At 71.9% G+C, this 57,027-nt stretch carries 52 protein-coding genes and 2 pseudogenes; 31 read left to right on the forward strand and 23 right to left on the reverse strand.

Features of this window, described 5'->3' with window-relative positions; genetic code table 11:
• The first annotated feature begins 182 nt into the window (after positions 1–182).
• The 4 genes from AB0K18_RS46295 to glyA all read left to right on the forward strand — a co-directional run bounded on the left by AB0K18_RS46295 (position 183) and on the right by glyA (position 4,214).
• Positions 183–1,115: a YihY/virulence factor BrkB family protein gene (locus AB0K18_RS46295; protein WP_364928317.1), complete on the forward strand. Its 933-nt coding sequence runs from the start codon at positions 183–185 to the stop codon at positions 1,113–1,115.
• A 39-nt stretch (positions 1,116–1,154) separates the two neighbouring features.
• The gene (locus AB0K18_RS46300) at positions 1,155–2,534 is read left to right on the forward strand and encodes a serine/threonine-protein kinase (protein WP_364928320.1); all 1,380 of its coding nucleotides are present in this window, start codon (positions 1,155–1,157) and stop codon (positions 2,532–2,534) included.
• Between the two features lie 141 nt (positions 2,535–2,675).
• Positions 2,676–2,831, forward strand: coding sequence for a hypothetical protein (locus AB0K18_RS46305; protein WP_364928324.1), 156 nt, complete (start codon positions 2,676–2,678; stop codon positions 2,829–2,831).
• A 132-nt stretch (positions 2,832–2,963) separates the two neighbouring features.
• Positions 2,964–4,214: a serine hydroxymethyltransferase gene (gene glyA / locus AB0K18_RS46310; RefSeq protein WP_364928328.1), complete on the forward strand. Its 1,251-nt coding sequence runs from the start codon at positions 2,964–2,966 to the stop codon at positions 4,212–4,214.
• Between the two features lie 124 nt (positions 4,215–4,338).
• Here glyA and AB0K18_RS46315 read toward each other — a convergent pair whose 3' ends face one another.
• Positions 4,339–5,070, reverse strand: a complete 732-nt coding sequence (locus tag AB0K18_RS46315) for a zf-HC2 domain-containing protein (protein WP_364928332.1) — start codon at positions 5,068–5,070, stop codon at positions 4,339–4,341.
• Positions 5,067–5,555 carry a sigma-70 family RNA polymerase sigma factor gene (locus AB0K18_RS46320; RefSeq protein WP_355427814.1) on the reverse strand — a complete coding sequence of 163 codons (489 nt, stop codon included), beginning with the start codon at positions 5,553–5,555 and terminating at the stop codon, positions 5,067–5,069. Before AB0K18_RS46320 ends, AB0K18_RS46315 begins: the two co-directional genes overlap by 4 nt.
• A 354-nt stretch (positions 5,556–5,909) precedes the next feature.
• Between AB0K18_RS46320 and rsgA the strand changes: the two genes are divergently transcribed.
• Together rsgA and AB0K18_RS46330 are read left to right on the forward strand one after the other, a co-directional pair.
• A complete protein-coding gene (rsgA, locus tag AB0K18_RS46325; protein ID WP_364928335.1) occupies positions 5,910–7,007 on the forward strand; it encodes a ribosome small subunit-dependent GTPase A in 1,098 nt (365 codons plus the stop codon).
• A 277-nt stretch (positions 7,008–7,284) separates the two neighbouring features.
• Positions 7,285–7,944 carry a phosphoribosyltransferase family protein gene (locus tag AB0K18_RS46330; RefSeq protein WP_364363901.1) on the forward strand — a complete coding sequence of 220 codons (660 nt, stop codon included), beginning with the start codon at positions 7,285–7,287 and terminating at the stop codon, positions 7,942–7,944.
• Here the strand turns inward: AB0K18_RS46330 and AB0K18_RS46335 are convergent.
• Positions 7,909–8,382, reverse strand: a complete 474-nt coding sequence (locus AB0K18_RS46335) for an ATP-binding protein (protein WP_364928338.1) — start codon at positions 8,380–8,382, stop codon at positions 7,909–7,911. The genes AB0K18_RS46330 and AB0K18_RS46335 overlap by 36 nt on opposite strands.
• 188 nt (positions 8,383–8,570) lie before the next feature.
• On the opposite strand from AB0K18_RS46335, the gene AB0K18_RS46340 reads away from it, so the two are divergent.
• Both AB0K18_RS46340 and AB0K18_RS46345 read left to right on the forward strand, forming a co-directional pair.
• A complete protein-coding gene (locus AB0K18_RS46340) occupies positions 8,571–9,395 on the forward strand; it encodes a helix-turn-helix transcriptional regulator (protein ID WP_364928341.1) in 825 nt (274 codons plus the stop codon).
• Positions 9,396–9,528: 133 nt separating this feature from the next.
• Positions 9,529–9,762, forward strand: a complete 234-nt coding sequence (locus AB0K18_RS46345; protein WP_345387214.1) for a DUF397 domain-containing protein — start codon at positions 9,529–9,531, stop codon at positions 9,760–9,762.
• A gap of 29 nt (positions 9,763–9,791) precedes the next feature.
• Here AB0K18_RS46345 and AB0K18_RS46350 read toward each other — a convergent pair whose 3' ends face one another.
• The 5 genes from AB0K18_RS46350 to AB0K18_RS46370 form a co-directional block, all read right to left on the reverse strand.
• Positions 9,792–10,445, reverse strand: a complete 654-nt coding sequence (locus AB0K18_RS46350) for a hypothetical protein (RefSeq protein ID WP_364928344.1) — start codon at positions 10,443–10,445, stop codon at positions 9,792–9,794.
• 419 nt (positions 10,446–10,864) lie between these two features.
• A complete protein-coding gene (locus AB0K18_RS46355) occupies positions 10,865–11,176 on the reverse strand; it encodes a WhiB family transcriptional regulator (protein WP_080036407.1) in 312 nt (103 codons plus the stop codon).
• Between the two features lie 100 nt (positions 11,177–11,276).
• Positions 11,277–12,146 (reverse strand): sucrase ferredoxin, encoded by an 870-nt coding sequence (locus AB0K18_RS46360; RefSeq protein ID WP_364928347.1) that lies wholly within the window; start codon positions 12,144–12,146, stop codon positions 11,277–11,279.
• 101 nt (positions 12,147–12,247) lie between these two features.
• Positions 12,248–13,747: a glycerol-3-phosphate dehydrogenase/oxidase gene (locus AB0K18_RS46365; protein WP_364928350.1), complete on the reverse strand. Its 1,500-nt coding sequence runs from the start codon at positions 13,745–13,747 to the stop codon at positions 12,248–12,250.
• Complete coding sequence (locus AB0K18_RS46370; RefSeq protein ID WP_355427655.1) at positions 13,740–14,249, reverse strand: helix-turn-helix domain-containing protein; 510 nt, start codon at positions 14,247–14,249, stop codon at positions 13,740–13,742. The genes AB0K18_RS46365 and AB0K18_RS46370 overlap by 8 nt, the downstream gene beginning before the upstream one ends.
• Before the next feature lie 31 nt (positions 14,250–14,280).
• Here AB0K18_RS46370 and AB0K18_RS46375 point away from each other — a divergent pair, with 31 nt between their 5' ends.
• On the forward strand, positions 14,281–15,855 hold the full coding sequence (locus AB0K18_RS46375) for an FAD-binding oxidoreductase (RefSeq protein WP_364928496.1): 1,575 nt from the start codon (positions 14,281–14,283) through the stop codon (positions 15,853–15,855).
• 16 nt (positions 15,856–15,871) lie between these two features.
• Here AB0K18_RS46375 and AB0K18_RS46380 read toward each other — a convergent pair whose 3' ends face one another.
• Complete coding sequence (locus AB0K18_RS46380; protein WP_364928353.1) at positions 15,872–16,240, reverse strand: hypothetical protein; 369 nt, start codon at positions 16,238–16,240, stop codon at positions 15,872–15,874.
• A gap of 179 nt (positions 16,241–16,419) precedes the next feature.
• Between AB0K18_RS46380 and AB0K18_RS46385 the strand changes: the two genes are divergently transcribed.
• From AB0K18_RS46385 to AB0K18_RS46395, 3 genes are all read left to right on the forward strand, one after another.
• Positions 16,420–17,925, forward strand: coding sequence for a metallophosphoesterase (locus AB0K18_RS46385; RefSeq protein ID WP_364928356.1), 1,506 nt, complete (start codon positions 16,420–16,422; stop codon positions 17,923–17,925).
• Positions 17,926–17,955: 30 nt separating this feature from the next.
• Positions 17,956–19,524 (forward strand): bifunctional 3'-5' exonuclease/DNA polymerase, encoded by a 1,569-nt coding sequence (locus AB0K18_RS46390; RefSeq protein ID WP_364928359.1) that lies wholly within the window; start codon positions 17,956–17,958, stop codon positions 19,522–19,524.
• 91 nt (positions 19,525–19,615) lie between these two features.
• Complete coding sequence (locus AB0K18_RS46395) at positions 19,616–21,013, forward strand: serine hydrolase domain-containing protein (RefSeq protein ID WP_364928362.1); 1,398 nt, start codon at positions 19,616–19,618, stop codon at positions 21,011–21,013.
• On the opposite strand, the gene AB0K18_RS46400 is transcribed toward AB0K18_RS46395, so the two are convergent.
• Together AB0K18_RS46400 and AB0K18_RS46405 are read right to left on the reverse strand one after the other, a co-directional pair.
• On the reverse strand, positions 20,979–22,253 hold the full coding sequence (locus AB0K18_RS46400) for an MFS transporter (RefSeq protein WP_364928364.1): 1,275 nt from the start codon (positions 22,251–22,253) through the stop codon (positions 20,979–20,981). The genes AB0K18_RS46395 and AB0K18_RS46400 overlap by 35 nt on opposite strands.
• A gap of 70 nt (positions 22,254–22,323) precedes the next feature.
• Positions 22,324–23,142: an MOSC N-terminal beta barrel domain-containing protein gene (locus tag AB0K18_RS46405; protein ID WP_364928366.1), complete on the reverse strand. Its 819-nt coding sequence runs from the start codon at positions 23,140–23,142 to the stop codon at positions 22,324–22,326.
• A gap of 149 nt (positions 23,143–23,291) precedes the next feature.
• Here AB0K18_RS46405 and AB0K18_RS46410 point away from each other — a divergent pair.
• Positions 23,292–24,470, forward strand: a pseudogene (locus AB0K18_RS46410) (RNA-guided endonuclease TnpB family protein); the annotation flags it as partial.
• Between the two features lie 47 nt (positions 24,471–24,517).
• On the opposite strand, the gene AB0K18_RS46415 reads toward AB0K18_RS46410, so the two are convergent.
• The 6 genes from AB0K18_RS46415 to AB0K18_RS46440 all read right to left on the reverse strand — a co-directional run bounded on the left by AB0K18_RS46415 (position 24,518) and on the right by AB0K18_RS46440 (position 32,341).
• Positions 24,518–25,714, reverse strand: a complete 1,197-nt coding sequence (locus AB0K18_RS46415) for a Cmx/CmrA family chloramphenicol efflux MFS transporter (protein WP_364928369.1) — start codon at positions 25,712–25,714, stop codon at positions 24,518–24,520.
• Positions 25,715–25,766: 52 nt separating this feature from the next.
• Positions 25,767–26,339 (reverse strand): TetR/AcrR family transcriptional regulator, encoded by a 573-nt coding sequence (locus tag AB0K18_RS46420; protein WP_364928372.1) that lies wholly within the window; start codon positions 26,337–26,339, stop codon positions 25,767–25,769.
• A gap of 40 nt (positions 26,340–26,379) precedes the next feature.
• A complete protein-coding gene (locus tag AB0K18_RS46425) occupies positions 26,380–28,434 on the reverse strand; it encodes a protein kinase (RefSeq protein WP_364928374.1) in 2,055 nt (684 codons plus the stop codon).
• Positions 28,435–28,690: 256 nt separating this feature from the next.
• The gene (locus AB0K18_RS46430) at positions 28,691–30,091 is read right to left on the reverse strand and encodes a DUF1116 domain-containing protein (RefSeq protein ID WP_364928377.1); all 1,401 of its coding nucleotides are present in this window, start codon (positions 30,089–30,091) and stop codon (positions 28,691–28,693) included.
• 55 nt (positions 30,092–30,146) lie between these two features.
• Entirely contained in the window at positions 30,147–31,490 is a 1,344-nt protein-coding gene (locus tag AB0K18_RS46435; protein ID WP_364928378.1) for an FdrA family protein, read from the reverse strand.
• Positions 31,487–32,341 (reverse strand): DUF2877 domain-containing protein, encoded by an 855-nt coding sequence (locus AB0K18_RS46440; protein WP_364928379.1) that lies wholly within the window; start codon positions 32,339–32,341, stop codon positions 31,487–31,489. The genes AB0K18_RS46435 and AB0K18_RS46440 overlap by 4 nt, the downstream gene beginning before the upstream one ends.
• A 130-nt stretch (positions 32,342–32,471) precedes the next feature.
• Here AB0K18_RS46440 and AB0K18_RS46445 point away from each other — a divergent pair, with 130 nt between their 5' ends.
• From AB0K18_RS46445 to AB0K18_RS46490, 10 genes and pseudogenes are all read left to right on the forward strand, one after another.
• Entirely contained in the window at positions 32,472–34,073 is a 1,602-nt protein-coding gene (locus AB0K18_RS46445; RefSeq protein ID WP_364928382.1) for a PucR family transcriptional regulator ligand-binding domain-containing protein, read from the forward strand.
• 22 nt (positions 34,074–34,095) lie between these two features.
• Positions 34,096–34,299: an RNA-binding S4 domain-containing protein gene (locus AB0K18_RS46450; RefSeq protein WP_355431188.1), complete on the forward strand. Its 204-nt coding sequence runs from the start codon at positions 34,096–34,098 to the stop codon at positions 34,297–34,299.
• 148 nt (positions 34,300–34,447) lie between these two features.
• The gene (locus tag AB0K18_RS46455; protein ID WP_364928385.1) at positions 34,448–35,221 is read left to right on the forward strand and encodes an NYN domain-containing protein; all 774 of its coding nucleotides are present in this window, start codon (positions 34,448–34,450) and stop codon (positions 35,219–35,221) included.
• Positions 35,169–36,494 carry a solute carrier family 23 protein gene (locus tag AB0K18_RS46460; protein ID WP_364928388.1) on the forward strand — a complete coding sequence of 442 codons (1,326 nt, stop codon included), beginning with the start codon at positions 35,169–35,171 and terminating at the stop codon, positions 36,492–36,494. The genes AB0K18_RS46455 and AB0K18_RS46460 overlap by 53 nt, the downstream gene beginning before the upstream one ends.
• 189 nt (positions 36,495–36,683) lie before the next feature.
• Positions 36,684–38,095, forward strand: a pseudogene (locus tag AB0K18_RS46465) (solute carrier family 23 protein).
• Positions 38,092–38,937: an FAD binding domain-containing protein gene (locus AB0K18_RS46470; protein ID WP_364928391.1), complete on the forward strand. Its 846-nt coding sequence runs from the start codon at positions 38,092–38,094 to the stop codon at positions 38,935–38,937. Before AB0K18_RS46465 ends, AB0K18_RS46470 begins: the two are co-directional and overlap by 4 nt.
• Positions 38,938–39,088: 151 nt before the next feature.
• Entirely contained in the window at positions 39,089–39,556 is a 468-nt protein-coding gene (locus tag AB0K18_RS46475; RefSeq protein ID WP_364928499.1) for a (2Fe-2S)-binding protein, read from the forward strand.
• Positions 39,553–41,922: an aerobic carbon-monoxide dehydrogenase large subunit gene (cutA, locus tag AB0K18_RS46480; protein WP_364928393.1), complete on the forward strand. Its 2,370-nt coding sequence runs from the start codon at positions 39,553–39,555 to the stop codon at positions 41,920–41,922. Before AB0K18_RS46475 ends, cutA begins: the two co-directional genes overlap by 4 nt.
• Before the next feature lie 32 nt (positions 41,923–41,954).
• Positions 41,955–42,380 (forward strand): hypothetical protein, encoded by a 426-nt coding sequence (locus AB0K18_RS46485; protein WP_355431170.1) that lies wholly within the window; start codon positions 41,955–41,957, stop codon positions 42,378–42,380.
• A gap of 46 nt (positions 42,381–42,426) precedes the next feature.
• Positions 42,427–42,831: a hypothetical protein gene (locus AB0K18_RS46490; RefSeq protein WP_364928396.1), complete on the forward strand. Its 405-nt coding sequence runs from the start codon at positions 42,427–42,429 to the stop codon at positions 42,829–42,831.
• On the opposite strand, the gene cydB is transcribed toward AB0K18_RS46490, so the two are convergent.
• The 3 genes from cydB to AB0K18_RS46505 form a co-directional block, all read right to left on the reverse strand.
• Positions 42,824–43,705: a cytochrome d ubiquinol oxidase subunit II gene (gene cydB / locus AB0K18_RS46495; RefSeq protein ID WP_364928399.1), complete on the reverse strand. Its 882-nt coding sequence runs from the start codon at positions 43,703–43,705 to the stop codon at positions 42,824–42,826. The genes AB0K18_RS46490 and cydB overlap by 8 nt on opposite strands.
• A 28-nt stretch (positions 43,706–43,733) precedes the next feature.
• The gene (locus tag AB0K18_RS46500; protein ID WP_364928501.1) at positions 43,734–45,089 is read right to left on the reverse strand and encodes a cytochrome ubiquinol oxidase subunit I; all 1,356 of its coding nucleotides are present in this window, start codon (positions 45,087–45,089) and stop codon (positions 43,734–43,736) included.
• Positions 45,090–45,284: 195 nt separating this feature from the next.
• Positions 45,285–46,160, reverse strand: a complete 876-nt coding sequence (locus AB0K18_RS46505) for a polysaccharide deacetylase family protein (protein ID WP_364928401.1) — start codon at positions 46,158–46,160, stop codon at positions 45,285–45,287.
• Between the two features lie 96 nt (positions 46,161–46,256).
• On the opposite strand from AB0K18_RS46505, the gene AB0K18_RS46510 reads away from it, so the two are divergent.
• From AB0K18_RS46510 to AB0K18_RS46520, 3 genes are read left to right on the forward strand one after another with little or no spacing between them, the layout of a single operon-like run.
• A complete protein-coding gene (locus AB0K18_RS46510) occupies positions 46,257–46,931 on the forward strand; it encodes a carbon monoxide dehydrogenase subunit G (RefSeq protein WP_364928402.1) in 675 nt (224 codons plus the stop codon).
• Between the two features lie 57 nt (positions 46,932–46,988).
• Positions 46,989–47,885 carry a hypothetical protein gene (locus tag AB0K18_RS46515; protein ID WP_364928405.1) on the forward strand — a complete coding sequence of 299 codons (897 nt, stop codon included), beginning with the start codon at positions 46,989–46,991 and terminating at the stop codon, positions 47,883–47,885.
• 40 nt (positions 47,886–47,925) lie between these two features.
• A complete protein-coding gene (locus AB0K18_RS46520; protein WP_364928408.1) occupies positions 47,926–48,594 on the forward strand; it encodes a DsbA family oxidoreductase in 669 nt (222 codons plus the stop codon).
• Here AB0K18_RS46520 and AB0K18_RS46525 read toward each other — a convergent pair.
• The gene (locus AB0K18_RS46525) at positions 48,543–49,262 is read right to left on the reverse strand and encodes a thymidine kinase (protein WP_364928410.1); all 720 of its coding nucleotides are present in this window, start codon (positions 49,260–49,262) and stop codon (positions 48,543–48,545) included. The genes AB0K18_RS46520 and AB0K18_RS46525 overlap by 52 nt on opposite strands.
• 78 nt (positions 49,263–49,340) lie before the next feature.
• Between AB0K18_RS46525 and AB0K18_RS46530 the strand changes: the two genes are divergently transcribed.
• From AB0K18_RS46530 to AB0K18_RS46540, 3 genes are read left to right on the forward strand one after another with little or no spacing between them, the layout of a single operon-like run.
• Positions 49,341–49,712 (forward strand): hypothetical protein, encoded by a 372-nt coding sequence (locus AB0K18_RS46530; RefSeq protein WP_364928413.1) that lies wholly within the window; start codon positions 49,341–49,343, stop codon positions 49,710–49,712.
• 7 nt (positions 49,713–49,719) lie between these two features.
• A complete protein-coding gene (locus AB0K18_RS46535; RefSeq protein ID WP_364928417.1) occupies positions 49,720–51,720 on the forward strand; it encodes a hydantoinase/oxoprolinase family protein in 2,001 nt (666 codons plus the stop codon).
• The gene (locus AB0K18_RS46540) at positions 51,713–53,521 is read left to right on the forward strand and encodes a hydantoinase B/oxoprolinase family protein (protein ID WP_364928420.1); all 1,809 of its coding nucleotides are present in this window, start codon (positions 51,713–51,715) and stop codon (positions 53,519–53,521) included. The genes AB0K18_RS46535 and AB0K18_RS46540 overlap by 8 nt, the downstream gene beginning before the upstream one ends.
• A gap of 52 nt (positions 53,522–53,573) precedes the next feature.
• Here the strand turns inward: AB0K18_RS46540 and AB0K18_RS46545 are convergent, their stop codons facing one another.
• A complete protein-coding gene (locus tag AB0K18_RS46545) occupies positions 53,574–54,434 on the reverse strand; it encodes an NAD(P)-dependent oxidoreductase (protein WP_364928423.1) in 861 nt (286 codons plus the stop codon).
• Between the two features lie 50 nt (positions 54,435–54,484).
• On the opposite strand from AB0K18_RS46545, the gene AB0K18_RS46550 reads away from it, so the two are divergent.
• Positions 54,485–55,153: a histidine phosphatase family protein gene (locus tag AB0K18_RS46550; protein WP_364928426.1), complete on the forward strand. Its 669-nt coding sequence runs from the start codon at positions 54,485–54,487 to the stop codon at positions 55,151–55,153.
• On the opposite strand, the gene AB0K18_RS46555 is transcribed toward AB0K18_RS46550, so the two are convergent.
• On the reverse strand, positions 55,143–55,673 hold the full coding sequence (locus AB0K18_RS46555) for a hypothetical protein (RefSeq protein WP_364928429.1): 531 nt from the start codon (positions 55,671–55,673) through the stop codon (positions 55,143–55,145). The two genes, AB0K18_RS46550 and AB0K18_RS46555, sit on opposite strands and share 11 nt — an antisense overlap.
• A 162-nt stretch (positions 55,674–55,835) precedes the next feature.
• On the opposite strand from AB0K18_RS46555, the gene AB0K18_RS46560 reads away from it, so the two are divergent.
• Entirely contained in the window at positions 55,836–56,972 is a 1,137-nt protein-coding gene (locus tag AB0K18_RS46560) for a CoA transferase (protein ID WP_364928504.1), read from the forward strand.
• Positions 56,973–57,027 lie beyond the last annotated feature (55 nt).

A 57,027-nucleotide genomic window follows, 5' to 3' on the forward strand; every position in this document is an offset into this window, starting at 1 on the left:
CGTCATCTGGCACAACTGGAACATCGGCGCACCCGTGAAACGATCCCTGATCGCCTACGATCACTAACCCGAATTTCACATCAACGATCTAGGGGCCAGAGCAGGGCATCGCGTATGGGGACCAGGGCAGAGGCGGGGACGTAAGCTGTTCCACAGAGTCACTGCGAATACCGTTGGGTGCCATGACGTCCACCGAAGCCCCTCCCCGGCCCAAACGAGGGCTCGTCACCCATGCCAGGGCCAGGCTGAGCTGGGTGCTCGACACCAAGTCGTGGGCGATCGTGCGCGCCGCCACGAACGCCGGCGTCACCTACCGCGTCACCGGCCTGGCCGGCGAGGCCGCGTTCTTCGCGCTGCTGTCGCTGCCGCCGTTCGTGCTGGGGCTGATCGGCGTGCTGGGCAAGCTCGGCACGTGGCTCGGCCCCGACGTCGTGGGCGAGGTGAAGGCGTGGGTGATCCAGCAGGCCGGCCTGCTGTTCACCGACGACGCGGTCAACAAGGTCATCAACCCGCTCATCACCGACGTGCTCAGCGACGACGCGGGCAAGGTGTCGATCATCTCCCTGGGCTTCCTGTTGTCGCTGTGGTCGGGCTCGCGGGCGCTCTACGTCTACGTCGATCTCATCTCGGTGGCGTACGGGCTGGGGGAGGAGCGCGGCATCATCCGCACCCGCCTCATGTCGTTCGGCCTCTACGTCGTGGGCCTCATCATCGGCATCATCGTCATGCCGATCCTCGTCGTCGGCCCGACCCTCATCAGGGACGCGCTGCCCGCCGACTACGGCGTGCTCATCGACGTGCTCTACTGGCCGGTCGTCATCGCCGGCTCGGTGCTGTTCCTGACCGTGCTCTACCACGTCAGCGTGCCGGTGCGGACGAAGTGGTACCGCGAGCTGCCCGGGGCCATCCTGGCGTTGTTCCTGTGGATCGTCTGCGCGGCCGTGCTGCGCGAGGTGCTGGCCGCCTGGTTCTCGCCCGTCTCGGTCTACGGCTCCCTGGCCGCGCCCATCGCGCTGCTGCTGTGGCTCTACATCACCGCGCTGGCCGTGCTCATCGGCGCCATCCTCAACGCGGAGGTCGACCGGCTCTGGCCGGGTGTGGGCCGGGCGAAATAGCCGTTCCGTCCCCTTGATCCGTCCGGAATAATCCCCTCGATGGAGTCGCCACAGCGGGTCGGTCCCTACACCCTCATCAGGAAGCTCGGCGAGGGCGGCATGGGCGTCGTGCACCTCGCCCATGATCCGGCGGGCCGTCCTGTCGCGCTCAAGACGATGCGCGCGGACCTCGCCGGGCAGGAGGAGTTCAGGCGCAGGTTCGGCAAGGAGAGCGAGGCGGCGCGGCGGGTCGCGAGGTTCTGCACCGCGCCCGTGCTCGACGCCGGCTTCCACGACGGCGTCGCCTACCTCGTCACCGAATACGTCGAGGGCCCCGACCTGTCGTCCGTGGTCGCGCGGGCTCCGCTGGCCGGCTCGAACCTGGAGGCGCTGGCCGTCGGCGTGGCCACCGCGCTGGCCGCCATCCACGCCGCCGGGGTGGTCCACCGCGACCTCAAGCCGTCCAACGTGCTGCTCAGCCCGCTCGGGCCGCGGGTCATCGACTTCGGCATCGCGCAGCTCGCCGACGCGCCGGGCGCGGTGGCGACGGTCGCGCGGTCGATGGGGACGCCCGCGTACATGTCTCCCGAGCAGGCCAGGGGCGAGCACGTCACGCCCGCGAGCGACGTGTTCTCCTGGGGCTCGCTGGTCGCGTACGCGGGCACCGGCAGGCCGCCCTTCGGCACCGGCGGCGTCCCCGAGGTCGTCTACCGGGTGATCAACCACGCGCCCCGGCTGGACGGGCTCGACGAGCGGGTCCGCCCGCTGGTCGAGCGGGCGCTGGACAAGGACCCGGCCCGCCGCCCGACCGCCCAGCAGCTCATCGACACGCTGCTCGGCCGCCCGCAGGTGCCGGTGGCCGCCGCCACCCAGGCCGTGTCGGAGACCTGGACGCCGGTGGTCGTCCCGCCCCCGGGACCGCCTCGGCCGCGCGAACCGGCCGCCTCCAGGCGGCTCTGGCCGACGGTCGCCGTGGGCGTGCTCGCGGCCGTCTTGGGCGCGGCCGTCACGCTCGCCGTCGTACGTCCCTGGGAGCGCCCTGACGGCCGGGAGACGGTCACCACGGTCGAGGCGCTCGGCACCAGGTTCGAGGTGAGGATCGACTCCCTGATGCGCCAGGGCCGCGCCGCCCGCCTGCAGTGGACGGTCAGGAACGTGGGCAAGGAGAACGCGCCCCTTTACAACAAGTTCGGCAGGGGCGCGCTCGACCGCACGGTGTCGCAGGTGAGCCTCATCCCGCCGGGCGTGGGCGACGCGCTCTATCCGGCCGTGGACGGCGGCGCGTGCAGGTGCGCCTCGCTCCCCACGGCGCCGTTCAACGGCGGCGACCGGCTCCAGCTCTGGGCCGTCTACGAGGGCCTGCCCGAGGACGCCGACCGGGTGGACGTCAGCCTGGGGCCGCTCGGCCTCATCAAGGACGTGGCGGTCGAGCAGGCATGATCCTGCGTTCCGCTGTCAGGGATCCGGTCATGACGCCAGAATGCATGCCGTGATGGAGCAGAACAGGCGTATCGCCCCGAGCCGGCCGCCCAGGAGGACTTCCGGCGCCGCTTCACCAGGGAGGCGGAGGCCGCGCGGCACGTGGCGAGGTTCTGCACCGCGCCCGTACTCGACGCCGGCATCGAGGGCGACATCGTCTACCTCGTCACCGTACGCGTGCCGAAGACCGCCACCACGGCCGACCTGGACATGAAGAACCTCGGGCACTACGCCGATGTGGTGATCACGAAGAGATAAGCCCTCGTCACATCCGCTATCGTCTAGGGCGAGACGCGACTGGCGCATCAGGTGGGAACGACCACCAGGGAGCGAAAGGAGCGGAGGCCGTGCGCCTGGGTCTTCGCAGATCGTCAAGATGACAGGAGAGTCATGGGTTCTCTCGCTAGCGTCGACCCGCAGATCGCCCAGCTCATCCAGGCGGAGGAGCGGCGCCAGGCCGACACCGTCAAGCTGATCGCGTCCGAGAACTACGTGTCCAAGGCCGTGCTCGAGGCCACCGGCACGGTGCTGACCAACAAATACTCCGAGGGCTACGCCGGCAAGCGCTACTACGAGGGCCAGCAGGTCATCGACCAGGTCGAGACCCTGGCCATCGAGCGCGCCAAGTCGCTGTTCGGCGTCAACCACGCCAACGTCCAGCCCTACTCGGGCTCGCCCGCCAACCTCGCCGTCTACATGGCCTTCCTGCAGCCCGGCGACACCGTGATGGGCATGGGCCTGCCGTTCGGCGGCCACCTCACCCACGGCTGGTCGGTCTCGGCCACCGGCAAGTGGTTCAACCCGGTCCGCTACGGCGTGCGCCAGGACACCGGCCGCATCGACCTCGACGAGGTGCGGCAGCTCGCGCTCGAGCACCGGCCGAAGCTGATCTTCTGCGGCGGCACCGCGATCCCGCGCACCATCGACTTCGAGGGCTTCGCCTCGATCGCCCGCGAGGTCGGCGCCGTGCTCGCGGCCGACATCGCCCACATCGCGGGCCTGGTCGCGGGCGGCGCCCACCCGTCGCCGGTCGGCCATGCCGACGTGATCTCCACGACCACGCACAAGACGCTGCGCGGCCCGCGCGGCGCGATGCTCATGGCCACGACCGACGAGCACGCCACCGCGCTCAACAAGGCCGTCTTCCCCGGCCTGCAGGGCGGCCCCCACAACCACACCACCGCCGCCATCGCGGTGGCGCTGCACGAGGCCGCCCAGCCCGCCTTCCGCGACTACGCGCACCAGATCGTGCGCAACGCCAAGGCCCTGGCGGAAGAGCTGTCCTCGCGCGGCTTCGACCTCGTCTCCGGCGGCACCGACAACCACCTCATCCTGCTTGACCTGACGCCCAAGGGCATCGGCGGCAAGCCGGCCGCGCAGGCGCTCGACCGCGCCGGGCTCGAGACCAACTACAACACGGTGCCGTTCGACCCGCGCAAGCCGTTCGACCCGTCCGGCATCCGCATCGGCACCCCTTCCGTCACCTCGCGCGGCATGGGCGAGAACGAGATGCGGCAGATCGGCGCCTGGATCGACGAGGTCGTCACGGCCGTGGCCAAGGGCGACGCCGAAGACGTCATCACCCGCGTGCACCACGAGGTCACCGAGCTGACCTCGCAGTTCCCCGCTCCCGGTCTGTAAGACCGGCCGGACGCGAAGCGCCCCGCCGCACGGGCTCCGTGCGCGGCGGGGCGCTGTCGCGAGCGGGGCCGGCCGGAGTGCCCCGTCGATCATGGGTGGTGCGTACGGCTTGCGGCGCGGCCGTTCAGGCCGGGATGGTGAGCAACCGCTTGCCCCCCGAGGTGACCACCTCGAAGTGGTCGATGTCCTTGAGCTGCGTCGCGCTGCCCCCGTGCATGTAGAGCGGGTCCGGCGACCCCGGCACTCCGTACCCGGCTGGAGGTACGGACCACCCGGTCATCACCCTGCGCTCGCCCGACTTGGCGACCGAGACCAGCTCACACTGCAGCGGCCCCTTCACCCCCGCGAGCTTCAGCGCCGCGTGCGTGCCCCACCCCTTCGACTCCACCACCAGCCCCCCGGTGACGCCGTCGACCCCCTTGCCCTGCATCGGCCGGCCCTCGGCGTAGAACTGCTCCGCCGGGCCCATGTTGGTGCCCATCCGACCGCCCTGGCCCTGCGCGAGCGGCGCCGCGTCGCCCGCGTCGAGCTGGGTGCCGATCGTCAGCCCTCCGGCGACCAGCGTGACCGCCGCCGCCATGCCGATCAGGAACGTCCCCCTGCGCGCCCGCCGGTCGGCCGCCTTCTTGCGCCGCAGCAGGCCCACCACGTCGTCCTGGCGGTCACCGGAAGGGGGGTAGGGGTCCTCGACGGGGGCGATGCCGTTGAGCGCGTTCGCCACGCCGGACAGCTCGTGCAGCTCGTACCGGCAGGAGTTGCAGCCCAGCAGGTGGGCCTCGAACGCCAGCCGGTCGTCCTCGTCCAGCAGCCCGAGCGCGTATGCGCCGACGTCGGTGTGCTCGACTCTCGAAGTCACGCCGTCACCCCCCTCTCCTCCAGTGCGATGCGGAGCGCGCGGACGGCGTAGTAGACGCGGGACTTCACGGTGCCCACGGGGATGCCGAGGGCGGCGGCCGCGTCGTTGACCGACCGGTCCCGCAGGATCGTCTCGTTGAGGATCTCGCGATGTGCCGGCGACAACGCCTTCAGCGCCTCGGACACGACCACCTGATGCAGCAGTCCCTCCATCTCGTCGGGCACGGGCAGGCTCTCCAGCGGTGCGGCACCCGACTCCTGCGGGCGGGCGTCCCTTCGCCGCCGGTCATCGATCACGATACGTCTGGCGACCGTGGCGAGCCAGGGCATCAGCGAGACCGCGTCGGGATCGAGCCGCTCCGCACTGCGCCACGCCCTGATCATCGTCTCCTGCACCACGTCTTCCGCCCACTGCCGATCGCCCGCGGTCAGCCGGATCACGAAGGCCAGCAGCGGCCTGTGGTATTCCCGGTAGAGCGCGGACACGACCACCTCGTCGTCCGGGCGTACGCGCCGGATCCAGTGGCGTAAGCGCGGCTTGCCCAACGGGGCGGCTCCCTCGGCCGAGGGCGGGGGATACGTGCTGGTTCGCATGCTTCCCCTTTCTCAGTCCGTCGGCAGGTGGTACGGCCGGCCGCCCTGACACGGTTCAACGAACGCCGGAAGATAATGCGATTGCATGGCCGGGGAGCTCTTGCGTAGAGTCGGCTCGGCAACCGATCGAGGAGGTGAGGACTATGCGGGTCACCGTCTTCAGCCTGCCTTCAGTCCACCTCCGGGCGCTCGCCTGAGCAGCCCCGTTCTTTCTCTTTCACCTTCTCGATCAAAGGTTTCACTGCGTTGTCTTACGATCTTTCTTCCTTTGGCTGGACCGACCTGCGCGCCGCCGATCTGCCCGACGGCACCGTCCCCGCCCGGGTCTCCCGGGTCGACCGCGGCGCCGCCGAGGTGATCGCCGCCGACGGGCAGCACCACGTCCGCTACGGCGCCCACGTCCGCCGGGCCTCGGCCGCCGATCCCGTCGCACTGCCCTGCGTCGGCGACTGGGTGGCGCTCACCTGGCTGCCCGAGGGCCGCTACGAGCTCGACGAGGTGCTGCCGCGCACGACCGCGTTCGTGCGGGGCGGCGTCAGCCGCGACTCCGTCGGCGGCCTGTCCGGCGACGGTCAGGGCCAGGTGCTCGCCGCCAACGTCGACATCGTCTTCGTGGCCGAGCCGTCCATGCACTCCACCGACTTCGCCGACCTCGGCCGCATCGAGCGCCTGGTCGCGCTGGCGTGGGAGTCGGGCGGCACGCCCGTCGTGCTCGTCACCAAGTCCGACCTGTTCGACGACGGCCTCGACGACCTGCTCGCCGACGTCCGCGCGGCCGCGCCTGGGGTGGCCGTGCACGCCGTGTCCTCCCTGCTGGGCGACGGTGTCGAGCTGGCCCGCGGCTACCTCGAGGGCTCGCGCACCGCCGTCATCCTCGGGCCTTCAGGGGCCGGCAAGTCCACCCTCGTCAACGCGCTGGCGGGAGACGGGGTCATGGAGACCCAGCAGGTACGCGCCGCCGACGGCCGCGGCCGGCACACCACCGTCCACCGCGAGCTGATCCCGCTGCCCGGCGGCGGGCTGGTCATCGACACGCCGGGCATCCGGCGGGTCGGCCTCTACGACATCGGGGAGGGCGTCGATCGCGTCTTCTCCGACATCGAGGACCTGGCCGCCGAGTGCCGCTTCGGCGACTGCGGCCACGACGGCGAGCCCGGCTGCGCGGTCCTGGCCGCCCTGGAACGCGGCGACCTGCCGGAACGCCGCCTGCAGAGCTGGCGCAAGCTGCAGCGCGAGGCGGTGTGGATGGCGTCGAGGACGGACGCGCGGCTGCGCAAGGAGCAGCAGAACAAGTGGAAGATCATCCACAAGGAGATGCGCCGCTCCGGCCGCAACCGCCCCTGACCGCGGAACACACCCGCCGCCCATGCGCTGATAGTCGGCTAGGGCGGCGGAGTGTCGCGCCACACTCCCGCCACTCCCTGTGAGGGGGCGGTGGAGTGTGGCGCCACACTCCCGCCACTTCGTGTGAGGGGGCGGGGGGTGTGGCGCCGTACCCCCGCCACTTCGTGTGAGGGGGGCGGGGGGTGTGGCGCCGTACCCCCCGCCACTCCGTGCGCGTGTCTCTTCCCGTCATCTCTCCTCCAGGGGAGGGGCGGCGGGGAGGGGGTAGGGGCAGGGCATGGTGGTGTTCGCAGATCGGGCGCAGGCGGGGGAGCTGCTCGCGGAGCGGCTGCAGGGCGCGCGTGATCCCGTGATCCTCGCGCTGCCGCGGGGCGGGGTGGCCGTGGCGGCGCCGATCGCGCGCCGGCTGCGTGCGCCGCTCGACGTGCTGGTGACCAGGAAGATCGGCTATCCGCCGTCCCCCGAGCTGGGGGTGGGCGCGGTGGCCGAGGGGGGCGAGCCGGTGTTCCACCGCGAGCTGCTGCGGCGGCTCGGCATGACACCCGAGTCCGTCGCGGACGTGGTGGAGCGGGAGCGGCGGGAGCTGGCCCGGAGGGTGAGCGCGTACCGGGGCGACCGGCCGCTGCCCGAGCTGGCGGGCCGTGAGGTGATCGTGGTGGACGACGGCCTGGCCACCGGCGGCACCGCGCGGGCCGCGCTCAGGGCGGTCAACGCGGCCAAGCCCGCCAAGGTCACCCTGGCCGTCCCGGTGGGCTCGCCGGACACGGTGGCGTCGATGCGCGGCGAGGCCGACGAGGTGGTGGTGCTGGCGACGCCGGTCGACTTCCGCGCGGTCGGCCAGTGGTACGAGCACTTCGAGCAGCTCGACGACGACGACGTGCTGGACCTGCTCGACGCCGCGTCAGCTGGTGATGACGGCCCAGACGAGCTTGCGTGAGCCGCCGGCCGACAACCAGCCCCACGCCGAGCAGAGGGCGTCGACGAGCCGGAGCCCTCGGCCGTACTCGGAGAAGACGTCGGGCGCCGCCGCGACCGGCACTGTACGGCTGTGGTCGGTGACGACGCAGGCGAGCTCGGCCTCGTGGGACAGCAACCGGAGCTGCGCGGCGCCGCCGCCATGGCGGATGGCGTTGGTCACCAGCTCCGACACCACCAGTTGCATGTCGAAGGCGGCTTCGAGCACGCCCCAGGTGCCGAGCGTCTGGTCGACGAAGCGGCGGGCGGTGGCCACGCACGCGGGCTCCACCGCCGAGCGGTGCTGAAAGGGGAAGACGGCGTCGCACGCGCCGGGCCGCCCGTCGACCAGGATGGACGAGAGCCATGCCGGTGGCCGTGAACCGATGGCGGCTTGCGGCCGAGCGTCGAAAGTCGTCATCCTGGCCCCCGAAGCGCGGTCTGGTGATCCAATACCCATCTTTACGGCCAGTGCTTACCGATGCAAGACTTTTCGTAGTTTACGGATGCGAATCGCATCTGCACGTGCAGGAGAGTCCGAGGAGCGGTGGAGTGAGCGCGGAGAGCACAGAGGGGCAGCTTCTCAGCCATACGCCGGGAAGCCCTACGGTGCTGCGGATCCTGCTGGGAACCCAGCTGCGCAGGCTCCGTACGGAGAAGGGTATCTCGCGGGAGGATGCCGGGTACTCGATTCGCGCATCTCATGCAAAGATCAGCCGATTGGAGCTGGGACAGGTCAGTTTCAAGCAGCGTGACGTGGCCGACCTGCTCACCCTGTACGGCGTCACCGACCCGGCCGAACGCGAGCCGCTGCTGGCCCTGGCCAAGCAGGCCAACGCCCCCGGCTGGTGGCACAAGTACGGCGACCTGCTGCCTGCCTGGTTCGAGGTCTACATCGGCCTGGAGGGCGCCGCCTCCAGCATCCGCACCTACGAGAACCAGTTCGTCCCCGGCCTGCTGCAGACCCCCGAGTACGCCAGGGCGGTGATCGAGCTGGCGCACGAGAAGGCGCCGAGGCACGAGCTCGACCGCCGGGTGACGCTGCGGATGACCCGGCAGAAGCGGCTGGAGAGCGGGCTGACCCTCTGGGCGGTGATCGACGAGGCCGTCGTGCGCCGCATGCTGGGCGGGCGGGAGGTCATGCGCGCGCAGATCGCCCATCTCCTCGACATCACCGCCGAGCGCAACGTCACCGTGCAGGTGATGCCGTTCGAGCGGGGCGGGCACGCCGCGGCCGGCGGCCCGTTCAGCATCCTGCGCTTCCCCGAACGCGAGCTGCCCGACGTCGTCTACATGGAGCAGCTCACCAGCGCCCTCTACCTGGACAAGCCGCAGGACTCCGACCACTACATGGAGGTCATGGACCGGCTGAGCGTGCAGGCCGAGGAGCCGAAGGCCACCCGGCGCTTCCTGGAGCGGCTGCTCTCCGACTGAGCCACATCTCCGTGTGATCCACTCCATATAGGCATTTTTGGTCGTCCGCTATATGGAGCTTCTCGTGTTGCCGTATCGTCACCTCGCAAACGCGGATGCACGTGCATCCGTAAGATCGCGAGGAGCCGTCCCCATGCAAGAGTTCCGGAACGGAACGCCCGCCGGCCGCCTTCCCGTCGTCTGGCGCAAGAGCAGGCGGAGCAACCCCAACGGCAACTGCGTCGAGGTCGCGAACCTGCCCACGGGGGAGATCGCCATGCGCAACTCACGCTTTCCCGACGGCCCCGCGCTGGTCTACACGCCGGCCGAGATCACCGCGTTCGTCCTGGGCGCCAAGGACGGCGAGTTCGACGACCTGATCGTCTGACGTCTCCACCTGTCACAGCCACTTTTCGGTCAGGCGGTTTCTGAGGGCGGCACGTTGTGCCAGCGCCACCGCGTCAGGCGCGGCCGTCCTGGAAGGTCGCCGCGTCCGGTAGCCCAGAGCAGGGTGGCCCAAGGGTCGCCGCCGGCCGGGGCGTCGGGGAAGAGGCGGTCGAGTACGCGCGCGCAGACATCGGCGGGCGGCGTCCATGCCAGGCCCAGCCCCTGCGCGAGGTCGTGCACGTGCACGAGGGTCTCCACCAGGCCCATCGCGCCCGCCGCCGAGGCGTCGGCGGGGCCGAAGATGTGGTGCGCGCGGGCCTGCGGCGGCGCGGTGCGCACGACCGCGACGAGCAGCGCGCCGCTGCTCTGCAGCACCTGAAGCAACCCGGTGACGCCGGCCGCGCGGTCGGCGTGCACACTGTTGCGCGGGCCGCCTGGCCTGCGGCTCTCGCCGGTGAACGGCACATAGACGTCGAGCGGCGGCACGGTCAGCCCGAGCTGCACGGCGTAGGCGAACAGATCGTCGGCCAGGTGCTCGGCCGTCTCCCAGCACGTCCATTCGAGCGAGCCCGCTCTGCCCTCCCAGGCGGCGGGCTCGCCGGCGTGCGCGAGTGTATGGACGGCCTGGGCCACGACGTCTTGCAGATCGTCGGCCCATGCGGATGCGTTATGCGAAGTCGGCATGGCCGCGAGAGTATCGGTGGCCCACGGCGGATGATGCCATGAGCAGGCAGGTTATGCGGGGGAAGATGCTGGATTGGTGCAGTGACGAAAAATGTCGGAAGCGTCGGCTAACGTGCCATTCGTGAGGACAGGGACACGAGAGGAGCGCCGACACGCATGAGAGTCCGCAGGGGCCGTGCACCACGGAGACCCCGCTCCTACGCGAAGGGCGGGACCGGCGGACGTGAGGCGTCTCCTGCCGCGGCTGGCGTCCGCGGTCGGGAAAGAGGAGATCCCCCCGCCGGACGGCGAAGGGATGCTGGTGGCCTGATCAGGCAGTTGTCCCGACCGGGTTCGCCAGAGCCTGTGCATGGGATGCCAGGCTCCGGTTCATCGGGACAACTGCGTGATCACGCGATGATGGCTGCCGGGTGTGTGTGTCAGGCGGCGGAGATGCCGGCGCTGGCCGCGCGGCGCATACGACGGCGACGCTCGCTCGCGCGCTCGTCTTCGTTGAGACCGCCCCACGTGCCGTACTTCTCGGGCCGGGACAGCGCGTAGTCAAGGCACTCGTTGCGGACAGGGCACTGGGCGCAGATCGCCTTGGCCTTCCGCTCACGTACGTCACGCTCGGGCTGCCGCTCCCCATCGGGGCCGAAGAAGAGCACGAGGTCCTCACCCCGGCACGCGGCATCATCCTGCCAACCCCAGCTGGGGCGCGGGCGGGCGAGCTGCCGACGTACCTGAGACATGAGAAAACCACCTTCGTGAGAGGTATTTCGGGATTTGAGCCGCATTGGACGCTTTTGGCGTCACTGTTCCAACGCAACCTTGGGCCGTGATGTTCCCTGATCAGGCGAGGGCGGGCGTGGCGTACCGCACAGGCGTGAGCCTGTCCAGCGAAACCAGCCGGTAGGTGGTGATCGTCTCGGCACAAGCCGTACCACACGGCGTGGTGAACGCCGATGGTTCGATCACAACCTGGAGCCGGACGTCACCGCAGCGCACGATGGCTTCAGTGACGTCGCCGTCCATCCTGGAGGATTCCACGGCCACCGCGCCGACGGAGCGCTCTCCCGTATGGGCTCGGGCGAAGTGCTCGACGGCCTGCAATGGCTCAGGGATGCCTGCGCGTCCCCGGAAACGGTCGAGGATGACCTCGCCCGACCGGTACGCGTTAGCCGCTGCCAGTGCAGCAGCCTGAGACATGCTGCCGTAGAAAATTCCGTGTGGCAAGCACACGAGGTTGGCGGCGTAGCGATCGCCGCCAACGTGTGACGTTTCCCACACTCTGTCCGGCAGTTTTTCGGCCAGGGACCGAGCGAGGGGTAGTCCAATGCGGGCGCAGCACGCATTGCGCTTGGCGTGCGTGCAGACCAGAAATACCGGCTCGTCTTCAAGTATGCAGGACTCGGGGACCACTCCGGCCACCAGCGCGTCCAGGTCAAGATCGTCAGGACCTGCGATGACGCCTGACGCGAGCCATGGGCGCTCGCCTGCGGCGTAGCCCACTAGCACACGGATCCCCTGCTCCCGCTGGCGGGTCCGCCTCCCGGGGCGGCGGATCAGCTGGGGCCTGATACCGCGTTCGAGCGCTCTGCGGACGAGTTCCGAGATTTCTTGAGGAAGTTCGAAGTTTTCCAGGCGCGAGGGCCAGGTTCCGGTGTATTCGACGAGCAGCCACAGCCGGGCGCCCACCGTGGCACTGGCCAGAGTGGGCACCTCCCCGGTGTGGCACCCGGCCGGATGCTCGCAGCCCCTTGCCAACGTCCCTACCCCTTCCGAACCGACTTAGGTAAGACTAACCTAACGGTTCGGAGGGGCTATCCGCGGGAGGCCCGGTCCACTATCTCCCGTGTCGTCGGCAGTGCCCGTTCTCTGTCCTGCCGGACGAGGCCGATCCTGGTACGGCGGTCGAGCAGGTCGCCCTCGTCGAGCGCGCCCTCGTGCAGCGCCGACCAGAGCAGGTCGCCGGCCGTCAGGCCCAGCCCGACCTCCTCCGGGTGCGCCTTGACCAGCTCGTACGCGGCCTCCGCCTCGGCGCCGTACCGCTCGGCCAGTCGCGGCGGCACCTTCTGCGGTCGTGCTCCGGCCCCCACGAGCGGGATCCGCCGCGTACGGCACCGGCGGGCCTTGAGGTTCGCGTGCGAGACCGCCTCATCCACCGCGTCCTCCGCCATCCGCCGATATGTCGTCAGCTTCCCGCCCACGACGGTCACCACGCCGTCGCCGGCGACCACCGCGTGCCGGCGCGACAGGTCGGACGTCCTGCCGTCGGCCGCCAGAAGGGGCCTGAGGCCCGCGTACGCGCCCGCGACCGCCTCCCTGGTCACCGGAGTCTCAAGCGCCCCGTTGAGCACGCTCAGCAGCGTTCTGACGTCCTCCTCGGGCGCCTCGGGTACGTCGGGCACCGGCCCGTCCACCGGCTCGTCGGTGAGCCCGACGTACGTGCGGCCGTCGGGCTGGGGGAGCACCAGCGCGAACCGGTTGCTCTCGCCGGGCAGCGGCAGGTGCAGGCCCGCGATCAGGCCGGGCAGGGCGCCGGGCGCGAGCACGAGGTGGGTGCCGCGCGACGGGCGCAGGCGTACGCGGTCGTCGAGGCCGCCCGCCCACACGCCGGTGGCGTTGACCACCACCCGCGCCCGGATCGTGAACTCCTCGCCGGTCAGCTCGTCGCGCGCCTCCGCGCCGCCGCCGGTGAGGCGCAGCGCGCGGCAGCGGGTCAGCACGCGCGCCCCGTGACCTGCGGCGGTCCGCGCGATGGCCACGACCAGGCGGGCGTCGTCGAGCAGCCGGCCGTCCCACGACAGCAGGCCCCCGCGCAGCCCGCCGTCGTCGCGCAGGACCGGCGCGAGCGTGTGGGCGCGGGCCGCGCTGAGCCGGGCGGGGCCGGGGAGCAGGCGGCGGGGCGTGCGGGCGGCGGCGCGCAGCGCGTCGCCGAGCCGGTAGCCGGTCATCACCAGGGCGGCCTGCCGGCGGGAGACGTCCTTGGTCAGCGGCAGCACGTACGGGTGCGCCCTGGCCAGGTGCGGGGCGGTCCTCCTGAGCAGGATGCCGCGCTCGACCGCGCTCTCGTACGCGACGTCCACCTGTCCCTTGGCGAGGTAGCGCAGGCCGCCGTGCACCATCTTGGAGCTCCACCTGGAGGTGCCGAAAGCCAGGTCGTGCGCGTCGATCGCCGCTACGCTCAACCCCCGGGAAGCGGCGTCCAGCGCGGCGCCCGCGCCCGTCGCGCCCAGCCCCACGACCAGCACGTCCAGCCGTTCCTCCGCGACCTCGCGCAGCTCGCGGGAGCGTCTGGCGGCGTTCAGCGAGCTATCCAAGGTAGGCCTCCAGCAGCGCGGCGAGCTCGGCGTCGAGCTCGTCCATGGTCACGGGGTCGAGCATGGTCGGCGCGGACAGCAGGAACGACTGCGCCACCAGCAGCACCGCGCGCGCCCTGCGCGGGCCGCCGGCCACCGGCTCGAGCACCTCCAGCACGGCCTCGTGACTGGCGCCGCGCCGGTCGAGCAGGTATGGCAGCAGGAGCTCGGGGTCCGCTTCCACGATCTTGCGCCACAGCGGGTGCTCGCGCAGCCCCCTGACCCCCGACACCACCGCGCGCACCGGGTCGGACAGGTCGAGCTCCGACACCACCCGTACCCACTCCCTGGTCATGAGATCGGCGACCAGCGTGCGCACGTCGGGCCAGCGACGGTAGATCGTCATCCGCGAGACGCCCGCCCGGCGCGCCACGTCGGTGAGCGTCGTCCTGCGCACCCCGTAGGCGAGCACGCAGTCGCGGGCCGCGTCCAGCACGTCGTCATTGTGACGATTCGACGTCATGTGTCACAGTGTAAACGTGACTGGAGAACCCATGCTGTGGTCGGGCTGGGGCGACCCCGCCCGAGCCCGCGAGCTGCCCGAGCCGGTCAGGAAGCTGCTGCACGACCTGCTCGGCGTCCGCGACCCCGCCACCCCCGCCGCCACCCTCGACGAGGTGCGGCTGCCGCCGGTCGCGCTGCCCGCGCCCCTGCTCGCGGCGCTCGCCGGCGTCGTCGGCGGGGCGCACGTGCTGACCGGGCACGAGGACCGCGTCCGCCACACGCGCGGCAAGTCCACCCCTGACCTGCTGCGGATGCGCGCGGGCGACGGCTCCGACGCGCCCGACGCCGTCGTGCTGCCCGGCTCGCACGACGAGGTGGCCGAGCTGCTGCGGCTGTGCTCGCGCGAGCGCGTCGCGGTCGTGCCCTTCGGCGGCGGCACCTCCGTCGTCGGCGGGCTCGCCCCAGTCGGCGGCGCGTATGGCCGGGCCCGCTTCGCGGGTGTCGTCGCGCTCGACCTGCGGCGGCTCGACCGGCTGCGCTCGGTGGACACCGAGTCGATGATCGCCGAGTTCGAGCCCGGCGTGCGCGCGCCCGACGCCGAGCGGCTGCTCGCCGCGCACGGGCTGACGCTCGGGCATTTCCCCCAGTCCTTCGAGTACGCCACGCTCGGCGGCTTCGCCGCGGCCCGCTCCAGCGGCCAGGCCTCCGCCGGGTACGGCCGCTTCGACGACATGGTCGCCGGGCTTACCCTGGCCACGCCCGCCGGCGACCTCGAACTCGGCCGCGCCCCCAAGTCGGCGGCCGGGCCCGACCTGCGCCAGCTCGTGCTCGGGTCGGAGGGCGCGTTCGGCGTCATCACCGCGCTGCGGCTGCGGGTGCGCCGCGCGCCCGCGGAGCGGCGCTACGAGGGGTGGCGCTTCCCGACGTTCGCGGCCGGGTCGGCCGCCGCGCGGGCGCTGGCCCAGGAGGGGCCGCTGCCGACCGTGCTGCGGCTGTCGGACGAGACCGAGACGATGATCGGCCTGGCCGACCCCGGCGCCATCGGCTCGGGCGGTCCCGGCGGCTGCCTCATGATCACCGGGTACGAGGGCGCCCGGGTGGAGCCGCGCCGGACGGAGGCGTCCGCCGTGCTCGCGCGGCTGGGCGGCGAGCCCCTGGGCGAAGGGCCAGGGCAGGCGTGGGAGCACGGGCGGTTCTCGGCGCCGTACCTGCGCGACTCGCTGCTCGCGGCCGGCGCCACCGTCGAGACGCTGGAGACGGCCGGCTTCTGGGCGAACCTGCCGCGCCTCTACGACGCCGTCAGGCTCGCCTTGCTCGGCGCGCTCGGCTCGCCGCTGGTGCTGTGCCACATCTCCCACGTGTACGAGACCGGCGCCTGCCTCTACTTCACTGTCGTGGTCGCGCAGGACGGTGAGCCGGTGGCGCAGTGGGAGCGGGCCAAGGAGGCGGTGAACGCGGCCGTCGTCGAGGCCGGCGGCACGATCACGCACCACCATGGGGTCGGGCGTGACCACCTGGAGGCGTACGGGCGGGAGATCGGCCCCGTCGGGGTGGGCATCCTGCGCGCGGTGAAGGCGTCGGTCGATCCTGAGGGCGTGCTCAACCCCGGCGTGCTAATCCCCTGAGCCCGGCTCCGGAGGGTCAGTCCTCGTCCGGGGGGACCGCGTCGGCCTCGGCCAGGGCGGCGGCGGCGTCGCTGTAGCGGTGCAGGGCCTCCTGGACGGAGGCGAGCGTGTGCAGGCAGACCACCAGGGAGCCGCCGCCGATCGACCGGCTGACCGCCACCGCCTCCTGGGCCAGGGGCAGCGCCTCCGTGGACCGGCCCCACGCGAGCAGGTGCCTGGCGGTCGTGCGCAGGCAGCGGGCCAGCAGCTCGGTGTGCTCGCGCGGCGCCCGCCCGGCCAGGGCCCTGCTGCGCGCGATCGCCTCCATGAAACCGTTGAGCGCGGCGCTCCTGCTCCAGCGCGGCCGGGTCTGGGCGAATGCCAGCAAACCCTCGATGGCTCCCACTTCGGAAGTGCCTTTTCGGGTCGCGTCATCCGGGCCGTTACGGCTCATGGGAGCCTCCCCTCGGGCGATCCCAACCGCTTGCTTGGGGGAGGAGGCTACACCATTGCGAACCTTCTGTGTTCCTCACGGTACGGAGCGTTCAGGATGCATGAAAGGTAGATCGCGGTAAAGATGTTGTCATGGTGGAAGTAGCGGCTGAGCGGGGAAAGCAGCTTTCGTCACGCGTGTCGGAGGAGGGCGCGGGCTGGGCCTGCGCGCAGATCGGGACATTCGAGCAGCTCAGACCTCATCGTCAGGGGTTCAGCTGGCTCAATCCGGCGACGTTGTGGCGCTCGCGTAACGAGGTGCTGGCGACGTTGTTCGGTGATCCTTCCGGGCAGGTGCGCGAGCGGTGGGTGAAGGCACAGGAAGCGCGCGGGATTGATCGGGAATTTCGCATCAAGCCGCCCGTCGGGGGAAATTTCAGTTTCCTGTTACTCGGCGATACCGGTGAGGGGGACGCGTCCCAGTACGCCGTTGTTCCCGGCATGCTGAAACTCGGCGAGGACACCGCGTTCGCCGTCATCGCCAGTGACGTCATCTATCCCACCGGATCGGGCAACGAGTACGGCGACAAGTTCTTCCGCCCGTACCAGGAGTACGACGCCCCGATCTACGCGATCCCCGGCAATCACGACTGGTACGACGGGCTCGGCGGCTTCATGCGGGTCTTCTGCGACGCGCCGCCGCTCAAGCCCACCCCTGACCGAGGGCTGCGCGGGCTGCTGTGGCGCAAGCCGGAGACCATCGACGAGGACCGCCTGGCCGAGGCGCGCGCGCTGCGCGGCAGGCCGTCGCAGCAGGCCAAGGGGCCGGCCGCGCAGCCGGGCCCCTACTGGGCGATCGAGAGCGAGAGCCTGCTCATCGTGGGCGTGGACACCGGCATCAGGAACGTCATCGACCGCGACCAGACCGCGTGGCTGCGCCGCGTCTCGCTCGACCCCCGGCCGAAGATCCTGGTGACCGGCAAGCCCATCTACACCGGCAACGAGTACAAGCCGTCGCCGCTGGAGGAGGGCGGCACGATCGACGACATCGTGCGCGACCCGGCCCACCGCTACGTCGCGGCCATCGGCGGCGACGTGCACAACTACCAGCGCTACCCGGTCGAGCTGGACGACGGCCGGGTGATCCAGTACATCGTCTCCGGTGGCGGCGGCGCGTTCATGCACGCCACGCACACCATCGAGCGGGTGGACGTGAAGGGCGTGCACGAGGACGCCTTCAGGTGCTACCCGCTGCGCGGCGACTCGCTGTCGTTCTACAGCCAGCTCTACGCCAAGCGGCTGCGCATGCGCTGGCTCTGCCTCACGCCGGCCGAGGCCGCCTGCGTCATGACCGAGCGCATCAAGAACGAGCCGGTCAGGACGCCGGCCGGGCCGGTGCGCATCACCCTGCGGATGCGCTGGGCGGCGCGGCTGCTCGGCGCCTGGCCGTGGCCGCTGCGGCTGCCCGTCGACCGGGTGTTCCACCGCTATCTCTCCGAGCTGTCCGACTGGGACACGCCGCCGTTCTTCAAGCAGTTCCTGCACGCCACGGTGACACCGCAGGAGCTGACGCTGCGCTGCTTCGCCGCCACCGGCTGCCTGGGCCAGGAGCTGAACCCGCCGCTCGAGGACGAGGTCCGCATCGACCTGACGCGGTAATTGTCGGAGCCGTTTGGCACCCTTGGTCACGTGTACGTGGTGGTCGCGGGCGAGACGGTGCTGCCGGTCGGCGGCGCGCCGAGCCGTCCGGCCGGCCTGGCGGAGGCGGTGCGCGAGCTGGAGGCCGGCCAGGCGCCCCGGTGGGTGTGGGCCGACACGCGCGAGGCGTACCCTCCGCTGATGGAGAAGGGCCTGCGGGTCGCGCGCTGCCACGACCTCGCGCTGACCGAGGGCCTGCTGCTCGCCTACGAGGGCCGCCACCGCGAGCCGCGCTCGGCCAGGGCCGCCCACGCCAGGCTGCACGGCCTGCCGGTGCCCGACGAGCGGCCCAGCGAGCCGGGCACGCTGTTCGCGCCCGAGCCGCCCTCCGCCGGGCTGGTCGCCGAGGTGCTCGACGACCAGCTGCGCCGCATCGCCGCGCTGCCCGAGCCGGGCCGCTTCCGGCTGCTGGTGGCGGCCGAGTCGGCGGGCGCGCTGGTGGCGGCCGAGATGACGCACGAGGGCATGCCGTGGCGCAAAGACGTGCACGACGCGCTGCTGACCGAGCTGCTCGGGCCGCGTCCCGTCCACGGCATGCGGCCGGCCAAGCTGCAGACGCTGGCCGACGAGGTGGCGGCGGCGTTCGGCCATCCGGTCAATCCCGACTCCGCGCAGCAGATCGTCAAGGCGTTCAAGGGCGCGGGGGTGTCGCTGAAGACGACCCGGCAGTGGGAGCTGAAGCAGATCGAGCATCCCGCCGTGGCGCCGCTGCTGGCGTACAAAGAGCTGGCGCGGCTGCACAGCGCCCATGGGTGGGCATGGGCCGATCAGTGGGTGCACGGCGGGCGGTTCCGTCCCGAATATGTGGTCGGCGGCGTGGTGTCGGGGCGGTGGGCCACCAACGGCGGCGGTGCGCTGCAGATCCCGAAGGTGATGCGGCAGGCCGTGCTGGCCGACGACGGGTGGGTGCTGGTCGTGGCCGACGCCGCCCAGCTCGAGCCGCGGGTGCTCGCCGCGATGGCCGGTGACGGGCGGCTGGCCGAGGCGGCGGGGGAGATCGACCTCTACTCCGCGCTCGCGCGGTCGTTCGGCGGCGAGCGGGCCAACGCCAAGATCGCGATGCTGTCCGCCATGTACGGCGGCACCAGCGGCGACGCCTCGCGGCTGCTGGCCGTGCTGCGGCAGCGCTTCCCCAAGGCGTACCAGTTCGTCGAAGACGCGGCCAAGGCGGGGGAGGAGGGGCGGACCGTACGCACCTGGCTGGGCCGCACCAGCCCGCCGCCGTCCGAGCGGTGGAAGGAGCTGGTGTCCGGGCCCGAGGGCGTGCGGGCCGCCCGCGACCGCGGCCGCTTCACCCGCAACTTCGTGGTGCAGGGCACGGCCGCCGAGTGGGCGCTCGCGCTGCTGGCCGTGCTGCGCGGGCGGCTGCCCGAGCCGGCCAGGCTGGTGTTCTTCCAGCACGACGAGGTGATGGTGCACTGCCCCGCCGAGCAGGCCGAGGAGGTGACGGCGGCGATCGCCGCCGCGGCGGCAGAGGCGACCCGGTTGCTGTTCGGGCACACGCCGGTGCGCTTCCCGATGGAGACGGTCGCGGTCGGCTGCTACGCCGACGCCAAATAGCACGACTACGGTTCCCCGCTACGGTTTCCCGTAACGAACGCGGCGGTTTCTCACCATGGTGGGAGACAAGGGGCCTCCGTAGCGTCGGCAGGTGCTCAAAACCGTGCTCACCGCCCTCTGCCTCACCTTCGTCCCCGTCACCTCGGTCCCAGGGCCGGTCCCAGGGTCGGTCGACGCCTACGTCGAGCGCTACCGGGAGGCCACCGGCCTGCCTGGCGTCGCGGTGGCGATCACCAGGAAGGGCGAGGTCGTCCACGCCGCCGGGTACGGGGAGACCGCCACGGGCGAGCCTGTCACCGCCGCCACCCCCATGGCGGTGGCCTCGGTCAGCAAGTCCTTCACCGCCCTGGCCGTCCTGCGGCTGGCCGAGCGGGGCAAGCTGGCCCTCGACCAGCCGGTGCGCCGCTATCTGCCCGAGTTCACGATGGCCGACCCCAGGGCCGGGAAGATCACCGTACGGATGCTGCTCGACCAGACCTCGGGCATGGCCGACGCGGCCTTCCGCGAGAAGAGCCTGCCGCAACCGGACACGCTGCGCGGCGCCGTCGCCAGGCTCAGGACGGCGAAGCTCGCCGCGGACCCCGGCACCACCTTCAGCTACCACAACACCAACTACCAGGTCGCCGCGCGGCTGGTGGAAGTGGTCGGCGGCCGGCCGTTCGCGGATCATCTCGCCGCGCACGTCTTCGAGCCCCTCGGCATGCGCCACACCACGACGATCGACACCGACCGGGACCTGCCCGGCACCGCTCGCGGCCACCTGTACGTCCTCGGCCGGGCCGTCGCCCTGCCGGAGCCCGCGGGCTTCGGCAACGGCTCCGGCGGCGTCATCAGCACCGCCGGCGACATGGCCAGGTGGCTGATCGCGCAGAACGCCGGCCTGCCGGGGCTGCTGTCCCCGCAGGGCGTCAGGGAGATGCGTACGGGCTCCGAGCCGAACAGGGACTACGCACTCGGCTGGCGGCTCGGCACGACGGACGGAGGCACCCCCGTGCTCGAACACGGGGGAGACCTGTTCACCTCCACCGCCTACCAGGTGGTGATGCCGGGCTCGGGATATGGGGTCGCCGTCATGGCCAACACCGGGATGGCCTTCTCCGACGCGGAGACCCTCATGAGGGGCCTGGTCGCCCTCGTCGAGGGCGGCACCCCGCAGGCGCCCGGCGGCCGGCCGATGCTCCTCACCGACGTGCTCTTCGCGCTGCTGACCCTGGCGACCGTCGTCCTGGCGGCACGTGGCACCGTACGCGCCCGGGGCTGGGCCGCGCGCCGCAGGGGGTGGCAGCGGTGGCGGCTGGTGCCGTACCTGGCCCCGCTCGTGCTGTGCGCGACGCTGGAGCCGGTGCACCGCTTCCTGGCCCGGGGGCGCGACGCCGCGTTCGTCCAGCTCGCCTACCTCTATCCGACGTTCGTGATCTGGCTGGTGACCGCCGCCGCAGCGGGGCTCACCGTGATCACCGCTCGCCTGTGGAGCGGCGCCAGACGGTGACCAGCCAGAGGCCGGACACGGCGACCATGACGCCGACCACCAGGCCGAGCACGCCGTAGCCGAGCAGGCCGACGATGGCGCCCGCGATGATGGTGCCGGTGGCGCCGCAGACGTTCATCAGCAGGTCGGACAGGCCCTGGACGGCGGTCCGCCGCTCCAGCGGCACCGACTCGGTGACCAGCGCCGAGCCGGCCACGAGGCCGCACGACCAGCCGAGGCCGAGCAGCACCAGCGCCGCCGTCACCTGCCACACCCGGTGCCCCGCGGTGCCGGCCAGGGCGGCGGCGCTCAGCAGCAGGCCCATGCCGAGCACCAGCACCGGCAGCTTGCCCGCCTTGTCGGCCAGCCAGCCGACGACCGGTGACAGCACGTACATGCCGGCGATGTGCAGGCTGATGACCAGGCCGATGACGTCGAGGTTCGAGCCGTCGTGGTGCAGTTTGACCGGGGTCATGGACATGACCGACACCATGGCCGTGTGGCTGACCGCGATCATGACGAGGGCGTGGCGGGCCATCGGGGTGGTGCGCAGGGTCTGCAGGGCGGTGCGGATCGTGCCCCGGCGTCCCCTGCTCTCCTCACGGGTGCCGTGCACCTCGCGGGCCAGCATGAGCGGGTCGGGCCGCAGGAGGACGAGGATGACGAGCAGCGCCAGGCCGAAGGCCAGCGCCGCGAACGCGAACGGCCCCGCCTTCTCCACCAGCCCGAGCCGCATGCCGATCTGGTCGGCGGGCCTGGCGAGGTTGGGTCCCGCGACGGAGCCGATCGTGGAGGCCCACACGACCAGCGACAGGTGCCGGGCCGAGCGGTCGCGGGGCGACAGGTCGGTGGCCGAGTAGCGGGCCGCCAGGCTGCCCGCGCTGCCGCCGCCGACCAGGACGAGCCCGGCCAGCAGCAGTGGCCACGTGCCCAGGCTGATCGCCAGCACGCAGACCAGGCAGCCGGCGAGCGCGGCGACGTACGCCAGCGACAGGCCCGCCCGCCGCCCGCCGCTGCCCGCTGCCCTGGCGGTGGGCAGCGCGAGCAGCGCCGCGCCGAGCACCGTGGCCGTGCCGGCGAAGCCGCTGATCACCGTCGACCTGGACAGCTCGTCCACGACGACGGAGCTGAGCGCCAGCCCGACGGCGACGCCCACGCCGCCCACGATCTGCGCCGCGGACAGCACCGCGAGCGTGCGGCGCTGGACCCGGGCGATCCGGTCAGGAGGGGATGAGGCGGACTGTGTGGGGGCACTGGTCACCCGTGAAGTCTCGCATAACCCCTAACAACACCTCATAGAGGACAGTGCGCCTCTTACCGGGTGAGCCGGGTCAGAGGATGGTGACGGGGTCGCCTACGGCGATGCGGCCGGGGGCGTCGGGGATGAGGTTGACGCCGAACCAGGTCTTCCCCTCGCGCTTGCGGTAGCGCGACAGCGTCCTGATGGGCTCCTTCCCCTTCTCGTACGTGTCGGGGTCGATGGTCGTCAGCACGCACCGCGCGCACCCCTTGGCGACCCTGAACTCCACCTCGCCGATCCGCAGCCGCTTCCACTCGTCCTCGGCGAACGGCTCCGACGGCACGCCGTCGACCACCACGTTCGGCCGGAACCTGCGCATGGGCAGCGGCGCGGGCGGCTCGGCGCCGCGTTCGAGCGTGTCCTCGGCGATCCAGTCGTTGAGCCGGGCGAGCGAGGCCGCCGAGGCCAGCAGCAGCGGGTAGCCGTCGGCCAGGCTGACCCGGTCGTCAGGCCGCCCGTACGCGGGGTCGACGGGCCGCCGCCTGGGGTCGTCCAGCCACTTCAGCCGCACCGGCCGCCCCACCAGCGAGGTCAGCCACGCGGCGGCGGCGTCGCCGCAGTCGGTGAGCTCGATCTCGCCGCCCCACAAGGTGACGGGGGACAGCCGGGCGGAGGGGGCCACCCGCAGCGGCTCGGCGTGCGGGCCGGTCAGCGTCAGCGTGTCGCCGTCGAGCATGGGGACGACGGCCAGCAGCCGGGGCTCGACGCGGGCGGTCAAGGTGCGGCCCTGCTCGTCGGCCACGAGGTAGCGGCGGTCGCCGGCCAGCCCCCACGGCAGCACGTCGGCCTCGCTCACCTCATGGCCCGTGGTGGATTTGACCGGGTAGTACGAGATGCTCGCCAACTTCATCAGATACCTCCGTGGAAACCCCGCCTTCAGGCGGGGAAGGAATCGGACCCCTGCGGAGCAGGACAGGGGCAGCCGATTCGCCGTCAGGTGAACCGGCGTATCGAACACACGCGCGACATTTGGTTGATCGTTTCGGTAGCATGTGAGGCGTGGCGCAGATCGTGAAGCGGGCCTACAAGTACCGCTTCCATCCGACTCCCGAGCCGGCCGGCGAGCTTGCCCGGACGTTCGGCTGCGTCCGCTTCGTCTACAACAAGGCACTGGAGGAGCGCACTCGCGCCTACCGGCTGGAGGGCCGCGGTGTCTCCTACGTGGAGTCTTCTGCGCGGCTGACGGAGTGGAAGCGCAGCGGCGAGTTCGACTTCCTGTCGGAGGTGTCGTCGGTCCCTCTTCAGCAGGCGTTGCGGCATCTTCAGGCGGCGTTCGCGAGCTTCTTCGCCAGGCGCGCCAGATACCCCACGTTCAAGTCCCGCAAGAGGTCCCGGGCGTCGGCGGAGTACACGCGTTCGGCGTTCCGCTGGCGTGACGGCGCCTTGACGCTGGCGAAGATGGACACGCCGCCGGCCATCGTGTGGTCGCGTCCGCTGCCGGAGGGTGCGCGGCCGTCCACGGTCACCGTGTCCCGCGACGGCGCGGGGCGCTGGTTCGTGTCCCTCCTGGTCGAGGAGAAGATCAGCCCGCTGCCGCCTGCCGGGCGGAGCGTCGGTGTGGACGCCGGCATCACCGCGCTGGCGACGCTCTCGACCGGCGAGAAGATCGTCAACCCCAAGCATGAGCGCGCCGATCGGCGCAAGCTGGCCAAGGCTCAGCGGGCTCTGGCCCGTAAGGCCAAGGGGTCGAACAACCGGGCCAAGGCCCGGGCCAGGGTCGCCGGGGTGTACGCCCGGATCGCCGACCGCAGAAGAGATCACCTGCACAAGGTCACGACACGGCTTGTTCGCGATAATCAAGTGATCGCCGTGGAAGACCTGACCGTCCGCACCATGGTCAAGAACCGTAGTCTGGCTCGCGCCATCTGCGACGCCTCGTGGCGCCAGATGCGCGGCATGCTGGAGTACAAGGCGCGATGGTACGGGCGGACCGTGGTGGCGGTCGACCGCTGGTTCCCGTCGTCGAAGCTGTGCTCGGCGTGCGGCGCCCTGCGGGAGAAGATGCCGCTGAACATCCGCGAATGGGCATGCGCCTGCGGCGCGGTCCACGACCGGGACGTCAACGCGGCCAAGAACGTGCTCGCCGCCGGGCCGGCGGAGAGCTGAAACGCCTGTGGAGCGGGTGTAAGACCTCAACGAGAGTCCTCTCGGACAGGGCGACCGGCTGTGAAGCAGGAAGCCTCACGGGCGACCGTGGGAATCCCCCTCTCACGAGGGGAAGGATGTCAAACGGCAGACCGTATCTCCACTTCGGGGGTTTTCCGAAGGGGATGTCCGCCGCGCTCCAGGGCCGCCGACAGCGCTGCGGCGGCCAGCGCGACGACCCCGATCGCGACGCCGGTCCAGGCCACGGAGGCGTAGCCGAGGTCGGCGCCGATCACCAGGCCGCCCACCCAGGGGCCGACGGTGATGCCGACGTTGAAGGCGGCCACGTTGAAGGCGGCGGCCAGCGTGGGGGCGTCCTTGGCGAGGGCGAAGGGGCGGGCGTTCAGCGCCGGGTTGGTGCCGAAGCCGAACGCGCCCAGCAGGAAGATCAGCGGGATGGCCAGCACGGCGACCTCGGCCGACAACGCGAGGGCGGCCGAAGTGAGCACGAGACCGACGACGCCGATGAACAGCAGCGGGAACGGCCGCGCGTCGCCGATCCTGCCGCCGATGGTGATGCCGATGAGGGAGCCGGCGCCGTACAGGGCGAGGACGGCGGGCACCCAGGGCTCGTCGAGGCCGGTGACGCCGGTCAGCAGCGGGCTCAGGTAGCTGAAGGTGGCGAGCAGCGCGCCGGTGGTCAGGGCGGTGACGCCGTACGCGAGCCACAGCCGCGGCCGGGCGATCGCGCGCAGCTCGGTGGTCACGCTCGGCGCGCCCTCCCTCTTGGGACGGCCGCCGGGGATGGTGGCCAGCACGCCGATCGCCGACAGCGCCGACAGCCCGGCGACCGCCCAGAACGCCGCCCGCCAGCCCAGGTGCTGGCCGATCACCGTGCCCGCGGCCAGGCCGAGGATGGTGGCCACGGTGAGCCCGCCCGCGAGCACGCTCATCGCCTTGGCACGGGCGTTGACGGGCACCAGGCCGATCGCGGTGGCGGCGGCCACGGCCCAGAAGCCCGCGTACACGAAGGCGCCCACCACGCGGGTGGCGAACAACACGGCGTAGTCGGCTGTCAGCGCGCCCGCCACGTGCGACAACGCGAAGATCGCCAGGAACGACAGCAACACCGTACGCCGGGGCAGCCGGATCGTCGCCACGGCCAGCAGGGGCGCGCCCACCAGCATGCCCAGGGCGAACGCGGAGATCAGCAGGCCCGCGTCGGGGATGGACACGCCGAGGTCGGCGGCCATGCCGGGCAGCAGCCCGGCCAGCATCAGCTCCGACGTGCCCTGCGCGAAGATCGACAGGCCGAGGATGTAGACCGCCAAGGGCATGGCGGGCCTCCTTGTTTTAGATTGATCAGTACAAAATTCGGGCATGAAGCGATCAGAACACGGTCAGCGCGACGTTCGCGATCGACTCGAGCGCCGCCCGGTCCGCGCCGCCCCGCTCGGCCACCCGCAGGCCGTTGACCGTGGCGGCGACGAACCTGGCCAGGGCCAGCGGGTCGTGCTCTGAGCCGAGCTCGCCCCGGGTGCGCGCGGCCTCGATGCCGGTCCTCAGCAGCTCGATGCGTTTCGCCTCGTCGCGGCGGAGCACCTCGGCGATCGCCGAGTCGTGGGGCGCCAGCTCGATGCTGGCGTTGACCACCATGCAGCCGGCCGGTTCTTCGGGATCGGGCTCGACCGCCCACCACAGGACGGTCCTGACCTTCTCCTTGATGGGCAGGTCGGCGTCCATCAGCTCGGCGAGCGAACCGTTGTGCACGTCCATGTAGTGGCGCAGCGCCCGCTCGAACAGGTCGTGCTTGCTCGCGAACGTGTTGTAGATGCTGCTGCGGCCGAGGCCGGTCGCGGCGCACAGGTCCTGCGTCGAGGTGGCCTCGTAGCCCGCGTCCCAGAACGCGCGCATGGCCGCCTCGACCGCCCTGTCCTCCTCGAACTTCCTCGGCCGTGCCATGACCGGCACGCTACCGTTTTGGAACGACCGATGCAATACGTCAGGCGTTCGGCTGGAACGTGTCCAGGAACGCCTTCCTCGTCTCCGCCTGGTCGTCCCAGCGCAGGTCGGGCAGGTCGAAGACGATCTTGTACGCGGACGCGCCGCCGAGCGCGGCGTACCTGGTCAGCGCGTGCATGGGAACGCCGTTGGGCGTGGTGTAGGTGTACTCCCAGTCGGCCGCCTGCGTGCCCCGGTACTTCACGGCCTGCAGCCGTACCTGGATGTAGTTCTCCCTGCCGCCCTGGGCCTCCTGCTCGCCCAGCGCGGCCAGTCCGCCGTCGTCCTGCGGGGCGGCCTTCTCGACCACGATCCGCATGTTCGAGTCCTTCGGCCCGTTGAACGTCGCCACGTCGCCCGCGACCGCCAGCTTCCAGCCCTTCGGCAGGGCGGCGGTGAACCCGGGCCCCGTGAGCTCCTCGAACCCGCTCGGCACCGGAGAAGGCTCGCTCGCCTGCTCGGCCGCGGCGCTCGCCGGTGACGGCGCGGCGGCCGGCGGAGTCTCGCCGGAGCCGCTGGTCAGGATGAGCACCACGGCGCCCGCCACGACGGCCACCGCCACCAGCGCGCTGACGATCGTCAGCGGCGTCGGGCGGCCGCCGCGCACCCACGGTCCCTCGTCCTCCTCCGGCCTGCGCCGGCTCTTACCGGTACGCGGCCCGGCCGGGGGCAGCGAGGTCAGGCTGCCCCTGCCGACGTCCCTGGACAGGCTGCGCGACTGCTCGCGCAGGTCGTCGGGGGTGGCCAGCGGCCACGGGGTGGCGGCCGAGGTGCGGCTGTCGGTGGTGAGGGGGAGGATCGGCTGCGGCCTGGGGCCCGTGCCGGTGTCCAGGTCGTCGTCGATGCCACGGCCGGGAGGCGGCGCGCCGAAGGGCGGCTGCGGGCCGGACGAGCTGCGCAGCGCGTCGTACGGGTTCGACGAGCCGGCCAGGGAGTCGTAGGGGCCGGACGAACTCGCGAGGGAGTCGTACGGGCCGGACGAACTCGCGAGCGCGTCGTACGGGCCCGAGGCGCCGCCCGTCGGTTCGTCGGCTCGGGGGAGCGGGGGCAGCTGGTCGGTGCGGTGGCTGCCCGAAGGGCTCGACATGCCCTCGTACGGCATCGAATGGCCGCCCGACGGGCTCGTGATCGGGTCGTACGGCACCCGCACCGGCCCCGACGGCGTCTCCACGATGCGCGACGGCATCGGCCCCGACGGCGGCTCCAGCGGCGGCAGCAGGTTGGCCGGCGTCGAGTCGGTCGGGCTCGGCAGCGTCTCGGGCGTGCGCGGCCTGGGCGCGCCGTGCGCCCGCAGCACCGCCTCCAGCATCTCCATGACCTGCTCGGAGGTCAGCCGCTCCGCCGGGTTCTTGTGCAGCAGGCCCTCGATCACCGGCAGCAGCGAGCCGGCCCGCTGCGGCCTGATCGGCTCCTGGGTCAGCACCGAGCCGAGCACCGCCACCGGGTCGGGCCCCTCGTACGGGGGCCGCCCCTCGACGGCGGCGTACAGGGTGGCGCCGAAGGACCACAGGTCGGCGGCCTGCCCGATCGGCTGGCCGGACAGGCGCTCGGGCGGGATGTACGCCGGCGAGCCCATCAGCAGCCCGGTCTGCGTGATCGTCACGTCGCCCTCGATGGCGGCGATGCCGAAGTCGGTCAGCACCACCCGGTCCGAGGTCAGCAGCACGTTGCCGGGCTTGATGTCGCGGTGCAGGATGCCGTGGGCGTGCGCGTGCCTGAGCGCGTCGAGCACGCGGATGCCGATCTCGGCCGCCTGGACCACCGGCAGCGGGCCGCTCTGGCGTACGGCCTGCTCCAGCGACCACGCGCGGACCAGCTCCATCACGATCCAGGGCCGGCCGTCCTCCTCGACCACGTCGTGCACGGTGACGATGCCCGGGTGGGTCAGCCGCGCGGCCGACCTGGCCTCGCGCAGCATGCGCCGGTGCGCCACCTGCTTGCCCGCGTCGTCCAGCCCGTACGGCAGGATCAGCTCCTTGACCGCCACGTCACGGTCGAGCAGCACGTCGTGCGCGTGCCACACCATGCCCATGCCGCCCCTGCCCACGGGTGACATCAGCCGGTAGCGTCTGCCGATCAGGCGCCCCTGGCTCTGCGAAGAGCCCCCCGCGGCACCCCCCTCTGGGCCGGGTCCGCTGAGCAAGCGGTCGGCTGCCATGTTCCCGCCCCCATCTCGCCTCATCCGTCACGTGCGTTCTCACGCTACTTGCAGATTATGGAGGATCGTCACGATATCGGCGGGGAATGCACAAGGGAAGGTGACATTGTCTGACAACAATCCTGACGTGCAGAAATATCGGAATTAAAATGGATCACTTACCCAAAACGGACAGGGCTTGGAGGGCGCTCGTGAACGCCTCCACCGGCGGCTCCACCAGGCCGGCACCGACCTGACCGGTGCCCGCCACCCGGCCCGCGATCCCCGTGTTGACCACCGGCAGCAGCCCCGTCCGCGCCACCAGCGCCACGTCGATCCCCACCGGCGTACCGCGGAAGCCGAGGCCGGGAATCTGGTAGGCGGGATGCTCGGCCAGCGTGATCTCGTACATCGATCGGGTGGCCTTCACCGCGTCCGCCACCTCGCCGCCCACGAACCGCACGATCGCCGGCGCCGCCGCCATCGCGAAACCACCGAGCCCCGACGTCTCCGTGATCGTCGAATCGCCGATGTCCGGGTTCGCGTCGTCCGGCCCGTACGCGCCCAGATAAAGCCCGTGCGGCACCCCGGCGGGCCCGGTGAACCAGCGCCCGCCCAGCCCCGACACCTGCACCCCGAAGTCGGTGCCGTTGCGCGCCATCGCCACCACCAGCGACGAGCCCGGCACGTCGCGAGCCGCGTCGGTGCTGACCTTGGCCGCGGCCATGCCCGCGTTCAGGAAGAAGTGGTCGTTGCCGTTGATGAAGCGCAGCACCTGCGCCGCGTCGCCCGGCGCCGCCTCCACGATCGCGGGAGCCAGCTCGCGCAGCAGCAGCGAGGTGGCCGCGCGGTTGCGGTTGTGCAGCTCGTCGCCCATCTGCAGGGCCTGCGCGATCAGCGCGCGCAGGTCGATCGGCCCCGTACGCTCCAGCGCCCCCGCCAGCGCGGGGCCGAGCACCTGGTCCATCCAGCGCAGCCGGTCGAGCACCTCGGGCCCGTACGCGCCGTACCGCAGCACCTTGCCCAGGCCCTCGTTCAGCGAGCAGTACGCGGTGCCGCCGTGCTCGGCGTCGTGCACCTCGAACAGCCACATCGACGGGCTCACCACGCCCGCCATCGGCCCCACCGCGCCGTGCTCGTGGCAGGGGCGCAGCTCGACCGCGCCCGCCGCCAGCCGGTCGGCGGCGTCCTCCTCGTCGGCGGCCAGGCTCTCCAGCAGCATCGCGCCGATCAGCGCGCCGCGCATCGGGCCCGACGCCCGTTCCCACGTGATGGGCGGGCCCGCGTGCAGGAACAGGCCGGGTTCGAGGATCTCCGAGGCCCGCCGCACGCCCACCAGGTGCGGCCTGGCCGCCGTCAGCCGGCCGACGGCCACCGCGTTGGCCTCCTGCCTGCGCGGATCGGCCAGCACCCGGGCCAGCGCCTGCCCGGTGCCGGGCAGCGGCGGGCGCCAGGCGACCGGGACCGTCGCCACGGCCTGCGCCCGCAGCGCCTCGTCGAGCAGCCCGGCCCCGACGGTGATCACGCGGGGCGGCCCGTCGAGCAGGCCGGGCACGATCTCGGGCTGAGCGGTCACAGCAGACTCCTGGCAGGACGAACGGCCTGGGCGATCGAAGCGAACTCCCGCCCGGTCACATCAGGCTCCTGGCGTGGCGGGCGGCCTGGGCGTTGGAGACGAAGACCGACGCGCCCGCCGCGCGGAACGCGGCGGCCTGCCGGTGCAGGTCCTGCGGGTCGCCCCCGGTGCCGACCAGGGCGACGACCACCGTGGCCGGCGTACGGGCGATCGCGGGGGCCAGCGCGGCGGCCGGGTCGGGGTCGGCGCCGTGGCCGAGCACGACGTCCATGAGCACCACGTCCGTCTCCACGGCCCGGGACAGGGCCTCGACGCGCAGGGTCGGGTCGATCATCGGATGGGCGCGGCCCCTGGTGTAGGCGTCGTCGCCGAAGTCCACGAAGTCGCCTGACCCGGCCAGCAGGGCGGACTCGGCGCACAGCGTGCCGCCGGCGTACAGGCCCTTGAGCGCCTTGGCGGCCGGGCGCGAGCCCGGCGCGGCCGGCCAGGACGGCCACTCGGGGACGGCCCTTCCGAGCACCCGCAGCACCTGCTCGGCCGCCGTGGTCAGATCGCCGTCGGACGCGCCGAGCAGGGCGTGCACCACGGGGGTGCGCAGCCGTTCCGCCGCCACCTCGCGCGCCACCCCGGGAGACGGCGGCTTGGAGACCAGCACGATCAGCTCGGTGGCCGGGTCGTCGTCCAGCATGCGCAGGGCACGCCGCGTGGACAGGCCGCCCACCTCGGCCGACAGGTCCCTGCCGCCCACCCCGAGCACGTGGCTGACCCCCACGCCCGCCCAGTCGAGCAGCGAGGTCACCTGCTGCGCCCCGGTGCCCGACGCGGCCACCACGCCGACGGGGCCGGGCGACAGCACGTTCGCGAAGCCGAGCCCGGCGCCGCCGATCGCGGCGGTGCCGCAGTCGGGGCCCATGACCAGCACGTCCTTCGCCTCGGCCAGCTCCTTCAGCCGCCGCTCCTGCGCGACCGTGACGCCGTCGCTGAAGATCATGACGGGCAGGCCGGCCTCGACGGCGTCCAGGGCCTCGAAGAAGGCGTACTCGCCGGGCGTCGAGACCAGCACCAGGTTCGCCGCGTCGCGGGCGGCGGCAGAACGGGTGGTCAGCGGCGGCTGCTCCGCCGCCGAGGGCTCGGCCCCGTGCGTGCCCGCGAGCAGCCGATCGGCCTCCTCCACGGCCGCGTCCGCGTCCTCGGCGCGTACCGCGATCAGCAGGTCGGACGGCCCCGCCGCCGGCACGTCGAAGCCCATGTCGCGCAGGATCGAGACGTTGAGGTCAGTGCCCATCGCGACCATCGCGGCCGTCACGCCGGGCAGCTCCGACAGCGCCCGGCTGACCCGCATGAGCGTCACCGAGTCGTGGTACGCCCCCCGCCGCGCCAGCACCAGCGGCTCGCTCATCCGGCCGCCCCCAGCGACAGGACGGTACGCGCGCCGATCCCGACGCCCTGGGCGAGGTCGCTGCCCGAGGTGTGGCCGAGCCGGTGCAGGCGGCGCAGCGCCGGAGCCAGCGCCTGCCGCCCGGCCAGGCCGCGCAGCACGCCGAGCACCTCGGGACTGGCCTCGCCCCTGGCCGCGCAGTGCAGGAGGGTCGCGGAGATCGGCGTCGTACGGGTGCCGGCGTCGTACGTCACGGTCGCCGCCAGCCAGTCGGCCAGCCACACGGCGCGTCCGGCGCCGGCGGCCCTGCCGAGATGCCGCAGCGCCACCAGCAGCCCCGCCAGCACGTCGTCCCCGCTCGGCGTGAGCCCCGGGCCCAGCCCGACCAGCCGCTCGGCCGCCGTCACCGCGCCCAGCAGCCACCCCTTCGCGCAACTGTCCGTGAGCAGCTCCACCGAGGCGTCGCCGGCCAATCCCGCGCCAGGCGGCTCGGTCAGCTCGTCCACGGCCCGTGTCAGCAGATCCCTGTCCACCGAGCCGAGCGGCGGCGCGGGATCCCACCACCGGCGTACGGTCAGGCTCAGCGGGCCCAGCTCGATCGCCCGGTCACCCACCGCCGCGTCGTCACCCACCGTGAGGTGCGGCAGCGGGGCGGCCAGCAGCACGGAGTTCGGGAGCCGGGTGGCCTCGCCCGTGATCACCGCGATCACCGACGGCTCGACCTCGGTCCTGACCTCCAGATACAGGCCCTGAGGGAACGCCGCGAGCACCCGCGCGGGACGCCGCTGTGCCTCCAGCACCGCGCGCACCGCCGTGCTGGCCGCACCCGTGACGTGCACGCGGGTACGCCGCGCATGAGTACTGACGGTCACCGGACCTCCCAACCGACCTTGGACCTGACCGTAGAACGGCCGATGAACCCTCCGTACGGGTAAATTTGCCAACAGTCAGCGCGATGGTTGGCTCTTCCTGACAGACGGTCGCCGGGGTCACAATTGCTATATGGAGCCCCCCGTCCGTCTCGCCAGCACCGGCACGATCATCCACGGCGTGTCCGTCGGAGAGGTGCTCGGCGTGTCCACCCTCGCCGACGCGCGGCTGATCGCGGGGGAGAGCGGGCTCGGCCGCATCGTGCAGCGGCTCAACGTGATGGAAGTGCCCGACATCCTCGCCTGGGTCAAACCGCACGAGCTGCTGCTGACCACCGGCTACCCGCTGCGCAACACGCCCCAGTCGCTCGGCCGGCTGGTCGCCGACCTCGACGAGCGCGGGCTGGCCGCGCTGGCCATCAAGCTCGGCCGCTACGTCGACGAGCTGCCCGACGAGATGGCCGAGCAGGCCGACCGGCTCGGCTTCCCGCTCATCCTGCTGCCCAACGACGTCGGCTTCGACGACATCCTCAACCAGGTGCTGACCGACATACTCAACCGGCAGGCCGCCGTGCTCGCCCGCGCCGAGGAGGCGCACCGGGCGCTCGTCCAGGTCGTGCTGGCCGGGGGCGGGCTCAACGAGGTCACCGCCGAGGTGGCCCAGCTGCTCGACGTGTCGGTGGCGGCCGTCGACGGCACGGGCCGCGTCCTCGCCACGGCCGGGCCGGCCGAGCACGTGGCCGTCCTGCGCGAGTCGATCGCCCACGAGGGTCCGCCCGCCGCACCTTCGCCCGGCCTGGCGCGCTCGTTCGCGGCCGTGCCCGTGCTGGCCGGCGGGCACCACCACGGCCGCATCGTGGCCTACAGCCAGTCGGGCGCGATCAGGGACAGCGACGTCGGCATACTCGAACGCGCCGCCACCGTCGCCGCGCTCGTCGTCACCCGGCAGGAGGCGGTCAACGCCGTCGAGAGCAAATACCGCGCCGACTTCCTGCGTGACGTGCTCACCGGGCGGGCCGGCACCGCCGAGCGGGTCACCTCAAGGGCGCGCGCCTTCGGCTGGAACCTCGCAAGGCCCGTCACCGTGCTCGTCGCCGAGCTGGACCCCGACGGCGACGAGCGCAGCGCCCAGGACCGGCTCGTCGCCTGCTGGACCGCCGCCATCAGGCGGCACGACCCGCAGGGCGCGGTCGCCGGGTTCTCCCACGAGGTCGTGGCCGTGGTGGACGCCTCGCTCGACGCCGCCAGGGTCGCCAAGGACGCCGCCTCCGCCTTCGCCGACGTGCCGCCCGCCACCTTCTCCACCGGCACCTCCCGGCCGAGCCCCGGGGCGGAGACGCTGCCCGAGGCGTACTCGCAGGCGCTCAAGGCGGCCCGCGTCGGACGCCAGCTCCACGGGCCCGGCGCCGTCGCGCACTTCGACCAGCTCGGCGTCTACCGGCTGCTCTCCCTCGTCAACGACACCGACGAGCTGCACGCGTTCGTCCGCGAGACGCTCGGCCCGCTCGCCTCCGACGACGACGCCGAGAACGCCGACCTGCGCCGCACCCTCCAGGTGCTCCTGGAGACCAACCTCAACGTCGCCGAGACCGCGCGCCGGCTGCACTTCCACTACAACACGCTGCGCTACCGCATCGGCAAGCTCGAACGCCTGCTCGGCAACTTCACCGACGACCCCCACCTGCGGCTCAACCTCACGCTGGCGCTGCACGTGCTGCGCATGCGCGGCATCTGAGCTGCATCTAGGCTGGTCGCTCGTGGACTTCGAACTGCGCTCCGACTACATCCCGCTGTGCGACCTGCTCAAATACTGCGGCATCACCGAGACGGGCGGCATGGCCAAACAACTCGTCGCCGAGGGCATGGTGATGGTGGACGGCGAGGTCGAGCTGCGCAAACGCGCCAAGATCCGGTCGGGCCAGGTGGTCAGCGGCGAGGGGTTCTCGATCCGCGTGGAGTAGTACGGCGGACGTTCACGAAAAGTCATCATGTCATTACGTACTGTTTACTAGCATCAGTGCCGCAAAAAGAAACGGCCCCCTGACGGGGGCCGTAAGACCCGGGAACTGAGTGCCGGGCGATCTGACTCCATGCTAGGAGATAGTGGCAGTGCGTGACAAGCCGAACGGCACAGGCGGGCGCGTAGGCGTCTACGTCGACGGATTCAACCTGTACTACGGGCTCAAGGGCATGAGCCATCACCGCGACCTCTGGCTGGACCTCGCCGGCCTCGCTCGCGACCTGCTGCGCGACGGGCAGTCGTTGGAGCGGGTCCGCTACTTCACCGCCATCGTCCGCAACGACCGGCAGGCCGCGGCACGCCAGCGCGTCTATCTGGCCGCCGTCCAGAGCCAGGGTGTCGAGGTGGTGCTCGGCCGCTTCCAGGAGAAGTGCAACCGGTGCCGCCAGTGCGGCATGGTGTGGCGGTCGTATGAGGAGAAGAAGACCGACGCCGCCATCGCCAGCTCCATGGTGGCGGACGCGGCGCTCGACGTCGTGGACGTCGTGCTGCTCGTCTCCGCCGACACCGACCTCTGCGCCCCCATCGAGAAGATCAGGGCGATCGACGAGCAGCGGGGGCGCAAGACCAGGATCGTCAGCGTGTTCCCCCCGGGGAAGGGCGCCGACGGGCTGGGCAGGTGCAGCGACGCCTGGCTCCCGCTCGGGCAGGCGCTGATCCGCCGGTGGCAGTTCCCCGACGTGGTCTGCGGGTCGGACGGGACCGAATATCGGCGCCCGGCGTACTGGAATCAGGGGCCACCCTCTATTGTGCTCTGCGACATATTTCGTGGTCGTACTCGCTGGTCAGGCGGGAGATTGAGGTGCGGGCGTGGCGTTGGGGTGGAAGGTGCACGGCGATGGGAAGCGCCTGACGCCGGGTGAGGTGGTCAAGCCGGACGAGCGGCTGAGCTGGCCCAGGATGGTGGGCATCGGCGCGCAGCACGTCATCGCGATGTTCGGCGCGACGTTCGTGTTCCCGCTGGTCATGGGGCTGGATGCGAACCTGGCCGTGATGATGTCCGGGGTCGCGACGATCCTCTTCCTGCTCATCGTGAAGGGGAGGATCCCGAGCTACGTGGGGTCCAGCGCGTCGTTCGTCGGCGCGGTCGTGGCGATCAGGGCGGCGGGCGGCGGCGACGCGACCGTCACAGGGGCGCTGCTGGCGGTCGGGGTGGTGCTGGCCGTCTGCGGGTTCGCGATCCACAAGCTGGGCGTCGGCGTTCTGCACCGGGTGTTCCCGCCCATCGTCACCGGCGGCGTGGTCATGCTCATCGGGTTCGGCATGGCGTACGTGGCGGCCGACGTCTACTGGCCGAAGGACCCCTGGGTGGCGCTGCTGACGATGGCGGCGACGTTCGTGTTCATCGGCGTGTTCCGCGGCTTCCTCGGCCGGATCGGGGTGCTGCTGGGCCTGGTGTTCGGGTTCCTGCTGTCGTGGGGCTGGGACGTCGTCGGCGGCAAGATCACCGCACCCGACGACAGCGGCCAGGTCACCGAGCACTTCCGGGTCAACCTCGACGCGGTCGCGCAGGCCGACTGGGTGGGCCTGCCGTCGTTCCACGGGCCGGTGTTCGAGGCGTCGGCGATCGTGCTGGTGCTGCCGGTGGTGATCGCGCTCATCGCGGAGAACGTCGGGCACGTCAAGGCCGTGGGCGAGATGACCGGCACGGACGTGGACACCTACATGGGCCGCGCGGTGATGGCCGACGGCGTCGGCACGGTGGTGGCGACGGCGGTCGGCGGGCCGGCGACGACCACGTACGCGGAGAACATCGGCGTCATGGCGGCCACCAAGGTCTACTCGACGGCCGCGTACTACATCGCGGCGGTGATCGCGATCCTGTTCGGCCTGTGCCCCAAGTTCGGCGCGCTCATCGCGGCCACGCCCGGCGGCGTGCTGGGCGGCGTGACGACCATCCTGTACGGCATGATCGGCCTGCTCGGCGCCAAGATCTGGATCGAGAACCGGGTGAACCTGTCGGACCCGGGCAACCTGGTGCCCACGGGCGCCGGCATCATCTGCGCGATCGGCCCGGTCGCGTTCCCGATCACCGACACGTTCGCGCTGAGCGGCATCGCGCTCGGCACGATCGTCCTGCTGCTCGGCTACCACCTGCTGCGCGCCGTCCGCCGCGAGGAGCCCGCGGCGTCTTAGCCCCGCACTCACCGGACATCCCTCACATGACACCCCTCACAGGGCGGGTCTGCTCATGTGCGCGAGGTTGGCTCTGGTCGGCGGGCCAGATTTGGCAGATCATGCCCGTGTGAGCGCGTGCCGTCGGGCCTAATGTGCCCGCAACGGTACGTGACGCCGGCCCAGCGCCCAGTACAAGAGGGGCTTGCCATGGTTGTGGGATGGACCAAACACGGTGACGGCAGGCATCTGGCCCCCGGCGAGGTGGTCAGGCCGGACGAACGGCTGAGCTGGCCCCGGATGGTGGGGTTCGGGGCACAGCACGTGATCGCGATGTTCGGGGCGACGTTCGTCTTCCCGCTGGTGATGGGGCTCGACCCCAACGTCGCGCGGTGATGATGTCGGGCGTCGCGACGATCCTGTTCCTGCTGATCGTCAAGGGAAAGGTGCCCAGCTACCTGGGCACGAGCGCGTCGTTCGTCGGCGGCGTGTTCGCCATCAGGGCGGCGGCGGGCGGCGACACCGCGGGCGCCGACGCGATCGTGACGGGCGCGATCCTGGTGGCCGGTTTCGTGCTGGCGCTGGCCGGGCTGGCGATCCACTTCCTCGGCGTGTCCATCATCCACAAGATCTTCCCGCCGGTGGTGACCGGCGCGGTGGTGATGCTCATCGGGTTCGGGCTGGCGTTCGTGGTCGCGGACGTCTACTGGCCGCAGGATCACTGGATGGCGCTCATCACGATGCTCATCACGTTCGTGGTGATCGTGCTGTTCAAGGGGTTCATCGGGCGGATCGGGGTGCTGATAGGGCTGGTGTCCGGGTTCGTGCTGTCGTGGCTGCTCGACCTGGCGGCGGGGCCCGTCACGTCGGTGCTGCCCGGCGCGAACCTGCGCGACGCGGCGGGCGCGGCCTGCCCGGTCGAGGGCACGTACTGCGTGGCCACGGCGTTCCCGCACGACCGGGTGAGCTTCGACGCGGTGGCGGCGGCGCCCTGGTTCGGGCTGCCGGACTTCCACGCCCCCGACTTCAAGACCTCGGCGGTGCTGCTGGTGCTGCCGGCCGTGATCGCGCTGATCGCGGAGAACATCGGGCACGTCAAGGCCGTGGGGGAGATGACGGGCACGGACGTCGACCCGTACGTGGGCCGCGCCGTGACGGCCGACGGCGTCGCGACCGTGGTCACCAGCGCGGTGGGCGGCTCGCCGACCACGACGTACGCGGAGAACATCGGCGTCATGGCGGCCACCAAGGTCTACTCGACGGCCGCCTATTACATCGCGGGCATCATCGCGATCGGGTTCGGGCTGTGCCCGAAGTTCGGCGCGCTGGTCGCGGCCACGCCGGGCGGCGTGCTGGGCGGCGTCACGGTCATCCTGTACGGCATGATCGGCCTGCTCGGCGCGAAGATCTGGATCGAGAACCGGGTGAACTTCGCCGATCCCGTGAACATGGTTCCGATCGGGGCGGGCATGATCCTGGCCATCGGACCTGTGCAGCACGCCATCGGAGGCGACTTCACCCTGGAGGGCATCGCGCTCGGCACGATCGTGGTGCTGGGCGGCTACCACCTGCTGCGCGCCATCGCCGGACGCAGCCCGGAGTCCGTACGGAGTGAGGCTTGAAGCCGCCGCCCTTCGCCTACCACGCTCCCCGCGACCTCGCCGGGGCGCTGCGGACGCTGGCCGAGGTGGGGGCCGAGGGCGGCAAGGTGCTGGCGGGCGGGCAGAGCCTGATCCCCATGCTGAACATGCGGCTGGCGGCGCCCGGCCACCTGGTGGACATCAATCGGGTGGCGGGGCTCGACGGCCTGGAGGTGACGCCGGAGGGTGTCCGGGTGGGGGCGCTGGTCCGGCACTCCGACGCCGAGCGGGCGGGCGCGCACCCGCTGCTGACGCGGGCGCTCAGGCTGGTCGCCCACCCCGTGATCAGGAATCGCGGCACGGTGGTGGGCAGCCTCGTGCACGCCGACCCGGCGGCCGAGCTGCCCGCGGTGCTGGCGGTGCTGGGCGGCTCCGTCCGCCTCGCCCGATGGGACGGCGGCCCGGAAGGTGGCGCGGCGGTGAGGCGTGACGTGCCGGCCGCCGAGTTCTTCGTCGGGCCCATGGAGTCGGCGGCGCGGCCCGGCGAGCTGGCCGTCTCCGCGTTCTTCCCCGCGGTGGAGGAGGGCGTGGGGGTGGCGTTCCGCGAGGTGGCGCGGCGGCACGGCGACTACGCGCTGGCCGGGGTGTGCGCGCTGGTCACGCCGGACGGGCGGGCGCGGGTGGCGTGCATCGGGGTCGGGCCCGTGCCGGTCGTCGTGGAGCTCGACGGGCTCGCGGGGGCGGCCGACGCCGTACGCGCCGCGACCGATCCGGACGACGATCTGCACGCCACCGCCGCCTACCGGCGGCACCTGGTGGGCGTCCTGGCCGAACGGGCGCTGCACGACGCGGCGCGGGAGGGGGCGGCGGCCCATGGGCCATGAGACCACCCGGCACGAGAGCACAGAGCACGAGGCGAGGGCTCACGAGAGCCCGGCGCACGTGAGCACCGGACTCGCGGGCACGCCGCACGCGAGCACGGCGGACGCGAGCACGGCGGACGCGAGCACGGCGGACGCGAGCGCGACGCACGAGATCACGCTGGTCGTGAACGGCACGGCCCGCCGGGCGCGCGTGCCCGCGCGGCGGTTGCTGTCCGACTGCCTGCGGCACGACCTGGGCCTCACCGGGACGCACGTCGGCTGTGAGCACGGCGTCTGCGGCTGCTGCACGGTGCTGCTCGACGGCCGCCCGGTGCGCTCGTGCCTGACGTTCGCGGTGACCGTGGACGGCGCCGAGCTGACCACCGTGGAGGGCCTGGCAGGGGAGGACGGGCGGCTGTCGGCGGTGCAGCGGGCCTTCGCCGAGTGCCACGGCCTGCAGTGCGGCTTCTGCACCCCGGGCTTCCTGTGCACGGTGACGGCGCTGCTGCGCGACAACCCGGCGCCGACGGACGAGGAGGTGGTCGAGGGCATCTCCGGCAACCTGTGCCGCTGCACCGGCTACCAGAACATCGTCAAGGCCGTCCACCGGGCCGCCGAGCTGCTGGCGGAGGAGGCATGACGACGCGGTGGCTCGGCGAGCCGGTGGCGCGCAGGGAGGACCCGCGGCTGCTCACCGGCCAGGGCCGCTACCTCGACGACCTCGGGCAGGACGCGCTGGCGGCGGCATTCGTGCGCTCGCCGCACGCGCACGCCCGCATCCGCGACGTCGACGTCTCGGCGGCGCTCGACGTGGACGGGCTGGTCGCCATCTACACGTGGGAGGACCTGCCGGAGCGCGTCGGACGGCCGCTGCCGCTGCTCATCCCGCACCCGGCGCTCACCCACGGCCGCACCGCCTACCCGCTGGCCAGGGACGTCGTCAGGCACGTCGGCGAGCCCGTGGTCATGGTGGTGGCCGCCGACCGCTACGCGGCCGAGGACGCCTGCGCGCTCATCGAGGTCGACTACGAGCCGCTGAAGCCCGTCGTCGGCCTGGCGGAGGCCGTGCAGGGGGCGCAGCTCGTGCACGAGGACGTGCCGGGCAACGTCGGCGCCCACCTCGTCCAGGAGGTCCCGGCCACCGACGGCCGGGGCGCAGGAGAGGCGATCGAGGGCGCGCCGCACACCCTGTCCTTCCGGCTCGACATCGAGCGCAGCGCCAGCATGCCGCTGGAGGGCCGCGGCGTGTACGCCCGCTGGGACGGCCGCGACCTGCGCGTCTACTCCAGCACCCAGACCTCGACCAGCGTCAGGATGGCCGTGGCCGCCGCGCTCGGCCTGCCGCTGCCGCAGGTCGAGGTGATCGCGCCCGACGTGGGCGGCGGCTTCGGCGTGAAGATCGTGCACCCGTGGCCGGAGGAGATCCTGGTGCCGTGGGCGGCCATGACGCTGCACCGCGAGATCAAGTGGGCCGAGGACCGCCGCGAGCACTTCGTGTCGTCGGCGCACGAGCGGGCGCAGGTGCAGCACGTGCGGGTCGGGTTCGACGACGACGGGCGCGTGCTGGGCCTCGACGTGAGCATCCTGCACGACCACGGGGCCTACACGCCGTACGGGATCATCGTCCCGATCGTCACCTCGACGCAGCTGCTCGGGCCGTACAAGCCGGGGGCGTACCGCGTCGAGTTCACCGCCGTCTACACCAACACCGTGCAGGTCACGCCCTATCGCGGGGCGGGCAGGCCGCAGGGCGTGTTCTGCATGGAGCGCACGCTCGACAAGATCGCGCGGCATCTCGGCAAGGACCGCACGCAGGTGCGGGCGGTCAACTTCATCCAGCCCGACGAGTTCCCGTACGACCAGGGGATGACCTTCCAGGACGGCCGGCCGCTCATCTACGACAGCGGGAACTATCCCGAGATGCTCCGCATGATCAAGGAGCTGATCGGCTGGGACTCCTTCGAACGCCGCCCTGGGCGCGGCATCGGCATCGGCTGCTATGTCGAGGGCACCGGCGTCGGCCCGTACGAGGGCGGGCACGTGCAGATCACCTCCGACGGCCGGGTGCACGTCTCCACCGGCCTCACCTCGCAGGGGCAGGGCCACGAGACGGCCTTCGCCCAGATCGCCGCCGCCGAGCTGGGCGTGCCCATCGAGCGGGTCAGCGTGGTCACCGGCGACACCCGCCGTTTCGGGTACGCGGTCGGCACCTTCGCCTCCAGGGCCGCCGTCGTCAGCGGCAACGCCATCGCCCTGGCGTGCAGGAAGGTCCGCGAGAAGGCCCTGCGCATCGCCGCCGACGCCCTGGAGGCCGACCCCGCCGACCTGACCGTCACCGACGGGCTCGTGCACGTCGCCGGCACGCCGTCCGCGTCCATCCCGCTGTCCACGGTGGCCGTGCTCGCCAACCCGCTCAGGTACGCCTTCGACGAGGAGGCCGCCAAGGCCACCCAGTTCTCCGGCGCCGCCGACCCGGACAAGCCGCCGGTCGCCGAGGGCGAGGAGCCCGGCCTGGAGGGGCGCGACTACTACTCGCCGATCCGCTCGACGTTCGCGGCCGGGATGCACGCCGCCATCGTGGAGACCGACCCCGACACCGCCGAGATCAAGGTCGTCAGGTACGCCGTGGTGCACGACTGCGGGCGGCTCATCAACCCGATGATCGTCGAGGGGCAGATCCACGGCGGCGTCGCCCAGGGCATCGGCGGCGCGCTGTACGAGCGGATGGTCTACGACCAGTACGGCCAGCTGGTGAACGCCTCCTTCATGGACTTCCTCATGCCGTACGCGACCGAGATCCCCCGCGTCGAGACCGGCCACCTGGAGACGCCGTCGCCGCTCAACCCGCTCGGCGTCAAGGGGGCGGGGGAGGCGGGCGTGATCCCGGTGTCGGCGGTCATCGCCTCGGCCGTCGAGGACGCCGAGGGCATCCCGATCGACCGCATGCCGATCTCCCCGTCCGACCTCCACACATTGCGCACCGCAGGAGGCGGCCGATCCGGGTGAACCGGAGGCGGCGGCGCTGCGTACCCTCGCACATGACGACATTTCCACGTCTGGCCGCTTTCGCGCTGCTGGCCGGACTGGTCGCCGGCTGCTCCTCAGGAGGCGGCTGGAACGACTACGTCGCAGCAGACGGGGCGGAGCCGGCCACTCCCAAGCCGATGACCGTCGAGCAGATCTCGGAGAAGGTCGGCTGCAAGCCCAAGATGCAGGTCGAGGCCGAGGACGTCAGGACCGCGTTCTGCAAGACGGACGCCGGCGAGTTCTTCGTCAACACCTTCAAGACCGAGAAGCTCAAGGACGCCTGGATGAACGAGGCGCCCGAGTACAACCCGCACCTCGTGGGGCCCAAGTGGACGGTGCTCGGGCCGCTGAAGGTCCTGGAGGTGCTCAAGGGCCCGCTCAACGGCGACCTCCATTTGACCGACCACCGTGTCTCCCAGACCCCCGCGCCCAAGTGACCGGTGGGTTCTGAACCTGGTTCCCCGCAGGTGCGTACCTCTGCACATGACGACATTTCCACGTCTGGCCGCTCTCGCGCTGCTGGCCGGACTGGTCGCCGGCTGCTCCTCCGGGAGCGTCGGCGGCTACGTCACGGCGAGCGCGCAGCGGGCCGGCGCCGCCCCCGTCACCGTCGAGCAACTGGCCGCCAAGGTCGGCTGCGCGCCCCGGATGCAGGTGGACGCGCCGGAGATCCGTACCGGCTACTGCAAGACCCCCGACGGCGAGTTCTTCGTCACGACCTTCGCCAGCCAGGCAGGCAAGGACGCCTGGATGGACGCCGCGCCGGAGAAGAACCCGTACCTGGCGGGCAGGCTGTGGACGGTGCTGGCCGGCCGGCAGGTGCTCGACCTGCTGCACGAGCGGCTCGGCGGCGACCTGCACCTGACGAAGGAGGCGCGGGTCAGCTAGCCGGCACCAGGACCCGCTTCCTGAACACCCAGTACGTCCACCCCTGGTAGACCAGCACGAACGGCAGGGCGATCAGCCCGATCCAGCTCAGCATGGTCAGCGTGTACGGCCCCGACGCGGCCTCGGCCAGCGTGAGCCCGGGCAGCGGGCGCAGCCGCAGCTCCATGAAGACCGCCAGCGTGGTCAGCACGATCGCGGCGGCCGTCGCGCCGAACGCCCATCCCTCCCTGCGCCGCCAGATCAGCGCCGTGGCCGCGGCCAGCGCCGCCATCGCGGCCAGGGCGGGGCCGGTGCCGAGGCCCGACAGGGCGAACACGGCCACCGGCAGCGTCACGCCGGCAGCGGCGAGCGCGGCGGTCCTGGCGCGGCGGCGTACCTGGCCGGTGGTCTTCAGTGCCAGGAACACCGCGCCGTGCAGGACGCACACGGCCAGCGTGAACGCGCCGCCGAGCAGGGCCGCGAGCAGGCCGCCGAACAGCAGGCCGGCGAAGACCGCGCCCCACAGGAACGCCGGCAGCGCGCTGCCCGCCACGACCGCGAGGTCGCACCAGGCCGGGTTGGCGACCTTGCTCCGCCACTCCAGGCCGAGCCCGCGCAGGATCAGCCCGACCAGGATCAGCGTCACGGGCAGGTAGAACGTGCTGAACACACCGGCGTACCAGGCGGGGAACGCGGCGAACATGGCGCCGACCGCGGTGATCAGCCACACCTCGTTGCCGTCCCACACCGGGCCGATGGTCTGCAGGCTGGCGCGCTGCTCGGCGGCGTTCCTGCTGACCACCGGGGCCAGCATGCCGACCCCGAAGTCGAAGCCTTCGAGGACGAAGTAGCCGGTCCACAGGAAGGCGATGACGGCGAACCACAACTCGATCACGGGAAGCTCCTCAACTCGTCACACGGGCTCAGTACATGAGCTGCGGCTCGCGCCGCTCGGCCGCGGGCTCGGGGGCCGGCTCCTCGACGCCCTTGCGTACGTGCCTGGCCAGCAGCACGGCCTCGGCCACGGTGAAGACGCCGTACACGAGCGTGAAGATCGCCAGGGAGGTGGCCACCTCGGCCAGCGTCACGCCGGGTGAGACGCTGGCGGCGGTCAGCAGCTCGCCGGCGACCGTCCACGGCTGGCGGCCGATCTCGCTGAGCAGCCAGCCGGCGATCACCGCGGCCAGCGGCAGCGGCAGCGCGAGCAGCAGCGCCTTCGACAGCCACGTGGGGAAGCCCCGGCGGCGCCTGGTCAGCCACAGCCCGAGCACCGACAGGCCGACGGTGGCCATGCCGAAGACGATCATCACCCGGAACGACCAGAACACGACGGGGCCGTTGGGGCGGTAGTCGCCGGGGCCGAACTGCTCCTCGAAGCGGCGCTGCAGGTCCTCGGTGCCGGCGACGACGGCGTCGGGGTCGTTGGTGGCGAGGAAGCTCAGCACCTTGGGGATCTCGATGCCGGGGGCGACGCTGAACGCCGCGCCCGCCGTGTCGCGCTCCAGCCCCTCGGCGGCGGCCAGCTTCATCGGCTGCTGCTCGTACATGAGCTTGGCGGACATGTCGCCGGTGCCCGCGACCACCGCGCCCGCGAGCGCGGTCATCAGCAGCGCGGCCCGGGCGGCGCCGCGCCACATGGCGGCGGCCTGCGTGCCACGTGTGCGCAGCAGCCAGTAGCCGCAGACCGCCAGCACGAAGCCGCCCGCCACCACGAACGCGCCGCCGATCACGTGCGGCACCTGGGCCATCGCCGTGGAGTTGGTGAGCACCGCCCACAGGTCCGTCATCCTGGCCTTGCCGTCCACGACCTCGTAGCCGACCGGGTGCTTCATCCAGGCGTTGGCGGCGAGGATGAAGTAGGCGGAGAGGTTCGAGCCGATGGCCGCCGCCCAGATGCAGGCCAGGTGCACCTTCTTCGGCAGCCGGTCCCAGCCGAAGATCCACAGGCCGAGGAACGTGGACTCCATGAAGAAGGCCAGCAGTGCCTCCATGGCCAGCGGGGCGCCGAAGACGTCGCCCACGAAGGTGGAGTATTCACTCCAGTTCATCCCGAACTGGAACTCCTGCACGATGCCGGTGACCACGCCCATGGCGAAATTGATCAGGAACAGCTTGCCGAAGAACTTGGTCAGCTTGAGGTAGTGCTCCTTGCCCGTGCGGTGCCAGGCCGTCTGCAGGCCGGCCACGAAGATCCCGAGACCGATGGTCAGGGGCACGAACAGGAAGTGGTACACGGTGGTCACCCCGAACTGCCACCGCGCCAGGTCTAGTGCGTCCATCATCCCCGCCGAAAAATCGTCGCTCTACAAGCTGTAGTACATCTACTTGAAGTAGTACTACAAGCTGTAGAGCAATGGGGTGCGACGTTCGTCACATCCCGTTGGTGCTGGTTGCCGAGCTTCGAGAATGGCCTGCTGGGGCGGGGATGCGCGTCACCCGCGCGACGGATCGTCCCCTACGTCCCGAGGCGGACCTCAGCGCGGGTCGGCGGCCTCCAGGTACGCCTGGAGGTTGCCCAGGGCGTAACCGCGGCGCTTGATCTTCTTCACCAGGATGCGGAAGTCCCTGGCCAGGTTGGGGCGGAAGTGCAGGAGCAGGATGTCGCCCGGACGCAACCGCTTGTCCGGCACCTGGTAGGCGATCTTCCCGCCCGGCTGCACGGTCGCCGTCCACAGGAGTACGGCCCGCACGCCGCAGCTCTTGGCCGCCAGCAGTGTGTCGGTGTTGTAGTTGCCGAACGGCGGGCGGAACAACGCCGGCCGCGTCCCGATCTCCTTCTTGATCAGCTGGGTCGTGCCGCAGATCTCCTTGCGCTGGGCGGCGCGGCCGAGGAGGCGGAGGTTGGGATGGGTGAGCGTGTGGTTCTCGACGGCCACCCCGGCGTCACGCAATTGGCGGAAATATCCCCACTTGCCGGCGCCGACGTAGCGCGCCTCGCCGCCCGCCTGGTCCGGCGTGCCCTTGGCCTCCACCGCGTCGCGCATGGCGAAGGCCGTCACAGGGATGCGCTCGTCGCGGATCTGCTGGACGAAGCCGGGATCCTGCTCCCAGCCGTCGTCGATGGTGAGGAAGACGACCTTGCGCCTGGTCGGGATGGAGCTGATCACCGGTGGCAGGTCGCCGGTGCGGGTGATCCGGCGTACCTCGCCCTTGCGCGGCCTGACCCCGGGCGGGCCCTGCGGCCTGGTCGGGCTCGGCGTCGCGGACACCGTGGGCTGCTCCTTCGGCGCGGCGGACTCCTTGGGCGCGCCGCCCGGCCCGCAGGCGGCCAGCGCCAGGGCGCACACCACACCCGCCGTCACGCCCGCCGTCACGCCCGACTTCGCCCGCGCCCGCCGCTTCCCGCTCATAGCCACACAATCTTGCCAGGCATGATCGACCGGCCGGTCCGCGTCTGGCAGGTGTTGCCCTTAAGCCGAAAGGCTCCGGCTGCTTAGAGTGGCGACATGAACGTGGCGGGCAGTGTCGTGATCGAGGTGGACAGGGACCGGCTGTGGGCGGCGTTCCGCGACCCCGCCGTGCTGGTGCGGACCATCCCTGGGTGCGAGCGGCTGGAGGAGTGCGGTCCTGACACGTACCGGATGACGGTCAACGCGGGCGTGGCCTCCGTCAAGGGCGTCTACCAGGGCGAGGTGGCGCTGTCCGATCCGCTGCCGCCCGAGCGCTTCACGCTCAAGGCGCGCGGGCAGGGCGCGCCCGGCACCGTGGACGCGACCGTGCAGGTCCGGCTCAGCGAGGCCGACGGCGGCACCAGGGTCGACTACGACGCCGAGGCGGTCATCGGCGGCATGATCGGCGGCGTCGGGCAGCGCATGCTGGGCTCGGTGGCCAAGCGCACCGCCCAGGAGTTCTTCTCCGCCGTCGAGCAGCACCTGTGCGCCCCGGTTCCGGCCGTCGCGCCCGCGCGGGACGCCGCGCCCCTCACGGACGCGGGGGCCCTCACGGACGCGCGGAGCCTCACGGACGCCGCTCCCGCCGCCGTCTACGAGCGGCCCCGCGCGCCCCGCACCGAGACAAGGCCGTGGGTGATGCTGGCCGCGTTCGGCACCGGCGCCGGCGTGGCGCTGGCCGGCGTGACGCTCGGCTGGCTCCTCGGGCGGGGCACCAGGCGCCGCGCCTGACGGCGCCTGCCTCCTGGACTCTCGCGGAAAAGGATCTCCCGGCGTAGCGTGGCGAGTATGCGGCAGGCACACGCTGAAGACGCACGTACCGAGGCCAGGCGAGTCGTACGCAACCTGCTCGGCGAGGAGCGGCCCACGGCCGAACGGCTGATCGGCGACGTGCGTTCCTTGCTCGGTGACGAGCGCACCGAGCGCACGCTCGAGCTGGCCCGCGGCGCCCAGCTCACCCGGCGCTCGGCCGAGCTGGCCGCCCTCGCGGCGCTGCTGGTCGGCACCCGCGAGCTGGGCGAGCAGTGGTGGGGCAGGCCGCGCGGCGGGAAGCTGCCGCCCCCCGACGAGGTCGTGCGCACCGCCGTCGCCATCGAGCCGTGGACCGACCTCACCGCCCTGGAGATGCTCGCCGCCTGGATCGCCGACGACGCCGCCGACCAGCTGTGGGGTGTCCCCGCCGCGCAGGTCGACCTCAACTCCTGGCAGGCCGAGGACCGCTTCGCGCTGCCGCCCGGCGTCAAGCCGGGGCAGCGGCTCGTCGTGCACTTCGACGCCGGAGGCAGGCTCGACGCGGTGGTCACCCGGCGCGCCGACGGCGACCTAGGCTCCAACCTCGACTTCCACTCCCTGCGCTACTCCCGGCCCGCCGAGGCGCAGTGGAGCTGGGGGGTCGCGGCCGGGCTCGGGCCGCACCGGCTGCCCGGCGAGGACCCCGACCCCTACGCGCGCGAGGTCTCCGCCTCGGCGGCCGGCATCCTGCGGGCCTGGGCGGTGCGCCACGGCGCCACCCGCGAGCAGCTCGGCGAGCAGTGGCGGACGGTCGGCGACGTGGTGGCCGCCATCGAGCGGGTCGACTGGATGTGGCGCAGCGGCGAGTGGTTCGGCTGGTGGCGGGGGGCGTCGGCGCTGGTGGACGACTCGGCGTACCTGACGTACCGGCTGGAGGAGCTGGCCGCCGGATGAATCAGGAATCAGGCAGGTCCGCAGGCGGTTGTGGACCGACATGAAGGTCGAGATCTTTTCTGATGTCGTGTGCCCCTGGTGTTACATCGGGCACACCAGGTTCGACAGGGCCGCCGAGCGGTTCCGCGCCAAGGGCGGCACCATCGAGGTGACGATGCGCCCGTTCCAGCTCGACCCCGACGCCTCCAGCGACGGCGAGCCGGTGATCCCGGCGATGCAGCGCAAGTTCGGCCCCAACGCCACGCAGATGATCGACCGCGTCGTCGGCGTCGCCGCGGAGGACGGGCTCGAGCTCCGCTACGACCAGGCCATCAGCGCCGGCACGTTCGAGGCGCACCGGCTCATCGAGGTCGCCACCCGGCAGGGGCGCGGCAAGGAGATGGCCGAGCGGCTGTTCCGCGCGTACTTCACCGAGGGCCGCAACGTCGGTGACCCCGCCGTGCTGGCCGAACTGGCGGCCGACGCGGGTGTCACCGACACCGGCGAGGGCGCCGGCGAGGTCCGCGAGCAGCTCGCCAGGGCGCGCTCACTGGGCATCAGCGGGGTGCCGCTGTTCCTGTTCGAGGGCAAGTACGCCGTGTCTGGCGCGCAGCCTGAGGACGCCTTCGCCGCCGCCATCGACGAGGTGGCCGAGCGGACCGGGCAGACCCCGATCACTCAGCTCGCCGCGCCCGCCGACGGCTGCGACGACGGGACCTGCGCGGTCTGACCGCTTAGTGCGGGTCGTGCGCCGTGGCGGGCGACGTGAGAGCCCTCCCCGAGCCGGCCCGCGCGGTGGTGGCGGCGGCAGAGCACCTGATAGCGCACCGGCGCGTCGTCGGTGTCGCCGATCACGACCTGTTCGCCCGTACGCACCATCGTCCCGCCCACGACGCGGGCGTTGAGCTGCCCGGGACGCCCGCACCAGCACAGCACCTCGACCTGGAGCCGTGACACCTCGTCGGCCAGCTCGAACAGCCGCTGCGCGGCGGGGAACATGACCGAGCGGAAGTCCGACGCCAGCCCGAACGCGTAGACGTCCACGCCGTGCTCGTCCACGAGGTCGGCGAGCTGCTCGATCTGCTCGACGGTGTAGAAGCAGGCCTCGTCACAGATCAGGTAGTCGACGCGGTCGTACGCGGTGACCAGCGCGACCAGATCGAGGCCGTCCTCCACCTCGATCGCCTCGCGCCCGAGCCCGATCCTGCTGGTGACCTGCGGCTCGCCCGAGCGGTCGTGCTTGGTCAGCACCAGGCCCCGCCTGCCCTGCCGCGCGTGGTTGTAGTTCATCTGCAGCGCCAGAGTGGACTTCCCGCAGTCCATGGGCCCGAAGTAGAACTTCAGCACGGCATCTCTGGCGCCCGACGGCGCTGGCGACAAGGCAGACAGATCAGTCACGGGCCGTCAGCTTAGTGGCTTGGCTTGTTCCATGACCTCGTGGGACATTTCTCCCCACGAGTTACAGGAGGAAAATCTGTGGTCACCGACAAACCAGCCTCGCTCGACGCCATGATGACGCAGGATGACCTCTCACCGGCCCAAGCCGACGCCACCCGCTGGCGCTACGGTTTCCTCGTCGTCGTGGCGGGCATCGTCGCGATCCTCGCCGCCTTCGGCGCGGCCGTGTTCGCCAGTGCCGAGTTCGGTGTGCTGTTCGCCGGCGTGGCGGGGGTGATCGGCACCATCATCGGCGCTTATTTCGGAGTTCAGGCGGGCCAGTCGGGGAAGGCCAGGGTCGAGGCGGAACTCGCCAGGTCCCAGGAGATGGTGGTGCGCCTGGCCGCGTACGTCGGCACGGAGAACGCGCCCCGAGTCATCGACGAAGTGCTCGGCCGGCGCCGGAGCTGAGGAGCCCATGCGTAGCGTCCGTATCGGAGTGGACACCGGAGGCACGTTCACCGACGTCGTGGCGGTGGACGAGCAGACCGGTGAGATCCTCACCACGAAGACCCCCTCGACCCCGGCGAACCCGGCCGACGGCTTCATGGCCGGGCTCGGCAAGCTGGGTGAGCTGGAGGTCGCCTCGATCGTCCACGGCACCACGGTGGCCACCAACCGGCTGCTCGAAGACCGCATCGAGAGCCTCGGGTTCATCACGACCGAGGGCTTCGAGTTCGTCCTGGAGATCGCCAGGCAGAGCGTGCCCGACGGTTACGGCAACTCCTACTTCTGGGTCAAGCCGCCCCGGATCGTGCCCGTGCACCTGGTGAAGACCGTCGGCGGGCGGCTCGACCACCTGGGCGCGGAGGTACGGCCGTTCGCTGAGGAGCAGGCCGTCGAGGTGGCCCGCTGGTTCCGCGCCAAGGGCATCACCGCGATCGGGGTCTGCTTCCTGCACTCCTACGCCAACCCCGAGCACGAGCGGCGGATGCGCGAGGTGCTGGCCCGCGAGCACCCCGAGGCGGTGGTCTCGCTCTCCAGCGACGTGCTGCGCGAATACCGCGAGTACGAGCGCTCGGTCACCACGCTCGTGGACGCGGCCGTCAAACCGGCCATGCGCGGCTACCTCGCGAACCTGTCCGGCCGCCTCGGCAGGTCGTTCTCCGTGATGAAGTCGAACGGGGGCGTGCTGTCGGCCCGCGAGGTCGTCAACCAGCCCATCACCACGGTCCTGTCCGGCCCGGCGGCCGGCGCGCTGGGAGCGGCGCTGCTCGCCGGCACGGCGGGCCACACCTCGGTGATCACCCTCGACGGCGGCGGCACCTCGACCGACGTGGCCGTGGTGATCGACGGCGAGCCGTCCATCACGACCGAGGGCACGATCGGCCGCTACCCCTGCAAGATCCCGATGATCGACATCGTCACCGTCGGCGCGGGCGGCGGCTCGATCGCCTGGATCTCGCCCGAGGGCACGCTGAAGGTCGGCCCCCGCTCGGCCGGCGCCGACCCCGGCCCCCTCTGCTACGGCAAGGGCGGCACCGAGGTGACGGTGACCGACGCGCACGTCTTCCTCGGCCGCATCCCGCCGCACCTGCTGGGCGGGGAGATCCCGCTCGACGTGGACGCCGCGCGCGGCGGCATCGAGGCGCTGGCCGACAAGCTGGGGCTCACGCCCGAGCGCACCGCGACCGGGATCCTGGAGATCAGCGCGTTCAACCAGAGCAACGCGATCCGCAGGCTCACCGTCAAGCGGGGGCTGGACGTGCGGGACTTCCCGCTGGTGACGTTCGGCGGGTCGGGGCCGCTGCTGGCGTGCCGGCTGATCGACATCCTCGGGCTCCCGTCGGTCGTCGTGCCCCGCGGCCCGGGCAACGTCTCGGCGTTCGGGCTGCTCACGGTGGACGTCAAGAACGACTACGTCCGTACGTACGTCACCCGCGACCTCTCGCTCGGCAAGGCCGTCGAGATCTTCCACGACCTGGAGCATCAGGCCGCCGAGGCCCTCGACCGCGAGGGCTTCTCCGAGCCGGTCCACCAGCGCAGCGCCGACCTGCGCTACTTCGGCCAGGCGTACGAGGTGCGGGTGCCCGCCCCGGCCGGCGAGATCGACGAGTCCTGGCACGAGGAGGTCGTCTCCCGCTTCCACGACGCCCACGAGAAGCTCTACGGCTACGCCTACCGCGACGACCCCCGCCACGGCGTCGAATGGGTCAACCTGCGCGTCTCCGGCATCGGGCCCATCACCCGCCCGGTCATCCCGCGCCTGGGCAAGCCGGGCCCAGGGGCCACGTCGGTGCGTCCCGTGCACTTCGACGAGACCCGCGACACCCCGATCCACCAGCGCGCCGCGCTCGGTCCCGGCGCGACCGTCTCGGGCCCGGCGGTGATCGAGGAGTACGGCTCCACGATCCCCGTCCACCCGGGCTTCACCGCCAAGGTCGATGAATACGGAAATGTGGAGATAAGTCGTGACTGATCCGATCCTGGTGGAGATCGTCGAGGGCACGCTCGCCTCCGTCGAGAAGGAGGTCGAGACCGCGATCGCGCGGACGGCCCGCTCGCCGATGATCCGCGACGCCCACGACTTCCGCGCCGGCATCCACGACGCCCGGTTGCGCAAGCTCACCGGCCGCTCCTACAGCGCGCTCGTCCAGCCCGTCGTCCGCGACTTCCCGATCGAGACGATGAAGCCCGGCGACGTCTACTTCCACAACGACGTCTACCTGTCGGAAGGCGGCATCGGCCACCTGCCCGACCTGTGCGTCACCGTGCCCGTCTTCCACGAGGGCGAGGTGGTCGCGTTCGTGCAGGCGTTCGGCCACCACGACGACATCGGCGGCGCGGTGCCGGGCTCCATGCCCTCCCACGCCCGCTCGGTGTACGAAGAGGGCCTCATGGTGCCGCCGATCAAGCTGCGCGACCAGGGCGTGCCCAACGAGGCCGCGCTGCGCATCATGACCCGCAACTCCCGCATGCCCGACTCGCTGGCCGGCGACCTCGACGCCGAGTGCTCGGCCTGCCTGATGGGCGCGCGCAGGCTCGGCGAGCTGTTCGAGCGCTACGGCAGGCAGGCCGTCGAGGAGTGCTTCGACGCGATCATCGGCAAGACCACCGAGACGTTCCGCAGGGAGCTGCTGGCGAAGATCCCCGAGGGCACGTACGTGTGGGAGGACTACGCCGAGCACGACGGCGTGGACGAGCCGCGCCTGCACGCCCAGCGCATCACGCTCACCGTGGACCACGCCGCCGGCTCCCCGCTCACCATCGACTTCACCGGCACCTCGCCGCAGGCCAAGGGCCCCATCAACCACGCGGGCGACTACGCCGACGGCGTGTTCCTGAAGAAGTGGCTCGCGCCCGTGCTGCGCAACCTCGCCGACACCCCCGAGCGCATGGCCGAGCTGGAGGTCAACGAGGGCGTCGTGCCGCTGATCACGATGGTCTTCCCCGAGAAGGGCACGCTGCTCACCCCGATCTTCCCGGCCCCGACCAACGCCCGCACCTTCGTCATCCTGCGCCTGCTCGGCGTGCTGGCCGGCGTGCTGGCCAAGGCCACCGGCGGCCGCATGCCGGCCGACCAGGAGACCATCCGCTACACCGGCGTGCACGGCGTGGACGCCGACGGCGTCCCCTACCTGATGCGCGAGGTGCTCGGCGGCGGCTCGGGCGGGCGCTGGTACGCCGACGGCGAGGACACCATCCACGTGGTGCCCGACTCGCGCAACATCCCCGTCGAGTTCGCCGAGGCCCGCTGGCCGCTGCGGGTCGAACGGCTCGGGCTGGCCTGCGACTCCGGCGGGCCCGGCATGTTCAGGGGCGGGCTCGGCTACGACAAGCACATCAGGATGCTGCGCAACGCCTCCTACATGTCGATCGCCGACCGGTCGATCCTGTCCTGCTGGGGCGTCAACGGCGGGCTGGCAGGGCGGCCGTTCCGCGTCGAGATCGCGGGCCGGGAGATGGAGGGGCTGGTGGACGACCATCCCGTCCTCGCCGGTGAGCTGATCAGGATCCGCACCACCGGGGGCGGCGGATGGGGCTCCCCGTACGACAGGGACCCGCGGGCGGTGGCGGCCGACGTGCGCGACGGGAAGGTGTCGATCGCGGGCGCGCTCGGCGACTACGGCGTGGTGCTCGACGGCGACCGCATCGACGAGCAGGCCACGGCCGAGCTGCGCGCCCGCCTGCGTCCTCCGGCCGACCGCTTCTTCGACCGCGGGCCCGGCTACGCCAAACTCTCCGGCGGCCGCAGCCACGCCGAGGTGGACGACCTCTGACCCCGCGCCCCGGCCGCTGACCCGCCTCCCGGCCGGTCGTGGTGGCCGGGGCTCAGGAACTGGCGAAGTAGGTGGCGGCCATGTCCTCGTCGCCGTGGCCCTGCGCCTCGGCGCGGCGGAAGCGTTCGCCCGAGGCGGCCACCACGTCGAGCCGCACCCCGGCGGACTCGCCCGCCTCGGCGATGAGGCGGGTGTCCTTCTCGGCGTTGCGCACCGAGAACGACGGCGTGAAGTCGCCCTCCAGGATGGCCTTCGACTTGGCCTGGAAGTACGGGCTGTCCATCGGCCCGCCCGAGATCACCTGCCGGACCAGGTCGGGGTCCAGCCCGAGCCCCTTGGCCAGGGCGAGCGCCTCGGCCACGACGGCGGTCATGGAGATGCCGATGCTGACCGTGGCCATCTTGAGCCGGGTGCCCGCGCCGTCGGCGCCGTCGCCGGAGAGCCAGAGCGTACGCTGACCGACCGCGCCGAACACCGGCTCCAGGACCTGCCTGGCCGGCTCGGGACCGGCCGCGAGGATGACCAGCTTGCCCTGCTCGGCGGGCTGCTTGGTGCCCTGCACCGGCGCGTCCACGAACGTCAGCCCGTGCCGCCCGGCCAGCGCCGCCAGCCGCCCCACGGCCGCGACGCCGACCGTGCTCATCTGCGCCCACACCTGACCGGCCCGCAGACCGGGCGCGGCGGCGGTGACGGCCTCGTGCACCGCGTCGCCGTCGCTGAGCATGGTCACGATCACGTCCGCGCCTTCGACCGCCTCCGCCGGTGACCCGGCCACGGTGGCGCCGTCGGCCTCCAGCGGCCTGGCCTTGTCGAGCGTGCGGTTCCACACCGTGACCCGCAGGCCGGCCTTGACGAGGTTGCGGGCCATGGGCAGCCCCATGAGCCCCGTTCCGAGAACTGCGACAGAAACCATGAGCTCACCATACGATCACCCCCGGAGCCGGCTCGTGTGAGGATGGCGGTATGCGACCGTCCGTCATCATGGCCGTGCGGCACGGCGAGAGCGAGGCCAATCTCGCCCATCGGCTCGCGGGCGACCGGCCGCTGGTCTACGAGCGCGGCGACGACGAGGTGACGGTGACCGAGCTGGGGCGGGCACAGGCGGCGGCGTTCGGCCGGCTGCTGGCGGCGCTGCCGCACGACGAGGCGCCCGAGCTGGTGTGCTGCTCGCCCTACCGGCGGGCCCGCGACACGTGGCGGATCGCTCAGGAGACGTGGGGCGCGGCGCCGCCGCCCGTCGTCGTGGACGACCGGCTGAGGGACCAGGAGCAGGGCGCGTTCGCCGGGCGCAACCTGGCCGCGCTGCGCGAGCGGTTCCCTGACGAGCTGGCGCGACGGGAGGCCGCCGGAGCCTACGCCTTCCGGCCGCCCGGCGGGGAGTCACTCGCCGACGTGACGGTCAGGCTCCGTGCGTTCCTGGCCGATGACCTGGGCGGGCGGGCCGACGGGCGGCGGGTGCTGATCGTCGCGCACGACTCCGTGGTGCTGGGGCTGCGTCACGTGCTCGGCGGGCGGCCCGACACGGAGTTGTCGGCGGTGCTGGCGTTCGCGCCGGTGCTGAACGGGTCGGTGTCGGTGTGGCGGGCGGGCGAGCTGGTCCGCTTCAACGACGTCGCCCATCTCACGTCCTGATGACGAGGTCGGCGCGTTCCTTCGTACGGTCGGCCGCGAACCAGGCGCGTTCGGCCGCGAACCATTCGCGCCAGCGCGGCTCCAGCTCAGGCCCGTCGCGCTCCAGCACCCGCCGTAGCCGCTCGGCGTCGTCGGCCTCCATCCACACCGTGTACGCCAGCATCCCGGCCGCCGACGCCCGCGCCGTACCGACTCCTTCGATCACCAGCACCGGCGCGGGCGGCACGGACACCTGCTCGGCATAGACCCCGCGCACCCAGTCGTACCTGCGGAAACCGCCCGGCAGGCCGCGCTGGAGCGGCCGCAGCACCTGCGACTCCAGCAGGTGGAACCACCCGCCCGGCCCCTCCTCCCACGGCACGGGGAAGTCGTCGCTGCCGATCACCTGGCAGCCCAGCAGGGCGCCGAGCCGGCCCGCGTACGTCGTCTTGCCCGACCCGGCGGGCCCGTCGACGGCGACCACCCGCACGGGACCGCAGGACGGCGGCAGGGCGGCGATGCGGGCAGGCAGACCGATCACCGCACCCAGGGTAGAGGAAGGGGGGTGGACGCCTGCGAGAATGTTCATTCGCCCCATAACGCGCAATGGGAGGTTGAGATCGTGCTCGGACCCCTCGATGGTCCCCCCGGTGGCCCTCTCAGCGGCCCTCTCGGTGGCCCCCTTGGTGGCCCCCTTGGTGGCATCGTCGTGCTCGATCTGTCCAGGGCGCTGGCGGGGCCGCACGCCGCCCAGTTGCTCGGCGACCTGGGCGCCCGGGTGATCAAGGTCGAGCATCCGGACGGCGGCGACGAGTCACGCGGGTGGGGCCCGCCGTTCGTCGGGCCGGATCACGACATCTCCACGTACTTCCTGGCGGCCAACCGCAACAAGCAGTCCATCGCCGTCGACCTGAAGTCCGACGAGGGCAAAACGCTCATCGAGCGGCTCGTCCGCCACAGCGACGTCCTGGTCGAGAACTTCCGCACCGGCGTACTCGACCGCCTCGGCTTCCCCGTCGAGCGGCTGCACGAGCTCAACCCCCGCCTGGTCATCCTGTCGATCACCGGCTTCGGCCACGACGGCCCCGAGGGCGGCCGCCCGGGCTACGACCAGATCGCCCAGGGCGAGGCCGGCCTGATGTCGCTGACCGGCCCGTCGGCCGGCGAGCCCTACCGCGTGGGCGCGTCCATCGCGGACCTGCTGGCCGGCATCCACGGCGCGTACGGCGTGGCCGCCGCCCTCTTCGAGCGCGAGCGGACCGGCGCGGGCAGGGTCGTGCGCACGTCGCTGCTCGCCGCCGTCACCGGCGTGCACTCCTACCACGGCACCGCCTGGACGGTCGGCGGGAAGGTGGCCGCCCCCACGGGCAACCACCACTCCTCGATCACCCCGTACGGCGCCTTCCGCTGCGCCGACGGCATGCTGCAGATCGCCGCCGGCAACGAGGCCCACTGGCGCAAGGTCGCCGCGCTCCTCGGCATCGACGCCGAGCAGCCACGCTACGCCACCAACCGCGACCGGTTCCTGCACCGCGACGAGCTGATCGCCGACATGGAGAAGGCGCTGGCCGCCCACGACCGCGCCCACTGGCTGGCCGAGCTGAGCGCGGCCGGCGTGCCCGCGGGCGCGATCAGGACGCTCGACGAGGTCTACACGTGGGAGCAGACCCGTTCGCAGGGCCTGGTCGTCCAGGTCGATCACCCGGTGCTCGGCCCCATCGAGCTGCCGGGACCGCCGCTGCGCTTCGACGGCGAGCCCCCGATGACGCACACCGCACCGCCCGCGCTCGGCCAGGACGGCCCCGCCGTGCTGGCCTGGCTCGAGGAGCGCGAACGATGAGCGGCGTCCAGTGGCACCGTCGAGGGCGCTCGTGCGTCACCATTGCATCGTTGGC

The organism is Nonomuraea sp. NPDC049421 (assembly GCF_040677005.1).
Classification (GTDB): Bacteria; Actinomycetota; Actinomycetes; order Streptosporangiales; family Streptosporangiaceae; genus Nonomuraea; species Nonomuraea salmonea.

Bases quoted from the DNA above. Each gene is read 5' to 3' on its own strand.
- cutA (WP_364928393.1), top strand. From the start codon at position 39,553: ATGACGACGCGGTGGCTCGGCGAGCCGGTGGCGCGCAGGGAGGACCCG.
- AB0K18_RS46350 (WP_364928344.1), bottom strand. From the start codon at position 10,445: ATGCCGACTTCGCATAACGCATCCGCATGGGCCGACGATCTGCAAGAC.
- AB0K18_RS46535 (WP_364928417.1), top strand. From the start codon at position 49,720: ATGCGTAGCGTCCGTATCGGAGTGGACACCGGAGGCACGTTCACCGAC.
- AB0K18_RS46415 (WP_364928369.1), bottom strand. From the start codon at position 25,714: ATGCCCTTGGCGGTCTACATCCTCGGCCTGTCGATCTTCGCGCAGGGC.
- AB0K18_RS46355 (WP_080036407.1), bottom strand. From the start codon at position 11,176: ATGTCTCAGGTACGTCGGCAGCTCGCCCGCCCGCGCCCCAGCTGGGGT.
- AB0K18_RS46445 (WP_364928382.1), top strand. From the start codon at position 32,472: ATGGAGCCCCCCGTCCGTCTCGCCAGCACCGGCACGATCATCCACGGC.
- AB0K18_RS46510 (WP_364928402.1), top strand. From the start codon at position 46,257: ATGAACGTGGCGGGCAGTGTCGTGATCGAGGTGGACAGGGACCGGCTG.
- AB0K18_RS46370 (WP_355427655.1), bottom strand. From the start codon at position 14,249: ATGACGTCGAATCGTCACAATGACGACGTGCTGGACGCGGCCCGCGAC.
- AB0K18_RS46300 (WP_364928320.1), top strand. From the start codon at position 1,155: ATGGAGTCGCCACAGCGGGTCGGTCCCTACACCCTCATCAGGAAGCTC.
- AB0K18_RS46420 (WP_364928372.1), bottom strand. From the start codon at position 26,339: ATGGCACGGCCGAGGAAGTTCGAGGAGGACAGGGCGGTCGAGGCGGCC.
- AB0K18_RS46550 (WP_364928426.1), top strand. From the start codon at position 54,485: ATGCGACCGTCCGTCATCATGGCCGTGCGGCACGGCGAGAGCGAGGCC.
- AB0K18_RS46405 (WP_364928366.1), bottom strand. From the start codon at position 23,142: ATGAAGTTGGCGAGCATCTCGTACTACCCGGTCAAATCCACCACGGGC.
- AB0K18_RS46295 (WP_364928317.1), top strand. From the start codon at position 183: ATGACGTCCACCGAAGCCCCTCCCCGGCCCAAACGAGGGCTCGTCACC.
- AB0K18_RS46500 (WP_364928501.1), bottom strand. From the start codon at position 45,089: ATGGACGCACTAGACCTGGCGCGGTGGCAGTTCGGGGTGACCACCGTG.
- AB0K18_RS46385 (WP_364928356.1), top strand. From the start codon at position 16,420: ATGGTGGAAGTAGCGGCTGAGCGGGGAAAGCAGCTTTCGTCACGCGTG.
- glyA (WP_364928328.1), top strand. From the start codon at position 2,964: ATGGGTTCTCTCGCTAGCGTCGACCCGCAGATCGCCCAGCTCATCCAG.
- AB0K18_RS46545 (WP_364928423.1), bottom strand. From the start codon at position 54,434: ATGGTTTCTGTCGCAGTTCTCGGAACGGGGCTCATGGGGCTGCCCATG.
- AB0K18_RS46435 (WP_364928378.1), bottom strand. From the start codon at position 31,490: ATGAGCGAGCCGCTGGTGCTGGCGCGGCGGGGGGCGTACCACGACTCG.
- AB0K18_RS46485 (WP_355431170.1), top strand. From the start codon at position 41,955: ATGACGACATTTCCACGTCTGGCCGCTTTCGCGCTGCTGGCCGGACTG.
- AB0K18_RS46425 (WP_364928374.1), bottom strand. From the start codon at position 28,434: ATGTCACCCGTGGGCAGGGGCGGCATGGGCATGGTGTGGCACGCGCAC.
- AB0K18_RS46490 (WP_364928396.1), top strand. From the start codon at position 42,427: ATGACGACATTTCCACGTCTGGCCGCTCTCGCGCTGCTGGCCGGACTG.
- AB0K18_RS46335 (WP_364928338.1), bottom strand. From the start codon at position 8,382: ATGACGACTTTCGACGCTCGGCCGCAAGCCGCCATCGGTTCACGGCCA.
- AB0K18_RS46515 (WP_364928405.1), top strand. From the start codon at position 46,989: ATGCGGCAGGCACACGCTGAAGACGCACGTACCGAGGCCAGGCGAGTC.
- AB0K18_RS46345 (WP_345387214.1), top strand. From the start codon at position 9,529: ATGCAAGAGTTCCGGAACGGAACGCCCGCCGGCCGCCTTCCCGTCGTC.
- AB0K18_RS46505 (WP_364928401.1), bottom strand. From the start codon at position 46,160: ATGAGCGGGAAGCGGCGGGCGCGGGCGAAGTCGGGCGTGACGGCGGGC.
- AB0K18_RS46375 (WP_364928496.1), top strand. From the start codon at position 14,281: ATGCTGTGGTCGGGCTGGGGCGACCCCGCCCGAGCCCGCGAGCTGCCC.
- AB0K18_RS46520 (WP_364928408.1), top strand. From the start codon at position 47,926: ATGAAGGTCGAGATCTTTTCTGATGTCGTGTGCCCCTGGTGTTACATC.
- AB0K18_RS46330 (WP_364363901.1), top strand. From the start codon at position 7,285: ATGGTGGTGTTCGCAGATCGGGCGCAGGCGGGGGAGCTGCTCGCGGAG.